This is a genomic window from Mesorhizobium sp. WSM4832 (assembly GCF_055811115.1).
Genome location: NZ_JBVVQH010000009.1, coordinates 215,870 through 256,808 on the forward strand (window position 1 = coordinate 215,870; position 40,939 = coordinate 256,808).

48 protein-coding genes (1 of these 48 only partly in view) are annotated in these 40,939 nt (G+C 63.7%); 25 read left to right on the top strand and 23 right to left on the bottom strand.

Annotation, left to right across the window (positions count from 1 at the left end; translation table 11 throughout):
* From AC0L2L_RS15455 to AC0L2L_RS15470, 4 genes are all read right to left on the bottom strand, one after another.
* Positions 1 to 520, bottom strand: partial view of an HPP family protein gene (locus AC0L2L_RS15455; RefSeq protein WP_473579428.1) — the 5' portion only. The gene continues 566 nt to the left of window position 1, outside the view; the window shows 520 of its 1,086 coding nt (coding positions 1–520); it begins with the start codon at positions 518 to 520; its stop codon lies beyond the left edge, outside the window.
* Between the two features lie 213 nt (positions 521 to 733).
* A complete protein-coding gene (locus tag AC0L2L_RS15460; protein WP_473579429.1) occupies positions 734 to 1,018 on the bottom strand; it encodes a ScoMcrA-related endonuclease in 285 nt (94 codons plus the stop codon).
* A gap of 22 nt (positions 1,019 to 1,040) precedes the next feature.
* Complete coding sequence (locus tag AC0L2L_RS15465) at positions 1,041 to 1,811, bottom strand: SDR family oxidoreductase (protein ID WP_473579430.1); 771 nt, start codon at positions 1,809 to 1,811, stop codon at positions 1,041 to 1,043.
* 15 nt (positions 1,812 to 1,826) lie between these two features.
* On the bottom strand, positions 1,827 to 2,669 hold the full coding sequence (locus AC0L2L_RS15470; protein WP_473579431.1) for an alpha/beta fold hydrolase: 843 nt from the start codon (positions 2,667 to 2,669) through the stop codon (positions 1,827 to 1,829).
* A gap of 300 nt (positions 2,670 to 2,969) precedes the next feature.
* Here AC0L2L_RS15470 and AC0L2L_RS15475 point away from each other — a divergent pair, with 300 nt between their 5' ends.
* On the top strand, positions 2,970 to 3,587 hold the full coding sequence (locus AC0L2L_RS15475; RefSeq protein WP_473579432.1) for a CGNR zinc finger domain-containing protein: 618 nt from the start codon (positions 2,970 to 2,972) through the stop codon (positions 3,585 to 3,587).
* Between the two features lie 80 nt (positions 3,588 to 3,667).
* Here the strand turns inward: AC0L2L_RS15475 and AC0L2L_RS15480 are convergent, their stop codons facing one another.
* From AC0L2L_RS15480 to AC0L2L_RS15495, 4 genes are all read right to left on the bottom strand, one after another.
* Positions 3,668 to 3,976, bottom strand: coding sequence for a cupredoxin domain-containing protein (locus AC0L2L_RS15480; protein WP_473579433.1), 309 nt, complete (start codon positions 3,974 to 3,976; stop codon positions 3,668 to 3,670).
* Positions 3,973 to 4,497 (bottom strand): DUF4142 domain-containing protein, encoded by a 525-nt coding sequence (locus tag AC0L2L_RS15485; protein WP_473579434.1) that lies wholly within the window; start codon positions 4,495 to 4,497, stop codon positions 3,973 to 3,975. The genes AC0L2L_RS15480 and AC0L2L_RS15485 overlap by 4 nt, the downstream gene beginning before the upstream one ends.
* Before the next feature lie 108 nt (positions 4,498 to 4,605).
* Complete coding sequence (locus tag AC0L2L_RS15490) at positions 4,606 to 5,289, bottom strand: RNA polymerase sigma factor (protein WP_473579435.1); 684 nt, start codon at positions 5,287 to 5,289, stop codon at positions 4,606 to 4,608.
* 246 nt (positions 5,290 to 5,535) lie between these two features.
* Positions 5,536 to 6,708, bottom strand: coding sequence for a cystathionine beta-lyase (locus AC0L2L_RS15495; RefSeq protein WP_473579436.1), 1,173 nt, complete (start codon positions 6,706 to 6,708; stop codon positions 5,536 to 5,538).
* Between the two features lie 465 nt (positions 6,709 to 7,173).
* On the opposite strand from AC0L2L_RS15495, the gene AC0L2L_RS15500 reads away from it, so the two are divergent.
* The 5 genes from AC0L2L_RS15500 (at position 7,174) to AC0L2L_RS15520 (ending at position 12,268) form a co-directional block, all read left to right on the top strand.
* Entirely contained in the window at positions 7,174 to 8,202 is a 1,029-nt protein-coding gene (locus AC0L2L_RS15500; protein ID WP_027169915.1) for an amino acid ABC transporter substrate-binding protein, read from the top strand.
* Between the two features lie 62 nt (positions 8,203 to 8,264).
* Positions 8,265 to 9,452, top strand: a complete 1,188-nt coding sequence (locus AC0L2L_RS15505) for an amino acid ABC transporter permease (protein WP_473579437.1) — start codon at positions 8,265 to 8,267, stop codon at positions 9,450 to 9,452.
* Between the two features lie 4 nt (positions 9,453 to 9,456).
* The gene (locus AC0L2L_RS15510; protein WP_473579438.1) at positions 9,457 to 10,614 is read left to right on the top strand and encodes an amino acid ABC transporter permease; all 1,158 of its coding nucleotides are present in this window, start codon (positions 9,457 to 9,459) and stop codon (positions 10,612 to 10,614) included.
* Positions 10,615 to 10,687: 73 nt separating this feature from the next.
* The gene (locus tag AC0L2L_RS15515; RefSeq protein ID WP_051334165.1) at positions 10,688 to 11,491 is read left to right on the top strand and encodes an amino acid ABC transporter ATP-binding protein; all 804 of its coding nucleotides are present in this window, start codon (positions 10,688 to 10,690) and stop codon (positions 11,489 to 11,491) included.
* Positions 11,492 to 11,602: 111 nt separating this feature from the next.
* Positions 11,603 to 12,268 carry a TIGR02117 family protein gene (locus tag AC0L2L_RS15520; protein ID WP_473579483.1) on the top strand — a complete coding sequence of 222 codons (666 nt, stop codon included), beginning with the start codon at positions 11,603 to 11,605 and terminating at the stop codon, positions 12,266 to 12,268.
* 243 nt (positions 12,269 to 12,511) lie between these two features.
* Here the strand turns inward: AC0L2L_RS15520 and AC0L2L_RS15525 are convergent, their stop codons facing one another.
* Together AC0L2L_RS15525 and AC0L2L_RS15530 are read right to left on the bottom strand one after the other, a co-directional pair.
* Positions 12,512 to 13,744, bottom strand: coding sequence for an FAD-dependent monooxygenase (locus AC0L2L_RS15525; RefSeq protein ID WP_473579439.1), 1,233 nt, complete (start codon positions 13,742 to 13,744; stop codon positions 12,512 to 12,514).
* 15 nt (positions 13,745 to 13,759) lie between these two features.
* On the bottom strand, positions 13,760 to 14,005 hold the full coding sequence (locus AC0L2L_RS15530; protein WP_473579440.1) for a zinc-finger domain-containing protein: 246 nt from the start codon (positions 14,003 to 14,005) through the stop codon (positions 13,760 to 13,762).
* 248 nt (positions 14,006 to 14,253) lie between these two features.
* Between AC0L2L_RS15530 and AC0L2L_RS15535 the strand changes: the two genes are divergently transcribed.
* Together AC0L2L_RS15535 and ppx are read left to right on the top strand one after the other, a co-directional pair.
* A complete protein-coding gene (locus AC0L2L_RS15535) occupies positions 14,254 to 16,449 on the top strand; it encodes an RNA degradosome polyphosphate kinase (protein WP_473579441.1) in 2,196 nt (731 codons plus the stop codon).
* Complete coding sequence (gene ppx / locus AC0L2L_RS15540; protein ID WP_473579442.1) at positions 16,446 to 17,981, top strand: exopolyphosphatase; 1,536 nt, start codon at positions 16,446 to 16,448, stop codon at positions 17,979 to 17,981. Before AC0L2L_RS15535 ends, ppx begins: the two co-directional genes overlap by 4 nt.
* A 7-nt stretch (positions 17,982 to 17,988) precedes the next feature.
* Here ppx and AC0L2L_RS15545 read toward each other — a convergent pair whose 3' ends face one another.
* From AC0L2L_RS15545 to betI, 4 genes are all read right to left on the bottom strand, one after another.
* A complete protein-coding gene (locus tag AC0L2L_RS15545) occupies positions 17,989 to 18,411 on the bottom strand; it encodes a DoxX family protein (protein WP_473579443.1) in 423 nt (140 codons plus the stop codon).
* Between the two features lie 168 nt (positions 18,412 to 18,579).
* Positions 18,580 to 19,002: a DoxX family protein gene (locus AC0L2L_RS15550; protein WP_473579444.1), complete on the bottom strand. Its 423-nt coding sequence runs from the start codon at positions 19,000 to 19,002 to the stop codon at positions 18,580 to 18,582.
* 408 nt (positions 19,003 to 19,410) lie between these two features.
* A complete protein-coding gene (gene fumC / locus AC0L2L_RS15555; protein WP_473579445.1) occupies positions 19,411 to 20,808 on the bottom strand; it encodes a class II fumarate hydratase in 1,398 nt (465 codons plus the stop codon).
* Positions 20,809 to 20,929: 121 nt separating this feature from the next.
* Positions 20,930 to 21,580: a choline-binding transcriptional repressor BetI gene (betI, locus tag AC0L2L_RS15560; RefSeq protein ID WP_473579446.1), complete on the bottom strand. Its 651-nt coding sequence runs from the start codon at positions 21,578 to 21,580 to the stop codon at positions 20,930 to 20,932.
* A gap of 83 nt (positions 21,581 to 21,663) precedes the next feature.
* Here betI and choX point away from each other — a divergent pair, with 83 nt between their 5' ends.
* Both choX and AC0L2L_RS15570 read left to right on the top strand, forming a co-directional pair.
* Entirely contained in the window at positions 21,664 to 22,602 is a 939-nt protein-coding gene (choX, locus tag AC0L2L_RS15565; RefSeq protein WP_473579447.1) for a choline ABC transporter substrate-binding protein, read from the top strand.
* Entirely contained in the window at positions 22,599 to 23,435 is an 837-nt protein-coding gene (locus tag AC0L2L_RS15570) for an alpha/beta fold hydrolase (RefSeq protein WP_473579448.1), read from the top strand. Before choX ends, AC0L2L_RS15570 begins: the two co-directional genes overlap by 4 nt.
* Here AC0L2L_RS15570 and AC0L2L_RS15575 read toward each other — a convergent pair whose 3' ends face one another.
* Positions 23,436 to 24,194 carry an NIPSNAP family protein gene (locus AC0L2L_RS15575; RefSeq protein ID WP_473579449.1) on the bottom strand — a complete coding sequence of 253 codons (759 nt, stop codon included), beginning with the start codon at positions 24,192 to 24,194 and terminating at the stop codon, positions 23,436 to 23,438.
* 149 nt (positions 24,195 to 24,343) lie between these two features.
* Here AC0L2L_RS15575 and AC0L2L_RS15580 point away from each other — a divergent pair, with 149 nt between their 5' ends.
* Complete coding sequence (locus AC0L2L_RS15580; RefSeq protein WP_473579450.1) at positions 24,344 to 24,952, top strand: TetR/AcrR family transcriptional regulator; 609 nt, start codon at positions 24,344 to 24,346, stop codon at positions 24,950 to 24,952.
* Between the two features lie 97 nt (positions 24,953 to 25,049).
* Here the strand turns inward: AC0L2L_RS15580 and AC0L2L_RS15585 are convergent, their stop codons facing one another.
* Positions 25,050 to 25,643 (bottom strand): hypothetical protein, encoded by a 594-nt coding sequence (locus tag AC0L2L_RS15585; RefSeq protein ID WP_473579451.1) that lies wholly within the window; start codon positions 25,641 to 25,643, stop codon positions 25,050 to 25,052.
* A gap of 154 nt (positions 25,644 to 25,797) precedes the next feature.
* Here AC0L2L_RS15585 and AC0L2L_RS15590 point away from each other — a divergent pair, with 154 nt between their 5' ends.
* The 4 genes from AC0L2L_RS15590 (at position 25,798) to AC0L2L_RS15605 (ending at position 30,049) form a co-directional block, all read left to right on the top strand.
* Positions 25,798 to 26,928 carry a metallophosphoesterase gene (locus AC0L2L_RS15590; RefSeq protein WP_473579452.1) on the top strand — a complete coding sequence of 377 codons (1,131 nt, stop codon included), beginning with the start codon at positions 25,798 to 25,800 and terminating at the stop codon, positions 26,926 to 26,928.
* Between the two features lie 156 nt (positions 26,929 to 27,084).
* Positions 27,085 to 28,488, top strand: a complete 1,404-nt coding sequence (locus AC0L2L_RS15595; protein WP_473579484.1) for a patatin-like phospholipase family protein — start codon at positions 27,085 to 27,087, stop codon at positions 28,486 to 28,488.
* 18 nt (positions 28,489 to 28,506) lie between these two features.
* Complete coding sequence (locus AC0L2L_RS15600) at positions 28,507 to 29,181, top strand: glutathione S-transferase family protein (RefSeq protein WP_473579453.1); 675 nt, start codon at positions 28,507 to 28,509, stop codon at positions 29,179 to 29,181.
* A gap of 112 nt (positions 29,182 to 29,293) precedes the next feature.
* A complete protein-coding gene (locus tag AC0L2L_RS15605; RefSeq protein WP_473579454.1) occupies positions 29,294 to 30,049 on the top strand; it encodes an SDR family NAD(P)-dependent oxidoreductase in 756 nt (251 codons plus the stop codon).
* Positions 30,050 to 30,275: 226 nt separating this feature from the next.
* On the opposite strand, the gene AC0L2L_RS15610 is transcribed toward AC0L2L_RS15605, so the two are convergent.
* Positions 30,276 to 30,479, bottom strand: coding sequence for a hypothetical protein (locus AC0L2L_RS15610; RefSeq protein ID WP_473579455.1), 204 nt, complete (start codon positions 30,477 to 30,479; stop codon positions 30,276 to 30,278).
* Between the two features lie 233 nt (positions 30,480 to 30,712).
* On the opposite strand from AC0L2L_RS15610, the gene AC0L2L_RS15615 reads away from it, so the two are divergent.
* The 6 genes from AC0L2L_RS15615 (at position 30,713) to AC0L2L_RS15640 (ending at position 32,964) form a co-directional block, all read left to right on the top strand.
* Complete coding sequence (locus AC0L2L_RS15615; RefSeq protein WP_473579456.1) at positions 30,713 to 30,922, top strand: cold-shock protein; 210 nt, start codon at positions 30,713 to 30,715, stop codon at positions 30,920 to 30,922.
* Between the two features lie 175 nt (positions 30,923 to 31,097).
* Positions 31,098 to 31,325, top strand: a complete 228-nt coding sequence (locus AC0L2L_RS15620) for a hypothetical protein (protein ID WP_473579457.1) — start codon at positions 31,098 to 31,100, stop codon at positions 31,323 to 31,325.
* On the top strand, positions 31,325 to 31,732 hold the full coding sequence (locus AC0L2L_RS15625; protein ID WP_027169890.1) for a hypothetical protein: 408 nt from the start codon (positions 31,325 to 31,327) through the stop codon (positions 31,730 to 31,732). The genes AC0L2L_RS15620 and AC0L2L_RS15625 overlap by 1 nt, the downstream gene beginning before the upstream one ends.
* Position 31,733: 1 nt before the next feature.
* On the top strand, positions 31,734 to 31,892 hold the full coding sequence (locus tag AC0L2L_RS15630; protein ID WP_473579458.1) for a hypothetical protein: 159 nt from the start codon (positions 31,734 to 31,736) through the stop codon (positions 31,890 to 31,892).
* A gap of 71 nt (positions 31,893 to 31,963) precedes the next feature.
* The gene (locus AC0L2L_RS15635; protein WP_473579485.1) at positions 31,964 to 32,281 is read left to right on the top strand and encodes a YkgJ family cysteine cluster protein; all 318 of its coding nucleotides are present in this window, start codon (positions 31,964 to 31,966) and stop codon (positions 32,279 to 32,281) included.
* A 71-nt stretch (positions 32,282 to 32,352) separates the two neighbouring features.
* Positions 32,353 to 32,964 (top strand): LysE family translocator, encoded by a 612-nt coding sequence (locus AC0L2L_RS15640; protein WP_473579460.1) that lies wholly within the window; start codon positions 32,353 to 32,355, stop codon positions 32,962 to 32,964.
* A 111-nt stretch (positions 32,965 to 33,075) separates the two neighbouring features.
* On the opposite strand, the gene AC0L2L_RS15645 is transcribed toward AC0L2L_RS15640, so the two are convergent.
* The gene (locus AC0L2L_RS15645; protein ID WP_473579461.1) at positions 33,076 to 34,083 is read right to left on the bottom strand and encodes an AraC family transcriptional regulator; all 1,008 of its coding nucleotides are present in this window, start codon (positions 34,081 to 34,083) and stop codon (positions 33,076 to 33,078) included.
* Positions 34,084 to 34,276: 193 nt separating this feature from the next.
* Here AC0L2L_RS15645 and AC0L2L_RS15650 point away from each other — a divergent pair, with 193 nt between their 5' ends.
* Together AC0L2L_RS15650 and AC0L2L_RS15655 are read left to right on the top strand one after the other, a co-directional pair.
* Positions 34,277 to 34,702 carry a GFA family protein gene (locus AC0L2L_RS15650; protein WP_473579462.1) on the top strand — a complete coding sequence of 142 codons (426 nt, stop codon included), beginning with the start codon at positions 34,277 to 34,279 and terminating at the stop codon, positions 34,700 to 34,702.
* A gap of 57 nt (positions 34,703 to 34,759) precedes the next feature.
* Positions 34,760 to 35,275, top strand: coding sequence for an OsmC family protein (locus AC0L2L_RS15655; RefSeq protein ID WP_473579463.1), 516 nt, complete (start codon positions 34,760 to 34,762; stop codon positions 35,273 to 35,275).
* Positions 35,276 to 35,355: 80 nt separating this feature from the next.
* Here the strand turns inward: AC0L2L_RS15655 and AC0L2L_RS15660 are convergent, their stop codons facing one another.
* From AC0L2L_RS15660 to AC0L2L_RS15670, 3 genes are read right to left on the bottom strand one after another with little or no spacing between them, the layout of a single operon-like run.
* Positions 35,356 to 35,742 carry a nuclear transport factor 2 family protein gene (locus AC0L2L_RS15660; protein WP_473579465.1) on the bottom strand — a complete coding sequence of 129 codons (387 nt, stop codon included), beginning with the start codon at positions 35,740 to 35,742 and terminating at the stop codon, positions 35,356 to 35,358.
* Between the two features lie 19 nt (positions 35,743 to 35,761).
* Positions 35,762 to 36,196, bottom strand: a complete 435-nt coding sequence (locus AC0L2L_RS15665) for an OsmC family protein (RefSeq protein WP_473579466.1) — start codon at positions 36,194 to 36,196, stop codon at positions 35,762 to 35,764.
* Between the two features lie 39 nt (positions 36,197 to 36,235).
* A complete protein-coding gene (locus AC0L2L_RS15670; protein WP_473579467.1) occupies positions 36,236 to 37,249 on the bottom strand; it encodes a zinc-dependent alcohol dehydrogenase family protein in 1,014 nt (337 codons plus the stop codon).
* A gap of 98 nt (positions 37,250 to 37,347) precedes the next feature.
* Between AC0L2L_RS15670 and AC0L2L_RS15675 the strand changes: the two genes are divergently transcribed.
* Positions 37,348 to 37,953, top strand: a complete 606-nt coding sequence (locus tag AC0L2L_RS15675; RefSeq protein WP_473579468.1) for a TetR/AcrR family transcriptional regulator — start codon at positions 37,348 to 37,350, stop codon at positions 37,951 to 37,953.
* Between the two features lie 146 nt (positions 37,954 to 38,099).
* Here the strand turns inward: AC0L2L_RS15675 and AC0L2L_RS15680 are convergent, their stop codons facing one another.
* Entirely contained in the window at positions 38,100 to 39,026 is a 927-nt protein-coding gene (locus tag AC0L2L_RS15680) for a LysR substrate-binding domain-containing protein (protein WP_473579469.1), read from the bottom strand.
* Between the two features lie 79 nt (positions 39,027 to 39,105).
* On the opposite strand from AC0L2L_RS15680, the gene AC0L2L_RS15685 reads away from it, so the two are divergent.
* Entirely contained in the window at positions 39,106 to 40,071 is a 966-nt protein-coding gene (locus AC0L2L_RS15685; protein WP_473579470.1) for a quinone oxidoreductase family protein, read from the top strand.
* Positions 40,072 to 40,201: 130 nt separating this feature from the next.
* Here the strand turns inward: AC0L2L_RS15685 and AC0L2L_RS15690 are convergent.
* Positions 40,202 to 40,939 (bottom strand): TCP-1/cpn60 chaperonin family protein (locus AC0L2L_RS15690; RefSeq protein ID WP_473579471.1); only part of this gene is annotated, 738 nt, incomplete at its 5' end.

Here is a 40,939-nt window from a genome sequence, read left to right on the forward strand (position 1 = left end):
GCACGTGCACATGGGGATAGTTGCGCCGCGACAGCTTGTGGAAAAGGAAGCCGAGCGCAACCAGGATGATCGAGTTCAGCGCTACCGGCACGAAGGGAAACAGGAAGCCGGCGGCGGCAACGGCCGGCCCGCCAAGCACGCCTGTGAGCGCCGCGGCGCCACCCGGTGGGTGCAATGAGCGCGTGAACGACATGGCGGCGATCGCCAGCGCGACCGCAAGGCCGGAGGCGAACACCGTGTCGTGCACGAAATGCGCCACCGTCACGCCGACCAGCGCCGAAATCGTGTTGCCGCCGATGATCGACCAGGGCTGCGCCAGCGGGCTCGACGGAACGGCAAAGAGCAGCACGGCGGAAGCGCCCATGGGCGCCACCAGCATCGCCACAAGCGGACCGCTCCCCATGGCGAGCCCGCTGATCATGCCCGTGAGCGCGATGCCGATAGTCGCGCCGATGCAGGCAAGCAGCCGTTCGCGAAGCGTCGCGCCGGCAAGGATCGGAACGAAAAGGCGAAACGCCATGGCAGGACCTGGATCGAATAGGTGGAATTGCGTTGCTCGCAATGCCGCTGATGCCACGGATTTGAAAGCCAAGCCAATCCGTATATTCGCAGCCGAAGAGAATATTATTGCGCGGCGAACTGTGTGGGACGCGCCACCAGCGGCCTCGGCTTTCTCAATCGCGCCAAGGCGTTATTGCCGTTTGCGGAATCGGCGCAGCAATCGCCGGCTGCGCTATCTCTGCCTTGGCTGGACGGTGAATCCCAGCGCGCCAAGCACCTTCACCGCGCCGCTCTTGCCGCCCTCGAAATCGCCAGACGCGAGCCGCGAGCCCGTGGCGAACTGATAGGCGGTGCCGAGGATGGCCTTTGGCGGATAGAGACGGTCTTCCCAGGCCAGATCATAGCTCGTGGTTGGGGCAAAGCCATGCTCGGCGAAAAACCGCTCAGGCCCCAGCCGGTCGTAATCTTCCATCGCGCGCAAGACATGCGCGCGGGTCACGCGGTCCCAGGCAATCATTTCTTCGTCCTCCTTCAGACGTTCAAACAGATTTCACCTCGCCGCCGTCCATGCGCAACGTCGAGCCGGTCATCCAGTGCGCCGCCGGCGAGACGAGGAAAGCCATCAACTCGGCGATCTCCTCCGGCTCGCCGTAGCGGGCGATGCCGGCTTCCTTTGGAAAATTCGCCGTCGCTTCCTCGACGCTCATCTTGTGGAGCGGCGCCCAGTGCTCGAGATAGGAGCGTCGGCGGCCGGTCATCACCGGGCCCGGCAACACGCTGTTGACCTGCACGCCGTCGGCGATGCCGCGGTCGGAAAAGGCCTTGGCGAGCGCCACGATTGCCGCGTTGATCGTTGCGACCGCCGCATAAGGCGCTTTCGGAAACAGCGCCGAATTGCCGGACATCAGCACCACCGAGCCGCCGGCCGCCTTCAGCGCCGGCCATGCCGCGACGGTCAGCCGCCGGGCGCCATGCAGCTTCAGCGCCAGGCCGGCGTCCCACTGCTCGTCGCTCATCTCGAAGAGATCGATCTGCGGCACCGCGCCGGCTATGTTGAGCAGCGCGTCGATCCGGCCGAAGGTGGCAAGCGCCTGGTCGACCACCGCTTGGGCGGCGTCCGGCCGGGCGAGGTCGGCATCGATGACCAGCACTTCCGCGCCTGCGTCTTTGATGGCCTTGGCCGTCTCTTCCAGCTTCGCCCGGTTGCGCGCGAACAGCACCAGCGCGGAAAAATTCCGCGCCAGCCGAATGGCGGTGGCCTGACCGATGCCTTGGCTGGCGCCGGTGATGACGGCGACGGATTTCGACATGGCGAGTTCTCCTTGTCAGCCGAGGAAGTCGCGGATGGCGGCGGCGATTTCGCCGGCATGGGTTTCGAGCGCGAAATGCCCGGTGTCGAGAAAACGCACCACCGCATCCGGCATGTCGCGCTTGAACGCCTCGGCGCCGGGTGGCAGGAAGAACGGGTCGTTCTTGCCCCACACCGCCAGGAAAGGCGGTTTGTGGGCGCGGAAATAAGCCTGGAGGGTTGGATAGAGGGCGACATTGCTCTTGTAGTCGCCGAAGAGGTCAAGCTGGATTTCTTCCGCGCCCGGACGGCTGAGATAGAAGCTGTCGAGCGAATGGCCGTCGGGCGAGACGAGTTCTGCCGGCGCGCCATGCGTGTACTGCCAGGCAACCGCCGCCGGCTTGAAGGCTGGACGCAGCGCCTCGCGGTTGGCGGGCGAGGGGTCCCGCCAATAGGCGCGGATCGGGTTCCAATCCTCGCCCAGGCCCTCCTCATAGGCGTTGCCGTTCTGCGAAATGATGGCGGCAATGCGTTCGGGATGCTTCACCGCCAACCGGAAGCCGGTCGGCGCGCCATAGTCGAAGACATAGACGGCGTAGCGGTCGAAGCCGACCACCTCGGTGAAGCGGTCGATGATCTCGGCGATCCGGTCAAACGTGTAAGCGAATTCGCCGGCCTGCGGCATGTCGGAGCGGCCGAAGCCCGGCAGGTCGGGCGCGACGATGTGGAAACGGTCGGCGAGCAGCGGAATCAGGTCTCGGAACATATGGCTCGAGCTTGGAAAGCCATGCAGCAGAAGCAGCTTTGGCGCGCCGGGCCGGCCGGCCTCGCGATAGAAGATATTGAAGCCGTCGACATTCGCCGTCCTGTAGGTGGTCATTTTTCTCTCCATTTTCGTAACTCAGTTGTTTTGCGCCAGAGGGTTATTTTAAACCTGGACGTCAGCCTTGCGCGGCCTCAAGGATGATCTCGACGACGGCCTCGGCATGGACTGAAACGATAACCCATCCCTTCGTGAGCATACCGTTTCCTCTGGTCGATTGATAACCCTACTAAGCGATATAGGACGGTTACGCGTTTGAGGCATAACTTGTCAAGACGATGCAAACCGGTTATCACGGAGTCGTGTTCACGGATGGACGCCCGCGTGGCGAAGCTGCGGGCGTGAATTGGAGTTTCGATGGTTCGCTCACCTGCGCTTTTTGTCGGCGACGCGCCCGGCCTGGATTTCCTCAACTCGATCGCGACCCCGCTCGACAGGCCTATCGATTGGATCGACGACGGCGAGGGCCTGCTGGACTGGCTGGGGCAGGCGCGGTTGGTGCCGGCGGAAGCGCTGGCAACCATTCGCGGGCAGGCGTTGCCCGGCGAACTCGACAAGGTGGCCGACCAGGCGCGGCATTTGCGCGAATGGTTCAGAGGCTTCGTGCATGGCCACAAGGGGCGGGCGCTGACGGCCGCGGATCTGGCGGAACTCGACCCGCTCAACCGCCTGCTGGAGCGAGACGAAACCTTCAGCCGGATCGCGCCGGCCGGTAGCGGCGCACCGTTCGCGCTTCAGACGGCCCGCAAATGGCGGACGCCAGAGGCCCTCTTGCTGCCGATCGGAGAGGCGCTGGCCAAGCTTGTCTGCACCGAGGATTTTTCACATGTGAAGGCTTGCGAAGGTCCGGCTTGCACGCTGCTATTTGCCGATCATACCCGCGGGCACAGGCGCCGCTGGTGCAGCATGGCTGCCTGCGGCAACCGGGCAAAGCAGGCAGCACACCGGCATCGGCACAGGGATGACCATCACTAGAGCAAATTTCTGAAAGGCTGTTCGGTGCTTCCAAGTCGAGCGAGGCGCAGGACGCCCCGCTCGTGGAATGGCGGATCGGATTAAGGGGCCACCTCGATATGGCCCTTCATGTTGGGATGGAAGCGGCAGAAATAGTCGACCGCTCCCGCCGCCTTCAGCGTGACCTTGCCCTTAGACTTTGCCGGGATCGTCACATCCCAGCCGCCCTTCACCGTGGCGGTGTGGGCGAGGACATCCTTGTTCGTCCATTCGATCGTATCGCCGACCTTGGCCTGAACGTTTGCCGGCGAAAAAACCAGCTTGTTGATCGTCACCTCGATCGTCGCCGCGAGCGCCGGCGACGCGCAGAGCGCCAGCGCCAGCGCCGGGGCAAGAAGCAACGGCCTCATTTCAGCATGCCGGCGACATGTTCGGCATGCTGCTCATGCCCTTGGAAGATCTTGAGGCCGGTCTCCAGCAGGCTCTTCAACTCGGCATTGCTTGCCGATGGGATGAGCAGGGTTTCGAGCGCGCCGTTGACCTGCTTGTGATAGGCGACCTCGTTCTCGATATAGGTCTTGTCGAAGTCAGCCCCCTTGAGCTTCGCCAGCTTGGCGCGCTCCTCCTTGGCGGCCTTGGCCAGCGCCTTGCTGGTGTCGTTGTCCTCGGGGGTGACCTTCAACTTCTTCACCAGCTCGAGCGCCTGCTTGTTCACCGCCTCATGGTCGCGCTCCATGTCCTTGGCGAAGTCGACGACCTCCTTGTTCTTGGACTTCTTGATCGCCAGCTTGGCCGCCTCGATGTCGATCGTGCCGGCCGTATAGGCGATGTGGGCGATCTGCGGGTCGGTGGGCTTTTCGGCGGCTTGCGCCAGCGGCGCGGTGCTCGCGAAGAAAAGGGCGGCGAGGGCGGCGGTTGATCGCATAAACATGGCATCTCCTTCGCCCGGCGGCGCTGGCCCCGGGCTTCATCTGGTGTTGACTGCCATTGGATGCGGGGAGGGGCGAAACGTTCCCGGGAAAACGGCCGGGGGCCGAAATTAGCCCTCGAACCCCAGCCTTCTCATCACCGCCTGCGTCAGCCGCTCGCAGCGCCGGCCGGCGAAGGGGAAGGCGTCGAGCAGCACCGGACCGATCTCGTCGTCGAGCGCCTTGCGCACCAGCGTTCGCGCCCGGTGCAGCCTCGTCTTCACGGTTTCAGGCCGCACGCCCAGAAGGTCGGCGGTTTCCTCGATGCTCAGGCCCTCGATGACGCGGGCGACGAAAACCGTGCGATAGACATCGGGAAGGCTGTCGGTCGCCCGCTCGACAAGCCCCAGGATCTGCCGCTGCGCCATCGTCCGCTCCGGATCGTCACTTGGGTTTAGGGGAAACCGGATGATCTGCGCCTCCGGGTTTTCGGGCATCGCCACGATGCGCTTGCGCTTGCGCAGCCGGCCGAGCGCCTCGTTGATGACGATGCGCGACAGCCAGGTGGAAAGCGACGCCTCGCCGCGAAAGGCACCGAGATTGGCGAAGGCGCGCATATAGGCCTCCTGCACGATGTCCTCGGCCTCGGTGTCGTTGCGCACCACGCCGCGCGCGATGCGGTAGAGCCGCTGGTTGTGGGTCTTGATGATGGAGCGGAACGCATCCGGATCGCGCACAAGCGCCCGGTGCACCAACGCCATGTCGCCGACCTCGGCCGCGCCTATTTCGGCGGCTTCGATAGCAGGCTTTCTCATCTCGCCCTGATCTCCCGGCAACTGTTACATCCGCGATTGGATGCGCCTGCCGACAAAAGGTTCCCGAGTTGGTCGCGCGGGCCATGCTAGAGCGTTTCATCGTTTCACGGAAACGGTGAAATGCTCTATCTCTTTGTTTTGACGCAATTCCGGGCGGAAAACCGCTCACACTTTTCCTGGAATTGCTCTAGCGCTTCGGCCGAGGCTTGTCTGCCGCTGGCGCGGAACCCTCCGACGATCAGCCTGTCACCTGGCGGCCGCAGCCGCTGCGAGCCCGCGCAGAATGTCGGCCTTGAGATCCTCGACATCCTCCAGGCCGACCTGCAGGCGGAGCAGCGGGCCGGCATAGGCTGCTTTGGCAATGGTACGGTCGCCGAGGAAGACCGGAACGGCGAGGCTCTCATAGCCGCCCCAGGAATAGCCGAGGCCGAAGATCTTGAGCGCGTCGAGGAAGGCATGCTGCGCTTTCTGCCCGCCGCCCTTGAGCACGATCGAGAAGACGCCGCTGGAGCCGCAGAAATCACGCTTCCAGAGCGCATGGTCGGGATGGCTTTCCAGCGCCGGATGCAACACCTGCGCGACGCCTGGCTGCTCTTCCAGCCAGCGCGCGATATCGAGCGCGCTCTTGCGGTGATGTTCAAGCCGCACCCCCATCGTGCGCAGGCCGCGCAGCACCTGGTAGACGTCGTCCGGACCGGAGCAGCAGCCGAGTGTGCAGAAGCCGTCATAGAGCTTCGTCCAGCAGGCCTCGTTGGCCGAAACCAGGCCGAGCAGCACGTCGGAATGGCCGGCGGGATATTTCGTCGCCGCTTGGATCGAAATGTCGACGCCATGGGCGAGCGGCTTGAAATAGAGCGGCGTCGCCCAGGTATTGTCCATCATCACGATGGCGCCGGCGGCGTGCGCGGCCGTGGCGATCGCCGGGATGTCCTGCACCTCGTAGGTGTTCGATCCCGGTGATTCCGTGAACACCACCTTGGTGTTGAGTTTGATCAGCGAAGCGATGCCGGCGCCGATGCGGGGCTCGTAATACTCGACCTCGACACCCAGCCGCTTCAGCATCGTATCTGCGAAGTGGCGCGTCGGGTGGTAGACGCTGTCGGCGATCAACAGGTGATCGCCAGCGGCAAGGAAGATCAGGAGCGGCACCGTCACCGCCGCCAGTCCCGAAGGTACCGCGACGGTGCCGGCCGAGCCTTCCAGCGCATCGACGGCGAGCGTGAGCGCGTCCATCGTCGGCGTCCCGCGCGTGCCGTAAGTGTATTTCTGGCTACGCCTGGCCATCGAGGCGGCATCTGGGTAAAGCACCGTCGAGGCGTGCACGACCGGCGGGTTGACGAAGCCGAAATAGTCGCGCGGGTTGTTGCCGGAGTGGGCAAGCAGCGTGTTGACACCCATTTCGATGCCGTCCTTAGCCATGGTTCGTCGCCTGTCGAATGATATCGGGAGACCAGCCATAAAGCGGCGGCAAAGCCCGCGCAACCGCGCCGGGCCCGCCAAAAGCCGGTCTTCCGCTAGGCCAATCCAACGGCGCATGCGGTCAATAAAGCACCGCTATTGCTGGGACGGATTGTACCGGCGAATCATGGTTTCACGCGGCCGTAACTTGACTGATTTGTTCGCATGGCCTGCCGGTTTCATGGGCTCTTGTCCGCAATTCAGGCATTTGCGGCAATTGCTTTTCATACCTCTTCGGATTCGGTCATTTCCCTTGACCTCACAGGAATAATCGCCTTCGATGCGTTTCGTGAATGGGAGGCAGCGCGTCGGCAACCGATGCCGGTCCGGGAGTGGCCTTAAAGTGGGAGCTGCATTCACAAACGATAAAAGATCAAGCGTCGCCTGGCAGCAGGGGCGCCTGTAACAGAAAAGGGTCTGTGGGTCATGAAACACATTGCAATCGGCATTCTTGGCGCCGCCGCGCTCGGGTTCATGGCGTCCGCCGCTTCGGCCGGCACGCTCGATACCGTGAAGCAGAAGGGCTTTATCCAGTGCGGAGTCTCGACCGGCCTCGCCGGCTTCTCGGCGCCGGACGACAAGGGTGACTGGAAAGGCATCGACGCGGATTTCTGTCGCGCCGTTGCGGCCGCCGTCTTCGGTGACGCCTCCAAGGTCAAGTTCACGCCGCTCAGCGCCAAGGAGCGTTTCACCGCCCTGCAGTCGGGCGAGATCGACATCCTGTCGCGCAACACCACCTGGACCAGCAACCGCGACAGCGCGCTCGGCCTCGATTTTGTCGGCGTCACCTATTATGACGGCCAGGGCTTCATGATCAACGCCAAGAAGCTGCCGGGCGTGAACTCCGCGCTGCAGCTTTCGGGCGCCGCCGTCTGCGTGCAGAGCGGCACCACGACCGAGCTCAACCTCGCCGACTACTTCAAGAAGAACAAGATGGAATACAACCCCGTCGTGTTCGAGAAGCTCGAAGAGGTCAACGCCGCCTATGACGCGGGTCGTTGCGACGCTTACACCACAGACCAGTCCGGCCTTTACGGCATCCGCCTGACGCTTTCCTCACCGGCCGATCATGTCGTGCTGCCCGAGATCATCTCCAAGGAGCCGCTCGGCCCAGCCGTGCGCCAGGGCGACGACCAGTGGGCGCATATCGCGCGCTGGACGTATTTCGCGCTGCTCAACGCCGAGGAAGCCGGCATCACGCAGGCGAATGTCGACGAGATGAAGACGTCGACCGACCCCAACATCCAGCGTATCCTCGGCACCGAGCCCGATGGCAAATACGGTGCCGACCTCGGCCTCTCCAACGACTGGGTCGTCAACATCATCAAGGCTGTCGGCAATTACGGCGAAATGTTCGAGCGCAATGTCGGCTCGGGCAGCCCGCTCAAGATCGCGCGCGGCATCAACGCGCTGTGGACCAAGGGCGGCCTGCAATACGGTCCGCCGATCCGCTGATTGAAACGTGATCCGGGGGGCAGGTCGTCTGCCTCCCGGTTTCTCTTTCCAGAGGACGGTCCATGGCTTCGCAGGAAATCCTTCGCGAGGAGCCGCGTCGCGGCTCCTTCATCAATGACCCGAGAATACGCGGGCTGTTCTTCCAGACGCTGGTCGTGATCCTTGTCTTTGGCTCGATCTGGTGGATCGTCAATAACGTCATCGAGAACCTCCAGCGCCTGCACATCGCTTCAGGCTTCGGGTTCCTCAGGAGCAGGGCCGGCTTCGACATTTCCGACACGCCGATCGCCTACACGTCGGATTCGTCCTATTTCCGCGCCCTCGTTGTCGGCCTGCTCAACACGATCATTGTCGCCGTCGTCGGCATCGTCCTTGCCACCATCGTCGGCTTCACGGTGGGCATCGGCCGCCTGTCGCAGAACTGGCTGATCCGCAAGATATGCACGGTCTATGTCGAGATCTTCCGCAACATCCCGCCGCTGCTGGTCATCTTCTTCTGGTACTCCGGCGTGCTGGCCGTGCTGCCGCCGCCGCGCGAGAGCTATCACCTGCCGTTCGGCTCCTTCCTGAACCAGCGCGGTTTCTATTTCCCCCGCGCGGTATGGGGCGACGGCTCATGGCTGATCGCCGTCGCCTTCGTGCTCGCGCTGGCAATGGCCTGGTTCGTCGCCCGCAGGGCGCGGCAGAGGCAGATGTCTACCGGTCAGCAATTTCCGGTCTTCTGGACATCTGTCGCGCTGATCGTCGGCCTGCCGTTGCTCGCCTTCTTGCTTGCGGGAATGCCGCTCACCCTCGATTTTCCGAAGCAGTCGACCTTCAACCTGACCGGCGGCTTCTGGGTCAAGCCGGAGTTCCTGTCGCTCTTGCTTGCGCTTTCCTTCTATACCGCGGCCTTCATCGCCGAGATCGTGCGCGCCGGCATCAGGGGTGTCAGCAAGGGTCAGACCGAGGCTGCTGGCGCGCTCGGCCTGCGTTCCGGCCCCATACTGCGCCTGGTCGTTGTGCCGCAGGCGATGCGTATCGTCATCCCGCCGCTCACCAGCCAGTATCTCAACCTGACCAAGAATTCTTCGCTGGCGATCGCCATCGGCTACCCCGATCTCACGGCCACAGCCGGCACGGTGCTTAACCAGACGGGACAGGCGGTCGAGGGCGTGTTCATCATGATGATCGCCTATCTGGTGCTGAGCCTGGTGACCTCGGCGGTCATGAACGTGGTCAACGCCAAGATGGCGCTGGTGGAGAGGTAGGGCCATGCAGGAACACGACATGGCTTGGGTGCGCACCGAGATGGCTCTGGCCCAGCCGGCCCCGCTCAGCGAACGCGGCGTCTATGCCTGGGTGCGCAAGAACCTGGTCGGCTCCGTCGGGGATATCATCCTCACCGTCCTCGGCATTGCCATTGTTGCCTGGATCGTGCCGCAGGTTGTCAACTGGGCCTTCATAAACGCTCAGTGGACCGGGCCGGACCGCACGGTGTGCACCACCGCCGCGCAAGGCGGCATCCAGCCCGAGGGCTGGACCGGCGCCTGCTGGGCCTTCGTCAACGCCAAGTTCGGCCAGTTCATGTTCGGCACCTATCCGATCGAAGAGCGCTGGCGACCGATCCTGGTCGCCATCCTGTTCGTGGCGCTGTTGGTGCCGATGCTGATCCCGCGCGTGCCGCGCAAGGGGTTGAACGCGATCCTGCTGTTCGTCGTGCTGCCGATCGTCGCCTTCTTCCTGCTGCTCGGCGGTGTGTTCGGCTTGCCGGTTGTGGAGACCTCGCGCTGGGGCGGGCTCCTGGTCACGCTCAGCCTCTCCTTCGTCGGCATCGCCGTCTCGTTGCCCACGGGCATCGTGCTGGCGCTTGGCCGGCGCTCGAAGATGCCGATCATCAAATGGCTTTGCATCGTCTTCATCGAGACGGTCCGCGGCATTCCGTTGATCACTGTGCTGTTCTTCGCCAGCGTCATGCTGCCGCTGTTCCTTCCCGCAGGCGTCACCTTCGACAAGTATCTGCGGGCGTTGATCGGCGTGTCGCTGTTTGCCGCCGCCTACATGGCCGAAGTGGTGCGCGGCGGGCTGCAGGCGATTCCGAAGGGACAGTATGAGGGGGCCGACTCGCTCGGTCTCGGCTATTGGCAGAAGATGAGCCTGATCGTGCTGCCGCAGGCGCTGAAGCTGGTTATCCCCGGCATCGTCAACACCTTCATCGGCATGTTCAAGGACACCAGTCTAGTCCTCATCATCTCGATGTTCGATCTGCTCGGCGTGGTGAAGCAAAACTTTGCCGACGCCAACTGGGCGACGCCACAGACGGCCAGATCAGGCCTGATCTTCGCCGCCTTCGTGTTCTGGCTGTTCTGCTTCGGCATGTCGCGCTATTCAATGTACACCGAACGCCGGCTCGACACCGGCTACAATCGCTGATGCGTGTCGCCCAAAGTGTAGCGGTTTGGGGTAACGACATGCATCAAATGCAACGATAAAGGGGAATTTGGCCATGGCCACCGAAAACGCCGTCAGCGCGGAAGAAATCAAGGTCGATGCCAAGAAGATGCATATCTCGACCACCGATGTCGCCATCGACATCGTCGGCATGCACAAATGGTATGGCGAGTTCCACGTCTTGAAGGACATCAACCTCAAGGTGATGCGCGGCGAACGCATCGTCATCTGCGGTCCGTCCGGCTCCGGCAAGTCGACCATGATCCGCTGCATCAACCGGTTGGAAGAGCACCAGAAGGGCAAGATCATTGTCGACGGCAAGGAACTCACCAACGATCTGAAGAAGATCGACGAGGTGCGCCGCGAGGTCGGCATGGTGTTCCAGCACTTCAACCTGTTCCCGCACCTCACCATTCTGGAAAACTGCACCCTGGCGCCGATCTGGGTGCGCAAGATGCCGAAGAAGCAGGCCGAGGAAATCGCCATGCATTTCCTCACGCGCGTCAAGATCCCGGAGCAGGCCAACAAGTACCCCGGCCAGCTCTCCGGCGGTCAGCAGCAGCGCGTCGCGATCGCGCGCTCACTATGCATGAACCCGCGCATCATGCTGTTCGACGAGCCGACCTCGGCGCTCGATCCCGAAATGATCAAGGAAGTGTTGGAGACGATGGTTGGGCTGGCGGAAGAGGGCATGACCATGCTCTGCGTCACCCACGAGATGGGCTTTGCCCGCAAGGTCGCCAACCGGGTGATCTTCATGGATCAGGGCCAGATCGTCGAGCAGAACACGCCGGCCGAGTTCTTCGACCATCCGCGCCATGAGCGCACGAAGCTCTTCCTGTCGCAGATCCTGCACTGAGCGGGCGCCATATCGATTTCGAAAGCCCGGCCGTCGCGGCCGGGCTTTTTTGCATTTGGGCTATCGACTAATGATCGACCGATTGCAACGCGACGGAACCGCCGCATGGCGATGAAAAAACTCTTGCGCTTCCTGGCTTGGCTGGTTGCCGTTGCGTTGCTGGCTGCCGTGCTCGGCACGCTGGTGCCGCGCCCGCTCCTGCCTGCCGCCGCGGGCGCCGAGGGCACGCGGCGCATCCTTGTGCTGAAGAACGCGATCCAAACCGACATCGCCATCCCCCTCGACGACGGCGTGCGCCGGCGCTTTGCCTTCCTCACCGGTGCCGGCCTGCCGACCGATGCGCCGCAGGCGCGCTACATCGTCTTCGGCTGGGGCGGCCGAGCCTTCTATCTGGAGACGCCGACCTGGTCGCAATTGAAAGCGGTGCCGGTGATGAAGGCGCTGACGCTGGACGCCTCGGTGATACATGTCGATATCGCCGGCGCGATAATGGAACCGCATCCGGATGTCGCAGATTTCGACATCGACGAGGCGCATTTTTCGGCGCTGCTCGATTATATCGCGGCGAGCTTCCAGAACGGCGCGAACGGCCCGGTTGCCATCGACAATGCAGGCTACTCAACCTACGACCGCTTCTACGAGGCCAACGGCCATTTCAACGCGTTGGTCGGCTGCAACACCTGGACGGCGGCGGCACTGCGCACCGCCGGCCTCCGTACCGGCTGGTGGAACCCGGTGCCGGTTTCGCTATGGTGGTCGATGTGGTTGTATGATTAGCGGTCGCGCTCTCAGAATTCGCGAACGCCTCGTTCCGTCGCGCCCCCCTCTGTCCTGCCGGACATCTCCCCCACAAGGGTGGAGATCGGATGTCACGCCGGCTTTCGCCAATCTCCAACGTTGCAGGGTTAAGCGCGGCGCCAAAGCTGCTAATCTCCCCCCAAGTGGGGGAGATGTCCGGCAGGACAGAGGGGGGCGCTGTCCCGCCGGCGTAACCAGTTGACTGGCGTCTATCCCAAACTCTCAGCGCCTCGCAACCTTCCGCTCCTCCCATCCATAGAGCCAGTCCAGATCCGCCGCGAGCTTCTCCGCCGGTCGCGTCGTCAGCACCAGGTTGCGCGCGATCGCCACAGGCCCCCATGCGTGCCATGCCAGCCGATTGAGCGCGCCGCGCTTCAGCACCCTTTCGACGCGCGGTCGTCGAAGATTTTCCCAGATGGCAAGACCCTGGGCCGGATCGCCGGGGGAGTCGGCGACCAAATTGGCGAGCGTCGAGGCGTCCTCAATCCCCATGGCCGCGCCCTGCGCCGCGAACGGCGTCATGGCATGCGCGGCGTCGCCGATCAGCGCGATGCCTTCCGGCATCGTCCAGCGCCGTTGCTCGACGGTGTGGATCGGAAACGCCGTCCACGGACCGGCGAGCGCCACCAGTCTCGACAGCGTTGCCGCCGTGCCGCGCATGGCGCTTGCAAGAATGGCGGCGTCGGCATGGCCGGACCAGCCTTCGGCGATGCGCTCGCCCTTGGTGAAGGCTGCCAGGTTGAAGGCGCTGCCCTTGCTCACCGGATAGGCAACCATATGGAAACCGGGATGCAGGAAGGTGGTGACGCAGTCGGCGTCGGCGATTTGCGCAAACGCCTGGCCGGCGGCACTTTGCGCCGGGATCGTCGCGCGCCAGGCGAGTTCGCCGGAGAAGCGGCTTGTCGCAAAGCCGACCGTCCGGGCAAGCTCGGCGCGAACCGAGGACCACACGCCGTCCGCTCCGACCAGCAGGCCGCCTGCGACCTCAGTGGCTTCGCCGTCGGTCTCGACCGTCGCGGTTACACTTTGCGGGTCGACGGCGATGCGGGTCACCCGCGCGCCGGTGACAAGCTCGATACCGGGCCGTTCCGCCGCCGCAGCCATCAGCGCCGCCTGCAGGTCGGCGCGATGCGCCACCAGATAGGGCGCGCGCCAACGACTTTCACCGGACGCTCCAAGCGGCACGCGCGCCAGCTCGCGCAGGCTTCTCGCGTCCTTCAGCACCACCGCTTCCGGGCGGACCGCGTTGGGCAGCAGGCGGTCGAGCACACCGAGCCGGCGCAGGATGCGGGTCGCATTGGGGGAAAGCTGGAGACCGGAGCCGGCCGCTTCGAGCTGATTGGCCTGCTCGAACAGCTTTACCGGGAAGCCGCGCGCCGAAAAGGCGAGCGCTGCCGTCAGCCCGGCGATGCCAGCCCCGGCGATAACAACCTGCCGGGACCGTGTTTCAGTCATGATCGGGGAAAAAGCTCAGGCGGCCTGGTCGACATAGAGGCAGCCGGGCGGCTGCGTTTCCGTCGCCTTCAACGACGGCGAATAGCGATAAAGCGTCGAGCAGTAGGGGCAGACCTTTTCGTTGTCGTCGCCCATGTCGAGGAACACATGCGGATGGTCGAAAGGCGGGTTGGCGCCGGTGCACATGAATTCCTTGACGCCGATCTCGATAACCGGATGGCCGGCATCGTTCTGGAAATGGGGAATGCTACCGCCTGCCATCGTCGTCTCCAATTGAGTTCGGCCAGTGACCAGTCTGCATCTGGATCATAAAAGGCCGGTTTGCAAGATCGATGAAATCAAACTGTCGCAAAAGGCTGGCAGAGGATAAGTTGAGCCGGTTAAGCGCATGAGGCCGGTGTCGGAGCGATTCCGTGACGGATCATGCGTCATGAAAGCGTGTTAGAGCGTCTATTACGCGTCCGGCAGCGTATGGCGCGGCAAAAGAGACGACTGCGGGCAAGGAAACCATGAACGAACTGAAGCCGGTGCAGAGCGAGTTCATCACCGTCGAGGCGGCAAGCCCGGACGGCGGCAATCCCGACCGTTTCGTCAACCGCGAATTCTCCTGGCTGCAATTCAACCGCCGTGTGCTGGAGGAATCGCTGAACGAGCATCATCCGCTGCTCGAACGCGTCCGCTTCCTGTCGATTTCGGCGGCCAATCTCGATGAATTCTTCATGGTCCGCGTCGCCGGCCTTGCCGGCCAGGTGCGCGAAGGCATCGCGCTGAAGAGCCCCGACGGCCGCACGCCCGAGCAGCAGCTCGAGCAGTTGCTGCGCGAGGTCGAGCGCCTGCAGGAAGACCAGCAGAAGAGCCTATCGGCGCTCATGGCATTGCTGAACAAGGAAGGCATCGAGAGCATAACCCGCGATGCGCTCACCAAGGACGAGAAGAACTGGCTGGAAGACCATTTCCAGGAACAGGTTTTCCCGGTGCTGACGCCGCTGTCGATCGACCCGGCGCATCCGTTCCCCTTCATCCCCAATCTTGGCTTTTCGATCGCGCTGCAATTGCGCCACCGCAAGAATGGCGAGGAGATGAGCGCGCTCTTGCGCCTGCCGGTGGCGCTCAGGCGCTTCATCCGTCTGCCCGACCGCAAACACCACGTCCGCTTCATCCCGCTGGAGGAGGTGGTCGGCATCTACATAGGCAAGCTTTTCCCCGGCTATGAGGTCAAGGGCTCCGGCACGTTCCGCATCATCCGCGACAGCGATATCGAGGTGGAAGAGGAGTCGGAAGACCTCGTGCGCCTGTTCGAGACGGCGCTGAAGCGCCGCCGTCGCGGCTCCGTGATCCGCATCGAATTCGACACGCTGATGCCGGCCGCGCTGCGCGATTTCGTCGCCGGCGAGCTCGGCGTCTCGTCGAGCCGCATCAGCGTCTTGACCGGCCCGCTGGCGCTCAATCAGATCTCCGAGATCGTCGCCATTCCGCGCGACGACCTGAAATTCACGCCCTACAATCCGCGTTTCCCCGAACGCATCCGCGAGCATGGCGGCGATTGCCTGGCCGCCATTCGCGAAAAGGACATCGTCGTCCACCACCCTTACGAATCCTTCGACGTGGTGGTGCAGTTCCTGCGCCAGGCGGCGGCCGATTCCGAAGTGGTGGCGATCAAGCAGACGCTTTACCGCACCTCGAACGACAGCCCGATCGTGCGCGCGCTGATCGACGCCGCCGAGGCCGGCAAGTCGGTGACGGCGCTGGTCGAGCTCAAGGCGCGTTTCGACGAGGAGGCCAACATCCGCTGGGCGCGCGACCTCGAACGCGCCGGCGTCCAGGTCGTGTTCGGTTTCCTGGAGTTGAAGACCCATGCCAAGATGTCGCTGGTGGTGCGCCGCGAGGACGGCCGGCTGCGCAATTACGTCCATCTCGGCACCGGCAACTACCACCCGGTCACCGCCCGCATCTACACCGACCTGTCCTTCTTCACCACCGACCGGACGATCGCGCGCGATGTTGCGCAGCTCTTCAACTTCATCACCGGCTATGCCGAACCGGCCGAGGAGATGCGTCTTGCCGTGTCGCCCTTCACGCTGCGCGAGCGCATCCTGAAGCACATCGCCGAGGAAGTCGTCCATGCGCACGAAGGACGGCCGGCGCGCATCTGGATGAAGATGAACGCGCTGGTCGACCCGATCATCATCGATGCGCTCTACGACGCCAGCCGCGCCGGCGTCGAGATCGACCTCGTCGTGCGCGGCATCTGCTGCCTGAGGCCGCAGGTGCCGGGCCTGTCGGAGAACATCCGGGTGAAGTCGATCGTCGGCCGTTTCCTCGAGCACAGCCGCATCTTCTGCTTCGGCAACGGCCACGGCCTGCCGTCGGACGAGGCGATCGTCTACATCTCGTCGGCCGATATGATGCCGCGCAATCTCGACCGCCGCGTCGAGACCCTGGTGCCGATCACCAATCCAACTGTGCATGAACAGGTGCTTGGCCAGATCATGCTGGGCAACATCATGGACAACCAGCAAAGTTTCGACGTATTGGCTGACGGCACCTCCCGGCGCGTTGTGCTGGAAGAGGGCGAGGAACCGTTCAACGCGCAGGAATATTTCATGACCAATCCGAGCCTTTCCGGACGGGGCGACGCGCTGAAATCGCATGCTCCCAGGCGCATTGCTCAGTTCAAGCGCCGCAAGAAGAACGCCGCCGCGTGATTTCAGTTTCCCAGGGCCGGCTTCAGGACCGGCGGCCGCTGTCGATCATCGACATCGGGTCGAACTCGATCCGCCTCGTCGTCTATGAAGGGCTGGCGCGCTCGCCGACGCTGCTGTTCAACGAAAAGATGCTGGCCGGCCTTGGCCGCGGCATCGTTTCGACGGGCAAGCTCGACCCCGAAGCGGTGACGCGCTCGATGGAGGAGTTCCGCCGTTTTCGCGCGCTTTCGGATCAAGCCGGAGCCGAGCACATGTATGTGCTGGCCACCGCGGCCGCGCGCGAGGCGATCAACGGCCCGGACTTCATCCACCGCGCCGAGGATGTGCTGAAGACCGAGATCCGGGTGCTGTCCGGACGGCAGGAGGCGCATTATTCGGCGCTCGGCGTCATTTCCGGCTTCCACCCGGCCAACGGCATCGCCGGCGACCTTGGCGGCGGCAGCCTCGAACTGGTCGACATCAATGGCGAAGCGATTGGCGACGGCATCACGCTGCCGCTCGGCGGCCTGCGCCTGCAGGACATGGCCAGGAACTCGCTCGCCCAGGCGCAGAAGATCGCGCGCCAGGAGCTGGCGCGGGCAAAGCTGCTCAAGGGTGGGCAGGGCAGGGTCTTCTACGCCGTCGGCGGCACCTGGCGAAACCTCGCCAGGCTGCATATGGAGATGACCAACTACCCGCTCGGCGTCATGCACCATTACGAAATATCGGCCGACAGTGCGATGAGCTTCCTCAAGCAAGTGGCGAAGGCCGAGATCGAGAAGGTCAAAGGCATCGAGGGCGTCTCCAAGAACCGCCGCTCGTTGCTGCCTTACGGCGCCGTCGTGCTGCAGGAGATCATGTCGGCGATGCAGCCGTCGAAGATCGTCGTCTCGGCGCAGGGAGTGCGCGAAGGCTTCCTCTATTCGCTGCTCGACGCGGCCGAGCAGAAGGCCGACCCGCTGATTTCGGCCGCCGAGGAGCTGGCGCTGCTGCGCTCGCGTTCGGTGCATCACGCGCATGATCTCGTCGAATGGACCGGCAAGGCGTTCAAGGCCTTCGGCATCGACGAGACGGTGGACGAGGCGCGCTACCGCCATGCCGCTTGCCTGCTCGCCGATATCGGTTGGCGCGCGCATCCCGAATATCGCGGCAGGCAGTCGCTCAACATCATCGCGCATGCCTCCTTCATCGGCGTCGATCATCCCGGGCGCGCCTATCTGGCTCTAGCCAGCGCCTACCGCCATGACGGCATCTTCAACGATGGCATCGCGCCCGAGATCAAGGCGCTGGCGCCGCCGCGTATGCTCGAGCGCGCCCGCGTGCTGGCGGCGCTGATGCGCGTCGTCTACCTGCTGACGGCGGCGATGCCGGGCGTCATGCCGCAGCTGAAATGGGAGAGCCGCGGCAGCGGCGCGCTGGCGCTGGTGCTGCCGGCCTCCCTTGCCGATCTCTATGGCGAGCGCCCGGCCGGTCGCTTGGCGCAACTGGCGCGCGTCACCAACCGGCGCCTGGTGCTGGCGGTTGAAGGCGGGCCTAGCGTCTCAGTAAAATAGAGCCGGCTCAGGTCACTTCAGCGCCGATGCCGAAGCCACGCCCGTCCGCCGACCATGCGCCCGCGCCGGACATGGCGAGCGCCAGGAAACCGCCGGCAATGGCAATGTCCTTCATCAGCATCTGCTGGTGCATAAAGGCTAAAGTCGCATCGTCCGCGCCTTGGCCGTAATGGCCGATGAAGCCGGCGGCGATTGAGAAGGCGGCAAGCAAGAGCGCCACGATCCGCGTCTGGAAGCCGACAAGGATGAGCAGGCCGGCGATCAACTCGAAAAGACCCGTGCCCCACGCGGCCAAGGTCGGCAGCGGCAGGCCGAGGCCGGCGAAATAGCTGATCGTGCCGGTGATGTTGGTCAGCGCCTGGAAGCCCGACGGTACGAAGAGCGCGGCAAGCAGCAGTCGCGAGACCAGAAGCAGTGCGTTGCGGACCATATCCACCTCCTTTGCCGGTACCCGGGATTGTACCGGCTTGCGGCGCAGTTTACGCCTGCACGTCAGAAAACGAAAAAGCGGCGCGGAAAATTACGCGCCGCTTGCGTTTAAGGCTTGGTGGAGCGGTCAGGCTCGGCGACTTCGCCGTAGCCTTCCGTCAGGTAAAGCTCAGCCGCGCTTGGCGTCGATCGAGTAAGCGCCGGCGCCGGAAGAAGCGAGCAGGATGAAGCCGCCGGTGATGGCGAGGTTCTTGAGGAACTGGATCATCTGCATCTGGTCGGCCCAGCCGGTGTGCGCGACCAGACCGGTGGCGATCGTGAAGATCGCAAGCACCCAGGCGGCGATGCGGGTCTGGAAGCCAACGAGGACGGCGAGGCCGCCGAGCAATTCGATCAGGCCGACGACAACAGCCGTCACGGTCGGCACCGGCAGACCCATCGCGCCGAAATAGCCGGCGGTGCCGGAAATGGCGGTGAGCTTGCCGAAGCCGGAAAGCAGGAAGATGACGGCAAGCAGGACGCGGCCGAGCAGGATCGTGGTGGAGCTGTTGGACGCGGTGCCGTTGCCGGCTACAGAAGTGTTGGTGGACATGGCGAGTCTCCGAATGGGTTGAATGATCCGTCAGATAGACGATGGAAACTGTTCACCAAAAGCCACCTATGTGGCGACACATCGTTCACAGAAAAGATGTTCTGACATCCGCCGGGCACGCGCGAAAATCATGTCGGCGGATCGAGTTTCGGAAGTAAATTGTGCTGCCGCAAAATCCCTGTCGCTTCGTCATCCAGGGGCGAAGCAAGGAGCGAAGCGACGCGGCGCAGACCCGAAGATCCATGCCGTAACGTCAAAAGCGGCCGCCGCGGTGCAGGTTTTGCTCCGCTACGCCCTTCGCCCTAGGTAACGGCATGGATTCCAAGGTCTCCGCGACGGAGTTTCGCTCCTGCCGCGCCCTGGAATGACGACATCGCGAGGCCACAGCAGGCTGCAACAACGCGGGCTTCACCCCGGATGGGTCATGTCCTCGGGCCGCACCAGCCGGTCGTAATCGGCTTCGTTGACCAGCCCGGTGGCCAGGGCTTCCTCGCGCAAGGTCGTGCCGTTCTTGTGCGCGGTCTTGGCGATCTTGGCGGCGTTGTCGTAGCCGATGGTGGGGGCCAGCGCCGTCACCAGCATCAGCGAGCGGTTCAATGCCTCTCGTATATTGTCCTCCCGCGCCTCGATGCCGACCACGCAATTGTCGGTGAAGGACACGCAAGCGTCGGCCAGCAACTGCACCGACTGCAGGAAATTATAGGCCATCAGCGGGTTGTAGACATTGAGCTCGAAATGGCCCTGGCTGCCGGCAAAGGTGAGTGCTGCATTGTTGCCGAACACCTGCACGCAGACCTGCGTCAGCGCCTCGCACTGGGTCGGATTGACCTTGCCGGGCATGATCGAGGAGCCCGGCTCGTTCTCCGGCAGCGACAGTTCGCCGAGGCCCGAGCGCGGGCCGGAGCCGAGGAAGCGGATGTCGTTGGCGATCTTGAACAGCGCCGCCGCCGCCGCGTTGATCGCGCCGTGCGAGAACACCATGGAATCATGCGCCGCGAGCGCCTCGAACTTGTTCGGCGCGGTGACGAAGGAAATCCCGGTGATCGACGCGATGCGGTCAGCCACTTTCTCTGCAAAACCCACCGGCGCGTTGAGGCCGGTGCCTACGGCGGTGCCGCCCTGCGCCAGTTCCTGCATGCCGGGCAGCGTCTGCTCGATGCGCTTGATCGACGAGGCGACCTGCGCGGCATAGCCGGAGAATTCCTGGCCAAGCGTCAACGGCGTGGCGTCCTGCGTGTGGGTGCGGCCGATCTTGATGATATGGTTGAAGGCGCGAGCCTTGGCGTCGAGCGCCTTGTGCAAATGATGCAGCGCCGGGATCAGATGATGCGCGACCCGCTCGGCGCAGGCGATATGCATGGCAGTCGGATAGGTGTCGTTCGACGACTGGCTCATATTGACGTGGTCGTTGGGATGCACCGGCTTCTTCGAGCCCATGACGCCACCGAGCATCTCGATCGCCCGGTTGGAGATCACCTCGTTGGCGTTCATGTTGGACTGCGTGCCCGAGCCGGTCTGCCAGACCACCAGCGGAAAATGCTCGTCGAGCTTGCCGTCGATGACTTCCTGTGCGGCGTCGACGATCGCTTTGCCGACGGCGGGATCGAGCCGCTTCATCTCCATGTTCACTTCTGCCGCGGCGCGCTTGACGATGCCGAGCGCGCGCACGATCGAAGCCGGCTGCTTCTCCCAGCCGATCTTGAAATTGCCCAGAGAACGCTGTGCCTGAGCGCCCCAATAGCGGTCGGCCGCGACCTCGATGGGACCGAACGTATCGGTTTCGGTTCTGGTCTTTTGAGCGCTCACTGGAAGTCTCCGGTCTGTCGATTTGGGCAAGGGCGTATCGCGTCGCACAAAACCCTTCAAGCGGAGATTGCGGGCGGGCAGGATGCAAATCGGTTGAAGGGTGCGCCTGTCCCTCTCCCCTTTATCCGGCCGAGGCCAGGTCGATGGGCGTGGGCTGGCGCAGGGCAAGCCGCCCCGCGACGAAATCCTTGACCTGGCGCACCGCCTGCTCGCGTGTGACGCTGCCCGGCTGCAGGCCGAGCCTGAGCCACAGCCCGTCGATCAGGGCGGTGACGCCGAGCACTATCTCCTCGGCCAGTTCCGGCGAAGTGAGGCCGCGCAGGCCGGACAACAGGTTCGAGCGCATGCGCGCATGGATGACCTTCTGGATGCGCGCCAGCTTCTCGTCGCGCGGCACCTCGGCACAGAGCGACAGCCAGGCGTGGCAGAGCGGCGGCAGGAACAGGTGCTCCTCGAAATTGCCCTCGATCACCGCGTCCAGCCGTTCCATGGGCGTCCGCGCCCGCCGGAGCCGGGCGATCACCGCAAAGCAGAGCACCGCGTTAGCCTCGCGCATGGCGTGCTCGAACAGTTCCTGCTTGTTGCGGAAATAATGCAGCACGATGCCTTTCGAGGCACCGGCCTGGGCCGCGACCTTTTCCAGGGTCGCGCCGGCAATGCCTTCGCGTTCCAGAACGGCGAAAGCCGCCTGCCGCAGCTCCTTGCGGCGTATGTCGCTGAGACGCGTAAGTTTCACCGGACCGATCCATGCATGGCGAATCCATGTTGACATTTTCGCCCGCTCAGATCAATCATTGACCAATGGGACAACAATGTGACCGATTGGTCAAAATAATCGACATGAGGAGAACCGGAATGTTGCGCATGCTTGCGAATGGCGTCTGTGTCGCGGCTTTGATGCTGGCTTCCCAGGCGGCCAGCGCCGCCGAGGCCGAGGGCTGCAAAGCGGTCCGCATGGCGGAGCCCGGCTGGAACGATCTCGCCTTCACCACGGGCGTAGCCAAGGTCCTGCTCCAGGCGCTCGGCTACGAGCCGCAGAGCGAGGTGCTCGGCATCAACGTCATCTACGAGGGCCTGAAGAACAAGGACCTCGACCTGTTCCTCGGCTACTGGGATCCGGCGATGGTCACCTATTACGAGCCGTATAAAAAGGACGGCTCGATCGAGAATGTGCGCGTCAATCTAGTCGGCGCCAAATACACCTTTGCCGTGCCGACCTATGTCTGGGACGCCGGCGTCAAGGACCTGTCGGACCTGCACAAATTCGCCGACAAGTTCGGCAAGAAAATGTACGGCATCGAGCCCGGATCCAACCAGCTAATGATGGACGCCATCGCCGATCCCAAGTTCGGCCTCGACGGCTGGCAGGTGGTCGAGTCGAGTGAAGCCGGCATGCTCTCGGAGGTCGGCTACGAGATCAAGGAGAAGCAGTTCATCGTCTTCCAGGGCTGGGCGCCGCACCCGATGAACACGATGTACGACTTCAAGTACCTGACCGGCGGCGATAAGTTCTTCGGCCCGAATTTCGGAGCTGCGACCGTGACGACGCAGGTGCGCAAGGGTTACCTGCAGGAATGCCCGAACGTTGCGCAGTTCCTCAAGAACCTCACCTTCGACATCGACATGGAAAATGTCGGCATGGGCTATCTCATCAATGACGGCATGAAGCCGGAGGACGGGGCGCTGAAGTCGATCGCTTTGCACAAGGATCGCCTCGATGCCTGGCTCGCAGGCGTTACCACCTTCGACGGCAAGCCCGGCCTTGCCGCGGTCAAGGAAAAGCTTGGGCTGTGAGGCCGGCGCCATCGGACTTTCGGGAGCAGGAGGTCGAGCAGACCGCCTGGGCCGGCCGCAAGCGGATCGTCGATGTCGGTGGCCTCGACCTTGCCTATGTCGAGATTCCCGGTTCGGAGCCGCCGCTTGTCCTTGTGCATGGCTTTACCGACAGCAGCCGCAGCTTCTCCCTGCTGGCGCCGCATCTTTCCGGCCGCCGGCTGATCATGCCAGACCTGCGTGGCCACGGCGGCTCGCAGGCGGGCGAGGGCTGCGGCGTCGCCGATTTCGCCGGCGACATCGCCGGGCTGATCCGGCGCCTGCAGCTCGACCGGCCGGTCGTCGTCGGCCATTCGCTGGGCGGCATGGTATCGATCATGCTGGCCGCGCGGCATCCGAAGCTGATCGGCGGGCTGGTGATCGTGGCTAGCGCGCTGAAGCCCGATTTCGCACGAGATCACCAGCTGATCGATGGCGTCGCCGCGTTGCGCGATCCGATTTCGCCGGCCGATCCCTTCTATGAATGGTGGCATGCGTGCCAGCCGGCCGTGCCGCGGGCTTTTCTCGCCGGCCTCGCGAAGGACGCCTCCGCGATCCCGGCGGCGCACTGGCGCGCCATTCTCGAAGAAGTCGGCCGCACCGACCTGACCGCCGCGGCCCGCGCCGTGCAGCTCCCGGCGCTGATCATCGCCGGCGGGCGCGATCCGCTTTTCGGCGCGGCGCACCAGCAGGCATTGGCCCAGGCGCTGGCCGGGTCGTGTCTGGTGTGGGCACAGGATTGCGGGCACAACCCGCATTGGGAAGATCCGGCCTTTGTCGCCGAGGCAATAGCCGGAATGTTGCCTGCGGGGTGACTATCGCAACAGCGATCGGGCCGTAGGCGTCAGGCGCAACGTCTCTGCCGGTTTTGTGGCGGCAGCTCGCAGGGTTTCGCGGATCGCCTGCCATTCCGGCGAAGCGGCGAGGGCGGCCTGACGGCCGGCATGGGCACCGCCATCGTTGAAACCGGTGACGATGATGAAGACGTTTTCAGCGGTGCGCACCGGCAAACGCGGAAACGTGTTTTCGGCATGCTCGCTGATGAAGGCGCCGAGCAACCGTGCGCCGTTTGCCGCGAGTTGCGGAACCGCTTCCGCCTGGAAGCGCTCGGCAAAGCCGGCCTCAACGCCTGGCCGCAAATGATGAATCGAAATCTCAACAAAACCAGGCAAGCGGCTCTCGCCGTTCATACTTTCGGTCTCGCCGACTACCGGCCGCCGCAAACCCGACAGGTCGAACCCCGCATCCTGCCAGGCCGGCCTCAGCAGCAGCACGTCGTCGGAATCGATCATCGTCGCATTGGCGGCATCACGATGCGCTGCCCAGACCGGCCCGTCATAAAAGGCGCTCAGCGCGTCCTTTCTCGCCGTCATGTCGTCGAAACCACGCAGCCAGACGAACATGTCGGGCCGGTCGAGGTCGCGGAACTGGCCGATGACGGTCATGCCTGTCGCCTCCTGCGTTTCGACGAGCTCCCGATCGAACAGCGCGATCAGCGTTTCGCGTTTGCCGGGCTTCAGCGTGTATTGCCGCAGTTCCACCACGGGCGAGGCAGGGCGAGAAGATCGGTTCATGATCGGAATCTCAAAACAGGGTGATTGTCCTGTTTTATAAACAGACCGGTTGTCCTGTTTTGTCAATCTGATATCGTGATGCAATGTCAGGAGAGATTGCAGCGCAGTCGCGCGCGATGCGCAAAAAGCGCACCAACGATCCGGAAGGCATGCGCCGCCGCGTGCTCGACGTGGCGGAAGACTCCTTCCAGGCGCGCGGCTATCATGCCTCGAGCATCGGCGATCTGATGGCGGCGGCCGGCGTCACCGGCGGCGCACTGCACCACCATTTCCCGACCAAGAAGGCGCTTGCGCTGGCGGTGATCGAGGAACGGGTGGCGGCCGCGGTCCAGGAGACCTGGATCGAGCCGGTGCTGGCGGCATCCACGGCCCGCGAAGGCGTTCGGGCCGCGTTCATGGCGGTGGCGGCGGAGCTTGAGCAACAGGGCTATGTTCGCGGCTGCCCGCTCAACAACCTCGCGCACGAACTGTCGTTGGCCGATGATGAATTCCGCATGGCGCTCGCCAGGGTCTTCGCCGGCTGGCGGCAGGCGATCGCCGACAAGATCCGGGCCGACCAGACGAGCGGCGGGGAGGGCGGGACCGATCCCGACCGCTTCGCCGCACTCACGGTTGCGGTTTATTCCGGCGCCATGTCGATGGCCAAAACAGCGCAGGATGCGGGCGTGTTGCGGGACTGTTTGAGGGAATTGGAGAACATTCAGCCATCGCCAGGCCGACTGACGGCGAAGCGACGCCGTAGGGTGTTGCTGCGATAGACAATTCAGGAAGTTAGCGGGACAGCACCCGCTCTGTCCGGCGGGACAGGGGGGTGTGAAGGATCGCCTTCGCTTGAGAACCGAAGAAAAGCCGGCCTCACTCCGCCAGCGGCTTGATCGTCTCGAACCCCACCTCGCTCTGCGCGCTCGTCCCTTCATCGTAGCGCCGTGCCAGCACCGCTCGCAGGTCCGGCGAATAGAGCGCGGTGAAGCTGTCGATGACCGCGCCGGAATCGCCGGTGATCGTTTCGCCGACCACGAGCACATTGTATTTGCAGTCCCCGAGCTTGTAGGTGTCCTTGCCCTTGACGGTAAGCGCCAGCGTTTCGGTGCCCTTCGGCGGCTTTTTCGAAGACAGCCGCACGAATTCGGTCTTGCTCTTGGCGCCTGCCTTCAGCGGGAACAGCTTTTTGATGTCGCCGAGCGGGATCATCGACAGCCGCCCGGTGTCGCTGTCGCGGAACACCTCGATCAGCCCGGCATAGAGATATTGCGTCTGCGGCGAATCCGACTGGTATTTGTTGGTGACCGCGACCATGCCGCCGGGCGCCGGTCGGAACTCGCTGCGGATGCCGGCCTTTTCGAGCACGAAGCCGGCCTTTGCGGATTTGACGTCGACGCAAGTTGCGGCCTGCGCCGCGCCGGCGATGGCGAGCATGGCGAGCGCCATGGCTGTCGTCCGGGTTTTCATGCCTTCCTCCCCTGGATGCATGCCTCAAAGCAATGACAGACCCCTGCCGTGCTGTCGACCCAAGAGCTTTTCATGCCTTGGCATGAAAAGTCTCCAGGCGCCGGCCGGGCATTGAACTGGACGACGCGGTTCGAGGATGTTTAATCGAGTGACGATGAATCGACCTTCGCCAGCAACCGTTTCGCGCCGCATCTTCATCGCCCGGATGGCAGGCCTCGCAGCCGCCTGCGCCGTTCCGCGCACGGCTCTTGGCCAGACTGGCCGGCGCATCCAGCCGATCGACGCCACCTTTCTCTTCATCGCCGACATCCATGCCTGCCGCATGGCGAGCGGCCTAAGCCCGCATTGCGAGCAGGAAGGCAAGACCGATGCAGCACTTCTGCGCAACGTGGCGGCCCTGAACGCCATTGCCGACAAGAAGTGGCCGGCCGAGATCAACGGCGTTTCCACCGGCCTGCATTCGGCCGGCATCCGTATCGGCACGCCGCTCGGCCTCGTCACCGGCGGCGACATCACCGACGATGGCGGCGGCCAGGTCACCGAGCCCAGCGAAGGCACGCAGCTTTTGCAGTTCTCCCAGCGCTATCAGGAAGGCGTCGGGCCGGGCCGCGTCCATATTCCCGTCTATGTCGGGCTCGGCAACCACGATCTCGACCAGAACGGCTCGCCGCCGCATGTCGACTGGTATCGCCGCGAACTGCGCGACTATGTCGAGGTCAATCATCGCCCCGGCGTGTTCTTCAAGCCGCCGGTGCCGGCGACCGATTACGATGTCGACACCGACTGCTATTCCTGGGACTGGGGCGGCCTGCATCTCGTCCAGACGCACCGCTTCGCCGGCGACACCGGCCATGGCGCGCCGAGCAGCTTGCCTTGGCTGAAGCAGGATCTCGCCACCTATGCCGGCGACGGCCGGCCGGTCGTCCTGTTCCAGCACTATGGCTGGGACACTTTCTCGACCGAGCGCTGGGATCCGGTGAAACGCACATTCGACGATGATGGAACCGGCCGCCCGCATTGGTGGGGCGAAGCCGACCGCCAGGCGCTGCTGGCGGCGATCAAAGGCTACAATGTCATTGCCGTCTTCCATGGCCATCAGCACGAAGTGCCGATGATCTACCAGCGCGACGGGCTCGATCTGGTCAAGCCGAAGGCGGCTTATATGGGCGGTTTCGCGTTGGCGCGGGTCACGGCCGACAACATGGACGTGGTGCTGGGCGAAGCGGCCGGGGACCACGGCGAGATCGTCTTCACCAACGCCTTCACCAAACAATTCCAGACATGAAGAGGTCGCCGCGCGGCGGGTTCCCGGCCGAGGTGATCTCTTGTGGGTGCGGTTGCATCGGGCAACGCAATCCGGTTAGGGTTCGGCGCGGCTGCGGGCGAGCGCAGCCGGGGGGAACCGGGTTTGCGTGTTCGTGTGGCCTTTGTCGCAGTCCTGATGGCCGTCGCCGGCTGCGTCGCCGACGACGTTGGGCCGATCAACATTTTGACCACCGAAGCCGGCCATCCGTCGCCAACCTACATTCCTGATCCCGCCGATGACGGCTCCACCGTCGTAGGCTTGGCGTTCTCCGGCGGCGGCACGCGGGCGGCTGCTTTCTCCTACGGCGTTTTGCGGGCGCTGGACGATATCGTCATCGACGAGCAGCCGCGCCGCCGCACCCTGGTCGACGACATCAGGATGATTTCCGGCGCCTCGGGCGGCGCGATCGCTGCCGCCTATTTCGGCTACAAGGGCAGGGATGGCTACCAGGATTTCCGTGAACGCTTCCTCACCCAGAACGCGGAGGCCGACCTCAGGACATCGCTCTCGCCGGTCAACTTCATCCGCGCCTACTATGGCGGCGTCAACGACCGCAGCGGTTTCGCCAGATGGCTGAACGACCATCTCTTCGATGGCGCGACATTCAAGGCCTTGCACCGGCCGAAGGGGCCGATCGTATGGATCAACGCCTCCGACATCTACAACCGCACGCCGTTCCTCTTCACCTACGACACCTTCGCCGCCTTGTGCAGCGACCTCGACAAGGTGCGGATTGCCGACGCGGTCGCGGCATCGGCCGCCGTGCCGATCGTCTTCGCGCCGATCGTGGTCTCGGCGACCAGTCCCCATTGTGGTTACCGCAGGCCGCAATGGCTGAGTGAGGCGCTTGACGACCGCAATGCCTCGCTGCGGCTCAAGGCCTATGCAAGCGCGCTCGATTCCTATCAGAACGCCGACCCGCTCGATTACGTGAAGCTGCTCGACGGTGGCCTGACCGACAATATCGGCGTCACCGGCTTCACGCTTGAGCGCTCCGCCGCGGGCACGCCTTACGGGCCGCTGTCGCCGTCGGCCGCGGTCCGCCTGACGACGCTGATCTTCATCGTCGCCGACGCCGGGAGCGACAGCGATGTGAGCTGGGCGAAGTCCCTACACGGGCCAAAGGCTGCCGAACTCCTCGACGCCGCGACCAGCACCACGCTTGCCGCCTCGGTGCGCGACGAGTTCGATGCGCTGACGCTTGCCGTCTCGCAATGGAAGGGCGAGCTGGTGCGCTTTCGCTGCGGCCTGCCGGCCTCGACCGTCTCCGCCTATCGCGGTTCGGCCGGCGGCTGGAATTGCCGTGATGTCCGCCTTGTGGTCCAGCACCTGTCCTTCGCCGATGTCGACCCAGCGATGCAGGCGAAGCTCAACGACATCCCGACCAGGCTGAGGCTGCCAGTCGAGCAGGTCGACCTCCTGATTGGCGCCGGGCGCGAGGCGATCGAGGTCAATTCCGACATACAGGCGGCCATCGCCGCGATCAGGGCCCGCGCCGGTGTCAGGCCGCCGGCGATCACCACGGCTGCAGCGAATTGACAATATCAGGAGACAGGCTTGGCTGAGTTCACCCTCTATATCGGCAACAAGTGCTTTTCCTCATGGTCGCTGCGGCCATGGGTGGTGATGAAGCACCTGGAGATCCCCTTCGAGGAGGGCTTCGTGCGGCTGCGCACGCCCCAGACCGCCGCCAACCTTGCCAAGGTTTCGCCGACCGGCCTGGTGCCGGTGTTGAATCACCAGCCGCTGAAGGGAAGCGGCAGGATCGTCTGGGAAACTCTTGCCATCCTTGAATATCTGGCCGACCTTTTTCCCGAGAAGAGACTTTGGCCGCAGGATCTCGGCGCTCGCGCGCTTGCGCGCTCGGTGGCGACCGAGATGCATTCCGGTTTCCGCGAGGTCCGCTACGGCTGGCCGATGAACCTGCGCCGACCGAAATCCCACAAGCCGCTCGATGCAGAGGGCGAGGCGCAGCGGGCGAGGATCGAAGCGATCTGGAGCCAGTGCCGCGACCAATACGGTGACGGCGGCCCGTTCCTGTTCGGCCATTTCACCGCGGCCGATGCGATGTATGCGCCGGTGGTCACGCGCTTCGACACCTATGGCGGCGAACTGGCGCCCGTCACCCGTGCCTATGTCGATGCTGTGTTGGCGACTGCCGCGATGCGGCACTGGTATGCGGAAGCCGCCAAGGAGCCCTGGCCGGAACCAAGGCCCCACGAGCAGGACTGAAGCTCGGCCGGAGGTAGGACTCCGAAATCGCGTCAACTGCTCTGATGGCGGGCCTTCAAGCTTTGGCCGCGCGGCCTATGTGAAGCAGCGGGCGGGCATCTGGAGATTGCTCATGACATCCGCAAATTCACCACTCACAGGCAAGATCGCTCTCGTCACCGGCGCTTCGTCCGGCATCGGCGAGGCAACTGCCGCAGCGCTTGCCGCAGCTGGCGTGAAGGTGGCAGTCGCCGCTCGTCGCGCCGACCGCCTCGAAGCGCTCGTCGTCCGCATCGAGAAGGCAGGCGGCGCCGCGCTTGCCATTGAAGCCGACATTGCCAAGGCCGGCGACGTTGTCGCGATGGTCGACAAGGTCGTATCGCAATGGGGGCGGCTCGATATCCTCGTGAACAATGCCGGAATCATGCTGCTTGCCCCCGCGGCCGAAGCAGGTCTCGACGACTGGCGGCAAATGATCGAGCTCAACCTGATCGGCCTGATGGCGACCACCAAGGCGGCCCTGCCGCACCTGAAGGCTTCAAGGGGTCATATCGTCAACGTCTCTTCGGTGGCCGGCCGCGTCGCCAACCCGGGTGCCAGCGGCTACGCGGCAACCAAGTTCGGCGTCGTCGCCTTCTCGGAGTCGCTGCGACGCGAGGTCTATGCAGACAAGGTGCGCGTCACCGTCATCGAGCCGGGCCTGGTGCGCACCGAACTCGGTGATCACATCACCAATGCGGAATTCAAGGCCGGACTGGAACACCGTCTTGCCACCATGGAGGCGCTGACCGCGGACGACATCGCGAACGCCATTTTCTATGCCGTCAGCCAGCCGCCGCGCGTCAACGTCAACGAGATCCTTATCCGTCCAACCGACCAGGAACGTTGAGCCACCAAGCACACCCCCGGGCGCCGTTAGAGCAGAATTGACCGGCGCCGCAACGAGGCTGGCGCCAGGGCGCTCACCGACGGCGATCCGACCGTTCGCTCGGGGCTGGGCTTCCGCTATGAGATCCTGCCGATGATGGCTGCTGTGATGTGAGCCGACGCGCCGGCGCAGACAAACAGACGCCCCTCGCACTTTTTATCGCGCGGGGGGCGCTCGTCGGAGCTTTTCAACGATGGTCATTGAATCGCTTCCGACACTCGCCAAATGCGAGAGCGCCGAAAATGGTTCCAACTTTTTTCGCTATTTTTTGCCGTTCACCAGGATAGCCGTCCAGCGACCGCAGGAAAGTGCCGGAACCGGCCACGGCGTGGCGTCGTAGGTCGAGCCGCAGATATCCGCCACTGCCATCTCGAAGGATGCTGATGAGCAAGCGAGCGCTCCGGGCCGCGGCCTTGCGGCGCTTGCGGGCAAGCGACCGCCAAACGAGAAATTTGACAGGCGATCAAAAGAAATCTACAAGAAACATGTCGATATTTGTTTGACCGGCTCTTGTTATCCGCGCGCAACGCGCTTTTGACGAAATTCCTCCATCAAAAATCGAGACAAAACGCTGTCGTGCGGTCGCATGACGGCGAATGAATATTTGCCATGGAAAGGTTCATTATGAGCACTGGCACAGTAAAATGGTTCAACGCCACCAAGGGCTTCGGTTTTATTCAGCCTGATGATGGCTCGGCCGACGTTTTCGTCCATATTTCTGCCGTCGAGCGCGCCGGAATGCGCGACATCGTCGAAGGCCAGAAGCTTGGCTACGAGATGGTCCGCGACAAGAAGTCGGGCAAGATGTCCGCCGACCAGTTGAAGGCGGCCTAACGAATTCAGCCTTCCCGGTGACCACGGATGTACTGGCACCGGTGGATGGCGACAGGAAGGTCAGGCAATTGCCTGGCCTTTTCGTTTCCGGGCAGCGAATTGTGCGCCGCAGGATGACCGGGATGTGCTAAGCACCTCTCGACAGCAAACCAAATGCTCCGGACAGGAGAAGATTTTGTCCCACACTTCGAAGACCCAGGGCGACCAGGCTGAATCGCTTTTCAGCAGGACCCGGACCCAGTCGATGTCGCTCAACCGCATCATTTCCGAACAGGATGCAGCCAGCCAGGCCCGCGAGGCCAAGACCGCGCGGCTGCGCGAGCTGCGCCTGGAAAAGGAAGCCGAGGACAGGGTGGCAGCCGCCGCCCTTGCCGCAGTGCCGAAGCGCGCGGGCAAACGCTGATGGCTACCAAGCGGGTGCCGCAAACGCCGATTGCCGCCGATGCGACCATCGCCGACATGGTCGAGGTGCTGGACAAGCCGGTCGAATATGTCCGGCGCGTCCTGGAGAAGCTGGAACGCTGCAAGCGCGTCCATGGGGGTGCCCAGGTGCGGGTCGGCGTACGCGGCCGCGCCGAGGCCCCGAACTATCTGATCGAATATGTGCGCGAAGACGCCAAAACGCGCGAGCGGGTGACGTATCAGGATGCCGCCTATAGCGGCAGCACGCATCGCGAGCTGGCGCCGCACCACATCGAGGCGGCGAGGAACTGGTCGCCCGAGGAGATGAACATAACGGCGGTTTCGGCGCTCATTGGCCGCCTGCGCAATCCGCGCGCGCCGTCGTCGCGGTTTTCCGACGAGGACTGACATGGCCATTAAATTCTCCGCCAAGGACCAGCCGGCGGCACCGGCTGCCACGACCAAGCCGGCCAAGCCGGCACCAAAACCGGATGCGCCTGTCGAGGCTGCGACCGATCTGTTCAAGTCGCCGGCCGAAGAGCCGGCGCGCAAGACCAGGAAGAAGTAGCGCCCTTGCCGCAGGACGCCGGTCGTACAGCCATTCAGCCCGGGCTGCTCGGCCCGACCGGCCAGGCCTCTGTGTCTGCCGATGAGGATGCCGGCGCGGTCGCTGTCTTCGACTGCCAGAGCTGCGGCGCCTGCTGTTCCTATTCGGCCGACTGGCCACGCTTTTCCACCGAGGACGACGAGCAGCTCGACCGCATTCCACAGAAACATGTCGCCGCCGATCTGTCAGGCATGCGCTGCGAAGGTGTGCGCTGTTCCGCACTTTCCGGCGAGGTGGGCAAACACACGGCCTGCGGCATCTACGAGCTTCGCCCCGACGTCTGTCGCGCCTGCATGCCCGGCGGCGACGACTGCCTGATGGCGCGCAAGGCGCACGGGCTGCCGGCGTAGCTTCCGCCACGGCTTGTGCGACCGCCGACAGCTCTGTACGTTCCGCGCGGGCAGGGCCGCGGAGGAAACCCATGAGCATCGAATTCCTGTTGACGTCGCTGATTATCGTGGCCTCGCCCGGCACCGGCGTCCTCTACACGCTGAGCGCCGGCCTTTCGCGTGGCGCGCGCGCCGCAATCGTCGCCGCATTCGCCTGCACGCTGGGCATCATTCCGCATATGGCGGCCGCCATCACCGGCCTTGCCGCGGTGCTGCACACAAGTGCCGTCGCCTTCGAGACGCTGAAATATCTCGGTGTCGCCTATCTGCTCTACATGGCCTGGAACACGCTCAAGGAGAAGGGCGGCCTGAACATTGACGAGAACGCCGCGCCGCGCTCGACCGCCAGGACCATCACCTCGGGCGTTCTGGTCAACATCCTGAACCCGAAACTGTCGATCTTCTTCTTCGCCTTCCTGCCGCAATTCGTCAGCACCAACGAGCCGCATGCGCTGCCCAAGATGCTGGAGCTCTCCGGCGTCTTCATGCTGATGACCTTCGTCGTCTTCGCGGTCTATGGCGTGTTCGCGGCCTCGGTGCGCAGCCATATCGTGTCGCGGCCCAAGGTGCTGACCTGGATGCGCCGAACCTTCGCCGGCGCCTTCGTCATGCTGGGCGCCAAGCTGGCGCTGGCCGATCGCTAATGCATGTCGCCCAGAAGTGCGCAGCGGTTCTGGGACAACGACATGCATCAACACAAAGACTTAAAGCACGTCGCCTGAATCCGTTTCAGCGCGACGCGCGTTACCGGCCGATCAGCCCTCGGTTTCGGAAGTCTCGTCGCTTTCGGAGCCGGACACAGCCCGAACGCCCAGCCGCCAGGCCGAGGGCGGAACGCCGATCATATTCTTGAAGGCGCGGCTGAACGCCGCTTCGGATTCGTAGCCTATTTCCGTCGCGATATTGGCGATGTTGCTGTTGCCGGTGCTGAGCAGTTCCGAGGCAATCTGCATACGCCATTTGGCGAGATAGTGCATCGGCGGCATTCCAACGATCTTGGTGAAGCGCTCAGCCAGAACGGTCCGCGACAACGCGGACTCCTTTGCCAGCGCCTCCACCGTCCAGTTGTGCGCCGGCCGGTCGTGGATCAGCGCCAGCGCCTTGCTTAGATGCGGATCGCGCAGGCTCGCCAGCCAGCCGGTCTGTTGCGGCGGCAGCGATTCCACGTAGCGGCGCAGCACATCCACGAACATCAGTTCGCTGAGCTTGGTGAGCACCGTCTCGCTACCGGCCCGCTTCTCGGCCACTTCTGAGACCGCCAATTTGATGAACTGGCCGAGCCAGCCGCCATCGCCCTTCACGTCTCCGGCCTTGATGACGGGCGGCAGCGCTTCGAGCAGCGGATTGAAGGGCAGGGCATTGCAAGCGAGATAGCCGCAGACGAGCCTGACCGAGCGCGAGCCGCCGCCGGCGCAGTTGATGTAGAACGGCATTCGACCGGCGGTCGCAATGTCGAGCACGTCGGCCGGGTCGGCGCGCAGGTCCGGATGGCTCGACATGATGTGCGGATCGCTTCTGGTGAAGACCACGACTTCGCCAGCTTCCATCGGGATCGCCTTGTCGCCGACAATCCGGGCGAAGCAGCGGCCGGCCGTTACCACATGGTAGGAAATCAGGTGATCCGCGCCGGGAAGTACCCTGGGCAATATCGAGGATGGCGCGGGCGAGCGGACGGCCCACGGGTCGTGGCCTTCGATGTCGAAAAACGTCGCGCCGGTGAGGCGCACCGTTTTCAAAAGATCAGACAGAGCGTCTCCGGCCATCCCACCCATTTCCCGCAAGTCGCGCGGCAATCCGGCGCGACATCCCTTTCGAGTTCCGGACGCGCTGTCAAGTAAGGCGGACGCCCCGTCATTCCGTTCATCGCCGGAAGCTTTAAACCCCGCCGGCACTGTGCGGTGCCATCTCAGACGGTACCGAGCACGGTCGAACCGAATGTGGATAAGGATGAGAGTCATGACGGTACATAAGGGCGGGTGTTTTTGCGGCGCCGTGGAAATCGAAGTCCATGGAACAGCCGAGGCAATGGGTTACTGCCATTGCAGTTCCTGCCGTTCGTGGTCGGCGTCTCCGGTGAACGCCTTCATGCTGTGGAAGCCTGGGAACGTCAAGGTCACCAAGGGCGCGGAGTTTCTCTCCGGCTTCAAGAAATCCGCGATGAGCGATCGCCAGTTCTGCACCAAATGCGGCGGGCATCTGATGACGGATCATCCGCCGCTCGGACTGGTCGACGTCTACTCGGCGACGATACCGACTGTGGAATTCACGCCGGGGGTCCACGTCAACTACGCCGAGACGGTCCTGCCGATGAAGGACGGATTGCCGAAGCTGAAGGATTTTCCCGCCGAGCTCGGCGGCTCCGGCGTCAGCGTGCCGGAGTAACGGCGGACCGATGGCACACGATTTGAAGCAACCGCAATTTTTGACAGGAGAGCAGCAATGGATATCGCGACATTTCGCGCCACGCAGGAGCCGATCAAGGATATTTATCGCAAGGACGCGCGGGCCGCGCTTCTTACCTTGAAGGCCAAGGGCAGTGCCGACGACTCACATGTGACCTGCAAGGTCGAGACCGGACGCGGCCTTGCCTTGGCGGGCATCCATCCCAAGGCTGGCGGCAGTGGGCAGGAGCTTTGTTCCGGCGACATGCTGCTGGAGGCGCTGATCGCCTGCGCCGGCGTTTCGATGCGGGCGGCCGCGGCCGTGCTTGAGATTCCCATCAAGTCGGCGGAAATCTCCGCCGAGGGCGACGTCGATCTTCGCGGCACGCTTGGCGTCACCGAAGGCGTGCCGGTCGGCTTCAAGGAAATCCGCCTGCGCTTCGACATCGAGACGGATGTGGAACAGAGCCGGCTGACCCAACTGCTCGAGCTCACGGACCGCTACTGCGTGATCTTCCAGACGATCCAGCGCAGTCCCAAGACCTTCGTGAAACTCAACAGAGTGGTCTCGTAATCGCGATTTGCCCGGAATCCCATGCCTTGGCGGGTGGGATTCCGGGCGGGGGCCTGAGCGCGGCTTTTCCGTGCCAGGCCCTATCCTTTGACGTAGCCCATCGCCTCGACGATCTTGCCGTCTTCGACGCGCATCAGGTTGACGCCGCGCAGCGAATTGCCATCGGACATCCAGAAGCGCCAGCGGATCGTCGCCCGGTCGTCGGCGACAAAGGTTTCTTCGATGTCGAAGCGCGTGCCGGGTGCCGTGGCGATTGCCGACCACAGCTCGACGCAGGCCGCCTTGCCGGAGCGACGGGCGCCGTCCGGGGCCGGCGTGGTGTTCTCGATCACGCAGCCTTCGGCGACCAGATCGTCCAGGGCGGAGGGGTCATGGCGCTCGAAGACATCGTTGTAACGCCGCATGATCTCTGCGGTTTCGGCGGAGCGTTTTGCCGTGGCGATGTCTATGATGCGTTCCTGGGTCATTGGATTTCCTCCTTCCGTTTCATTGATCTGCGAGGCTCGCCTTGAGCGTGATGGTTGCGACGCCGGCCAGCGCCCGCGACACGAGGCAGGCCGCCTTGGCTTTTTGCGCCAGCCGCTCGAAATCCTCGGCCGAAATGCCGGCGGCGCTGACCTCCGTTTCGAGTTCGATGCGGGTGATCGTCGGTCCGGCTGTGGTGGCGCCGAGATGCACTTTCGCGATCGTATGGATGCTGTTGGCCGTGTGGCCCTCGCCGCCGAGTATGGCGGTGAGCGCCATCGAGAAGCAGCCGGCATGCGCGGCCGCGATCAGTTCTTCCGGATTGGTGCCGGGACCGTTCTCGAAACGCGAGGGGAACGAGTAGGCGCCCTCGAACACGCCGCTGCCCAGCCGCAGCCGGCCGGATCCTTCCTTGAGCGTGCCCTGCCATTGGGCCGAAGCTTCGCGAATTGTCATGGTTGATCTCCTTTCTGGTTTCTCGAGAAATGCGGGTGGTCACACGCCCTCGATGACGACCTTCCCGAAGACGTCGCCCGCTTGGAAATACCGATAGGCCTCACGCGCCCCGGCGAACGGAAAGACCTTGTCGATGACCGGCCTCAGCCGATGCGTGGCAACAGCGGCAAGCATTGCCTCAAGCCCGTTGCGGCTGCCGACAAAGAGGCGGCCGATGGTGACGAGGCTGCGCTGATAGACGGCCCCCGGGATCTCCACCGACCCGCCGTTCTTGTCCTGCACGGTCAAAAGCACGATGCGCCCGTAAAGCGCGCTGGCGATCAGCGACTGTGCGAAGGTCGCCGGGCCGCCGGTTTCGACGACCAGGTCGATCCCGCCGGTCGCTTCGCGCAGCGTCATGCCCCATTCCGGCGTCTCGGTGGCGGCGATCACGAGGTCGGCGCCGAGTGCGCGCAAGCGGTCAGCCTTCTCGGCACGCGTGGTGACGGCCGCCACGCGGCAGCCCATGAGCTTCGCGAACTGCAAGGCGAAAAGCGCGACACCGCCTGAACCGATCACGAGAACCCATTGCCCCGGCTTTGGAATCTCGGCGCCCGTCAGCGCGCTCCAGGCGGTCAGCCCGGCGCAGGTGAAGGTCGCGGCTTCCTGCCAGGAAAGATGCTCGGGCAGCCGCACGGCCCATTGCTCGTCGAGCAGGGCGTATTCGCCGAGCATGCCGTCCAGCGTGCAGCCCAATTGGTCGACGATGCCCGCATGCATGCGGCCATCGATCCAGCGCGCGAAATAGCTGCCGGTGACGCGGTCGCCGACGGCAAAGCGGGTCACGCCATCGCCGATCGCCGCCACTTCGCCGGCGCCGTCGCTCAGCGGCACGATGCCGGCGCGCGGTGTCAGCGGATAGGTGCCGTTGAGGATCATCGTGTCGCGGCGGTTGAGCGAGGTGGCTCGCACCCGCACCAGGATCTGATGCGGGCCGGGTTGCGGCATCGTTTCTTCCCGCATCGCCAGAGCGTCGATGCCGTTGCCTTGTTCGTCCAGCCTGTAGCGCAGCATTGTTGCCTCCAAAATATGTAGACCGATTTACATATTATGTAGACCGATTGTCATATTATGCGCAAGCCCTATAATGCGCATTCCTGACAGAGGCTGACATGGCGACAGACACACGCACCCGCATGATCGAGGCGACGGCGCTGCTTATCAGGCAGCGCGGCTATCACGGCACCTCGCTCAATGACATTTTGAGCGCGAGCGGCGCGCCGCGCGGCTCGCTCTACTTCCATTTCCCGGGAGGCAAGGACCAGTTGGTCGTCGAGGTGACGCGCGCCAGCGTCGCCGATGTGACCGAGCGGCTCGGCGCGGCCTTGGCGGCGGAGAGCGATCCCGCTGTTGCCGTCCACCACATCTACCAGTCAGTCGCGCGCATGCTGGAGGAGAACGAATTCTCGCTCGGCTGCCCGGTTGCGCCGGTCGTGCTCGATGCGCCGAACGATGTTCCGGACCTGGTTGAAATCTGCCGGTCGGCCTTCGAGCAGTGGATCGGACTGCTGCGGCAGGCATTCATGCGCGCGGGGATCCCCGAGCGGCGCGCACAGGCGCTGGCGCTCCTGGTGGAATCCTCGCTCGAAGGCCTGATGGTGATCGCCCGCGCCACCCGCGATCGCACGCCGGTTGCTGTCGTGGCCGACGAGGTGGCTACGCTTGTCGAGCAGGCGGTGCTTGCCGGCAAGGTGGCTGAGCGCCATGTGACAGCCTGAGAGGCAGAGCCAGCCCGGTTTCCTGGCGATAATTCAAGGGCTCGAAAGAGCTTGTGCCTGCGTCTGACCGCTATCGGTTTGGCTTGCTAACCCAACTCGTTCGAGGCTATAGGACCGCGGCTCGGCAAGGACGTTCAAGCTTCAATTCACCGCGACGGCAACTTCGTGTTTTTCGTCAACCCGTTGGCCTCGAGGAATTGGCGTACCGACGGGGTCGCGTTGTGCTGTCGCCACGCCAGCCAGTAGTCGACCGTGTGCCTCCACCACGGCAGTGATCGCAGGACCACGCCCGGATTTTCAACCCGAGAAACGCTGGCCGGCGCGAACCCCCGCCCAACGCCTGCCTCCACAAGTCCGAGCAGCGCTGAGAGTTGCGCAACTTCATAGTGAATGTCCGGCTGGAATCCGGCCCTTGCGCATTGCTGCAGGAAGCGATCGCGCCAATACGCATCGCCCTCTCTGGGAAGCGCAACCCAGGGACTTGCCTCGAGATCCTTCGGTGCAATCGTCGGGCGCGAAGCCAGGAGGTCCTCGGTAGATAGAACAAGCCGCATGTTATCTGACCGGAGCTTTAAACTGACGATGCCCTCAGGGCGCTGGCGGGGTGTGTAGACGATCGCGATGTCAAGCTGGTTATTCGCAAGCGCCTTAAGCTGTGTTTCCGTGCCGGCAGCGACGAGATCGACGACAAGTCCGGGACAATGGGTCCGAAGATTTCGTAGATGGGAACTGAGTACCCCAGCCTGCATAGCACCATCAACGTAACCCACGCGGATGTGCCCGCTTTCTCCGGTCGAGAGCGCACGTGCGTAGCGCATGAAGCCATCCGCCTTTGCGACGACGGCTCTGGCCTCCCCTGCCATTGTCACGCCAACCGGTGTCAGGGCGATCCGCTGTCGTTCACGCACGAACAGTTGGACTCCAAGCTCCGCCTCCAGTTCGCGTATCGCACGACTTAGAGGTGGCTGAGAAATGTGCAGCTGTTGCGCCGCGCGGGTGACGTGGCCAAACTCGGCGACCGCTAGGAAATAGCGCAGGTGGCGAAGTTCCATTTCATACTCACTGAGTATCATCCAATCCAAAATCAGTCTTTGATTGTATCAGTCGCAGGCGCGATCTTCCACCGATAGCCAATCGCAGATGAGGCGTTCGATGAAGGCGTTAGTGTTTGACAGGCCCGGAGCGGCCGAAGATGTGCTCAAGTACCGGGAAGTGCCTTTTCCCACATGCGGTCCACGACAGGTTGTGGTGCGCGTCACGGCCCGCGTTATCCAGCCGGCCGACTGGCTGTTCGTTGCCGGCGAATATTCGACAAAGCCATCTTATCCGCAGGTCGCTGGCTTCGATGCGGCCGGAATTGTCGAAGCAGTCGGTGCGGACGTGTTCGAATTGGAGGTAGGGCGGCGCGTTGCATTCCGAAGCCCGGGGGCCTGGGCCGAGTTTGCGTCCGTGCCGGTTGAACGGATCTATCCGGTGCCGACTGAAGCTACCGACCGGCTGCCCGACGAGGTCGTTTGCCAGTTCCCGCTCAATCCGCTGACCGCGTGGGGTCTGGTGGATCTGGCCATGCTCAAGCCTGGAGAGCGGGTCCTGCTGACCGCAGCGCGGTCCGTCGTTGCCGTGGTGATCGACCAGCTGGCCCGAGCACGAGGGGCGATCGTCGAACGACTCTACCGGGACGACGGGAGCTATGAGCTGCGCGACTCGGAAAACCGGACATTAGGCATCGGCGGCAGCGTCGCCGATGCGCTTGCGGAGGCTACACCCTACGACCTGATCTTCGATCCAGTAGGTGGACCCGACACCCTGGCCCTTATCGCGTGCGCAGCCCCAGGCGCGGTCCTGTTTTCCTACGGCGTTCTCGACGATCGACCGTTGGAAATCAAGGCGTCGACCCTGCTTTACAAGGCATTGCGCTGGCAGGGCTTCGCCCTAAGCGTCTGGCAAAATAAGGCGGGTCCGGAAACGCTGGCAGCAGCCGCGAAGGACTGTTGGTCCCTCCTTTCCCGGCACCCGGAAAAGCTGCCTGTCGTCGCCCGATATGGCCTCGAGGACTTCGCCACGGCGTTGGCGCACGCGCGAGCGAGCACCGGCAAAGGCAAGGTCGTGCTCATCTGATGCTGCGGTTAAATCGGAGAGCCAGCACCTACATCTGCCGATATAGCCGCCATGCTCTCAACAACTCTGGTGAAACAAAAAAGGGCGGCATCGCTGCCGCCCTTTCCTCATTCGCGATGGGTTGGATTTCTTAGAAATCCATGCCGCCCATGCCGCCCATGCCGCCGCCGCCCATGCCGCCAGGCATGCCGCCGCCAGCCGACTCCTTCTTCGGAGCCTCCGCGATCATGGCTTCGGTGGTGACCAGCAGGCCGGCGACCGAGGCCGCGTCCTGGAGAGCCGTGCGCACGACCTTGACCGGATCGACGATACCCATGGCGATCATGTCGCCATACTCGCCGGTCTGGGCGTTGTAGCCGAAGGTCGCGCCCTTGTTCTCGAGGATCTTGCCGGCAACGATCGAAGCTTCAGCACCTGCGTTCGAAGCGATCTGGCGGGCCGGAGACTGCAGCGCGCGGCGAACGATGTTGATGCCGGCAGCCTGGTCGGCATTGACGCCGGTGACCTTGATGTTGGCCGAGGCGCGCAGCAGGGCGACGCCGCCGCCTGCAACGATGCCTTCTTCCACAGCCGCGCGGGTCGCGTTCAGAGCGTCGTCAACGCGGTCCTTCTTTTCCTTGACTTCCACTTCGGTCGCACCGCCGACGCGGATCACGGCAACGCCGCCGGCGAGCTTCGCCAGGCGTTCCTGCAGCTTCTCCTTGTCGTAGTCCGAGGTGGTTTCCTCGATCTGCTGCTTGATCTGGGCGACGCGGCCCTGGATCTCGGCCTTCTTGCCGGCGCCGTCGACGATGGTGGTGTTCTCCTTGGAGATCGACACCTTCTTGGCGCGGCCGAGCATGTTGAGGCCGACATTCTCGAGCTTGAT

Coding starts and splice junctions, on each gene's coding strand:
- AC0L2L_RS15460 (WP_473579429.1), bottom strand. CDS start 1,018: ATGATTGCCTGGGACCGCGTGACCCGCGCGCATGTCTTGCGCGCGATG.
- AC0L2L_RS15465 (WP_473579430.1), bottom strand. CDS start 1,811: ATGTCGAAATCCGTCGCCGTCATCACCGGCGCCAGCCAAGGCATCGGT.
- AC0L2L_RS15470 (WP_473579431.1), bottom strand. CDS start 2,669: ATGACCACCTACAGGACGGCGAATGTCGACGGCTTCAATATCTTCTAT.
- AC0L2L_RS15475 (WP_473579432.1), top strand. CDS start 2,970: ATGGTTCGCTCACCTGCGCTTTTTGTCGGCGACGCGCCCGGCCTGGAT.
- AC0L2L_RS15480 (WP_473579433.1), bottom strand. CDS start 3,976: ATGAGGCCGTTGCTTCTTGCCCCGGCGCTGGCGCTGGCGCTCTGCGCG.
- AC0L2L_RS15485 (WP_473579434.1), bottom strand. CDS start 4,497: ATGTTTATGCGATCAACCGCCGCCCTCGCCGCCCTTTTCTTCGCGAGC.
- AC0L2L_RS15490 (WP_473579435.1), bottom strand. CDS start 5,289: ATGAGAAAGCCTGCTATCGAAGCCGCCGAAATAGGCGCGGCCGAGGTC.
- AC0L2L_RS15495 (WP_473579436.1), bottom strand. CDS start 6,708: ATGGCTAAGGACGGCATCGAAATGGGTGTCAACACGCTGCTTGCCCAC.
- AC0L2L_RS15500 (WP_027169915.1), top strand. CDS start 7,174: ATGAAACACATTGCAATCGGCATTCTTGGCGCCGCCGCGCTCGGGTTC.
- AC0L2L_RS15505 (WP_473579437.1), top strand. CDS start 8,265: ATGGCTTCGCAGGAAATCCTTCGCGAGGAGCCGCGTCGCGGCTCCTTC.
- AC0L2L_RS15510 (WP_473579438.1), top strand. CDS start 9,457: ATGCAGGAACACGACATGGCTTGGGTGCGCACCGAGATGGCTCTGGCC.
- AC0L2L_RS15515 (WP_051334165.1), top strand. CDS start 10,688: ATGGCCACCGAAAACGCCGTCAGCGCGGAAGAAATCAAGGTCGATGCC.
- AC0L2L_RS15520 (WP_473579483.1), top strand. CDS start 11,603: ATGAAAAAACTCTTGCGCTTCCTGGCTTGGCTGGTTGCCGTTGCGTTG.
- AC0L2L_RS15525 (WP_473579439.1), bottom strand. CDS start 13,744: ATGACTGAAACACGGTCCCGGCAGGTTGTTATCGCCGGGGCTGGCATC.
- AC0L2L_RS15530 (WP_473579440.1), bottom strand. CDS start 14,005: ATGGCAGGCGGTAGCATTCCCCATTTCCAGAACGATGCCGGCCATCCG.
- AC0L2L_RS15535 (WP_473579441.1), top strand. CDS start 14,254: ATGAACGAACTGAAGCCGGTGCAGAGCGAGTTCATCACCGTCGAGGCG.
- AC0L2L_RS15545 (WP_473579443.1), bottom strand. CDS start 18,411: ATGGTCCGCAACGCACTGCTTCTGGTCTCGCGACTGCTGCTTGCCGCG.
- AC0L2L_RS15550 (WP_473579444.1), bottom strand. CDS start 19,002: ATGTCCACCAACACTTCTGTAGCCGGCAACGGCACCGCGTCCAACAGC.
- betI (WP_473579446.1), bottom strand. CDS start 21,580: ATGTCAACATGGATTCGCCATGCATGGATCGGTCCGGTGAAACTTACG.
- choX (WP_473579447.1), top strand. CDS start 21,664: ATGTTGCGCATGCTTGCGAATGGCGTCTGTGTCGCGGCTTTGATGCTG.
- AC0L2L_RS15575 (WP_473579449.1), bottom strand. CDS start 24,194: ATGAACCGATCTTCTCGCCCTGCCTCGCCCGTGGTGGAACTGCGGCAA.
- AC0L2L_RS15580 (WP_473579450.1), top strand. CDS start 24,344: ATGCGCCGCCGCGTGCTCGACGTGGCGGAAGACTCCTTCCAGGCGCGC.
- AC0L2L_RS15585 (WP_473579451.1), bottom strand. CDS start 25,643: ATGAAAACCCGGACGACAGCCATGGCGCTCGCCATGCTCGCCATCGCC.
- AC0L2L_RS15590 (WP_473579452.1), top strand. CDS start 25,798: ATGAATCGACCTTCGCCAGCAACCGTTTCGCGCCGCATCTTCATCGCC.
- AC0L2L_RS15595 (WP_473579484.1), top strand. CDS start 27,085: ATGGCCGTCGCCGGCTGCGTCGCCGACGACGTTGGGCCGATCAACATT.
- AC0L2L_RS15605 (WP_473579454.1), top strand. CDS start 29,294: ATGACATCCGCAAATTCACCACTCACAGGCAAGATCGCTCTCGTCACC.
- AC0L2L_RS15615 (WP_473579456.1), top strand. CDS start 30,713: ATGAGCACTGGCACAGTAAAATGGTTCAACGCCACCAAGGGCTTCGGT.
- AC0L2L_RS15625 (WP_027169890.1), top strand. CDS start 31,325: ATGGCTACCAAGCGGGTGCCGCAAACGCCGATTGCCGCCGATGCGACC.
- AC0L2L_RS15630 (WP_473579458.1), top strand. CDS start 31,734: ATGGCCATTAAATTCTCCGCCAAGGACCAGCCGGCGGCACCGGCTGCC.
- AC0L2L_RS15640 (WP_473579460.1), top strand. CDS start 32,353: ATGAGCATCGAATTCCTGTTGACGTCGCTGATTATCGTGGCCTCGCCC.
- AC0L2L_RS15645 (WP_473579461.1), bottom strand. CDS start 34,083: ATGGCCGGAGACGCTCTGTCTGATCTTTTGAAAACGGTGCGCCTCACC.
- AC0L2L_RS15650 (WP_473579462.1), top strand. CDS start 34,277: ATGACGGTACATAAGGGCGGGTGTTTTTGCGGCGCCGTGGAAATCGAA.
- AC0L2L_RS15655 (WP_473579463.1), top strand. CDS start 34,760: ATGGATATCGCGACATTTCGCGCCACGCAGGAGCCGATCAAGGATATT.
- AC0L2L_RS15660 (WP_473579465.1), bottom strand. CDS start 35,742: ATGACCCAGGAACGCATCATAGACATCGCCACGGCAAAACGCTCCGCC.
- AC0L2L_RS15665 (WP_473579466.1), bottom strand. CDS start 36,196: ATGACAATTCGCGAAGCTTCGGCCCAATGGCAGGGCACGCTCAAGGAA.
- AC0L2L_RS15670 (WP_473579467.1), bottom strand. CDS start 37,249: ATGCTGCGCTACAGGCTGGACGAACAAGGCAACGGCATCGACGCTCTG.
- AC0L2L_RS15675 (WP_473579468.1), top strand. CDS start 37,348: ATGGCGACAGACACACGCACCCGCATGATCGAGGCGACGGCGCTGCTT.
- AC0L2L_RS15680 (WP_473579469.1), bottom strand. CDS start 39,026: ATGATACTCAGTGAGTATGAAATGGAACTTCGCCACCTGCGCTATTTC.
- AC0L2L_RS15685 (WP_473579470.1), top strand. CDS start 39,106: ATGAAGGCGTTAGTGTTTGACAGGCCCGGAGCGGCCGAAGATGTGCTC.